Source organism: Flagellimonas amphidinii, from assembly GCF_013090115.1.
GTDB lineage: Bacteria > Bacteroidota > Bacteroidia > Flavobacteriales > Flavobacteriaceae > Flagellimonas > Flagellimonas amphidinii.
Genome location: NZ_JABFNN010000034.1, coordinates 1 through 57,671, shown reverse-complemented (window position 1 = coordinate 57,671; position 57,671 = coordinate 1). Strand labels below are relative to the sequence as shown.

General features: G+C 38.3%; 56 protein-coding genes and 1 tRNA gene. 19 read left to right on the top strand and 38 right to left on the bottom strand.

The annotated features are described in order from the left end of the window. The first annotated feature begins 67 nt into the window (after positions 1 to 67). The 7 genes from HJC33_RS10495 (at position 68) to HJC33_RS10465 (ending at position 7,468) form a co-directional block, all read left to right on the top strand. Complete coding sequence (locus HJC33_RS10495; protein WP_171658777.1) at positions 68 to 883, top strand: SDR family oxidoreductase; 816 nt, start codon at positions 68 to 70, stop codon at positions 881 to 883. A 78-nt stretch (positions 884 to 961) separates the two neighbouring features. Next, positions 962 to 3,331 carry a glycoside hydrolase family 31 protein gene (locus HJC33_RS10490; protein WP_171658776.1) on the top strand — a complete coding sequence of 790 codons (2,370 nt, stop codon included), beginning with the start codon at positions 962 to 964 and terminating at the stop codon, positions 3,329 to 3,331. Between the two features lie 216 nt (positions 3,332 to 3,547). Then, positions 3,548 to 3,631, top strand: a tRNA-Leu gene (locus HJC33_RS10485). A 170-nt stretch (positions 3,632 to 3,801) separates the two neighbouring features. Further along, positions 3,802 to 4,701, top strand: coding sequence for a MerR family transcriptional regulator (locus HJC33_RS10480; protein WP_171658775.1), 900 nt, complete (start codon positions 3,802 to 3,804; stop codon positions 4,699 to 4,701). Between the two features lie 18 nt (positions 4,702 to 4,719). After that, positions 4,720 to 6,174 carry a phytoene desaturase family protein gene (locus HJC33_RS10475; RefSeq protein ID WP_171658774.1) on the top strand — a complete coding sequence of 485 codons (1,455 nt, stop codon included), beginning with the start codon at positions 4,720 to 4,722 and terminating at the stop codon, positions 6,172 to 6,174. Between the two features lie 4 nt (positions 6,175 to 6,178). Continuing rightward, complete coding sequence (locus tag HJC33_RS10470) at positions 6,179 to 7,018, top strand: phytoene/squalene synthase family protein (RefSeq protein WP_171658773.1); 840 nt, start codon at positions 6,179 to 6,181, stop codon at positions 7,016 to 7,018. Further along, positions 7,019 to 7,468 (top strand): sterol desaturase family protein, encoded by a 450-nt coding sequence (locus tag HJC33_RS10465; RefSeq protein ID WP_171658772.1) that lies wholly within the window; start codon positions 7,019 to 7,021, stop codon positions 7,466 to 7,468. Position 7,469: 1 nt separating this feature from the next. Here the strand turns inward: HJC33_RS10465 and HJC33_RS10460 are convergent, their stop codons facing one another. The 7 genes from HJC33_RS10460 to HJC33_RS10430 form a co-directional block, all read right to left on the bottom strand. Beyond that, positions 7,470 to 8,036, bottom strand: coding sequence for a TlpA family protein disulfide reductase (locus HJC33_RS10460; protein ID WP_171658771.1), 567 nt, complete (start codon positions 8,034 to 8,036; stop codon positions 7,470 to 7,472). Beyond that, entirely contained in the window at positions 8,036 to 8,596 is a 561-nt protein-coding gene (locus HJC33_RS10455; RefSeq protein WP_171658770.1) for a TlpA family protein disulfide reductase, read from the bottom strand. Before HJC33_RS10455 ends, HJC33_RS10460 begins: the two co-directional genes overlap by 1 nt. Before the next feature lie 74 nt (positions 8,597 to 8,670). After that, positions 8,671 to 10,941 (bottom strand): aconitate hydratase, encoded by a 2,271-nt coding sequence (locus HJC33_RS10450; RefSeq protein ID WP_171658769.1) that lies wholly within the window; start codon positions 10,939 to 10,941, stop codon positions 8,671 to 8,673. Between the two features lie 208 nt (positions 10,942 to 11,149). Next, positions 11,150 to 13,927: a bifunctional aconitate hydratase 2/2-methylisocitrate dehydratase gene (locus HJC33_RS10445; RefSeq protein ID WP_171658768.1), complete on the bottom strand. Its 2,778-nt coding sequence runs from the start codon at positions 13,925 to 13,927 to the stop codon at positions 11,150 to 11,152. Positions 13,928 to 14,160: 233 nt separating this feature from the next. Continuing rightward, complete coding sequence (locus HJC33_RS10440) at positions 14,161 to 15,114, bottom strand: AAA family ATPase (protein ID WP_171658767.1); 954 nt, start codon at positions 15,112 to 15,114, stop codon at positions 14,161 to 14,163. A gap of 4 nt (positions 15,115 to 15,118) precedes the next feature. Next, positions 15,119 to 16,513 carry a peptidylprolyl isomerase gene (locus HJC33_RS10435; protein WP_171658766.1) on the bottom strand — a complete coding sequence of 465 codons (1,395 nt, stop codon included), beginning with the start codon at positions 16,511 to 16,513 and terminating at the stop codon, positions 15,119 to 15,121. Beyond that, the gene (locus tag HJC33_RS10430; protein WP_246245526.1) at positions 16,506 to 17,360 is read right to left on the bottom strand and encodes a peptidyl-prolyl cis-trans isomerase; all 855 of its coding nucleotides are present in this window, start codon (positions 17,358 to 17,360) and stop codon (positions 16,506 to 16,508) included. The genes HJC33_RS10435 and HJC33_RS10430 overlap by 8 nt, the downstream gene beginning before the upstream one ends. Positions 17,361 to 17,500: 140 nt before the next feature. On the opposite strand from HJC33_RS10430, the gene HJC33_RS10425 reads away from it, so the two are divergent. The 3 genes from HJC33_RS10425 (at position 17,501) to HJC33_RS10415 (ending at position 19,367) form a co-directional block, all read left to right on the top strand. Beyond that, on the top strand, positions 17,501 to 17,953 hold the full coding sequence (locus HJC33_RS10425; RefSeq protein ID WP_171658764.1) for an SRPBCC family protein: 453 nt from the start codon (positions 17,501 to 17,503) through the stop codon (positions 17,951 to 17,953). 5 nt (positions 17,954 to 17,958) lie between these two features. Continuing rightward, positions 17,959 to 18,216, top strand: a complete 258-nt coding sequence (locus HJC33_RS10420; RefSeq protein ID WP_171658763.1) for a hypothetical protein — start codon at positions 17,959 to 17,961, stop codon at positions 18,214 to 18,216. Positions 18,217 to 18,314: 98 nt separating this feature from the next. Continuing rightward, a complete protein-coding gene (locus HJC33_RS10415) occupies positions 18,315 to 19,367 on the top strand; it encodes a serine hydrolase (RefSeq protein WP_246245525.1) in 1,053 nt (350 codons plus the stop codon). 32 nt (positions 19,368 to 19,399) lie between these two features. On the opposite strand, the gene HJC33_RS10410 is transcribed toward HJC33_RS10415, so the two are convergent. The 16 genes from HJC33_RS10410 to recR form a co-directional block, all read right to left on the bottom strand. Then, entirely contained in the window at positions 19,400 to 21,022 is a 1,623-nt protein-coding gene (locus HJC33_RS10410; RefSeq protein WP_171658762.1) for a Gfo/Idh/MocA family protein, read from the bottom strand. After that, a complete protein-coding gene (locus HJC33_RS10405; RefSeq protein WP_171658761.1) occupies positions 21,019 to 21,507 on the bottom strand; it encodes a DoxX family protein in 489 nt (162 codons plus the stop codon). Before HJC33_RS10405 ends, HJC33_RS10410 begins: the two co-directional genes overlap by 4 nt. A 101-nt stretch (positions 21,508 to 21,608) precedes the next feature. Next, positions 21,609 to 22,916 carry a 30S ribosomal protein S12 methylthiotransferase RimO gene (gene rimO, locus HJC33_RS10400; protein ID WP_171658760.1) on the bottom strand — a complete coding sequence of 436 codons (1,308 nt, stop codon included), beginning with the start codon at positions 22,914 to 22,916 and terminating at the stop codon, positions 21,609 to 21,611. 76 nt (positions 22,917 to 22,992) lie between these two features. Further along, a complete protein-coding gene (locus HJC33_RS10395; RefSeq protein ID WP_171658759.1) occupies positions 22,993 to 23,853 on the bottom strand; it encodes a DUF2911 domain-containing protein in 861 nt (286 codons plus the stop codon). A 4-nt stretch (positions 23,854 to 23,857) separates the two neighbouring features. Continuing rightward, positions 23,858 to 24,628 (bottom strand): hypothetical protein, encoded by a 771-nt coding sequence (locus HJC33_RS10390; RefSeq protein WP_171658758.1) that lies wholly within the window; start codon positions 24,626 to 24,628, stop codon positions 23,858 to 23,860. Between the two features lie 11 nt (positions 24,629 to 24,639). Then, positions 24,640 to 25,596, bottom strand: a complete 957-nt coding sequence (gene ftsY / locus HJC33_RS10385; RefSeq protein WP_171658757.1) for a signal recognition particle-docking protein FtsY — start codon at positions 25,594 to 25,596, stop codon at positions 24,640 to 24,642. A gap of 179 nt (positions 25,597 to 25,775) precedes the next feature. After that, a complete protein-coding gene (locus HJC33_RS10380) occupies positions 25,776 to 25,928 on the bottom strand; it encodes a DUF4295 domain-containing protein (protein WP_106148004.1) in 153 nt (50 codons plus the stop codon). A 43-nt stretch (positions 25,929 to 25,971) separates the two neighbouring features. Beyond that, complete coding sequence (gene rpmG, locus HJC33_RS10375) at positions 25,972 to 26,154, bottom strand: 50S ribosomal protein L33 (protein ID WP_073181589.1); 183 nt, start codon at positions 26,152 to 26,154, stop codon at positions 25,972 to 25,974. 18 nt (positions 26,155 to 26,172) lie between these two features. Next, the gene (gene rpmB, locus HJC33_RS10370) at positions 26,173 to 26,400 is read right to left on the bottom strand and encodes a 50S ribosomal protein L28 (RefSeq protein ID WP_116185924.1); all 228 of its coding nucleotides are present in this window, start codon (positions 26,398 to 26,400) and stop codon (positions 26,173 to 26,175) included. 73 nt (positions 26,401 to 26,473) lie between these two features. After that, a complete protein-coding gene (locus HJC33_RS10365; protein WP_171658756.1) occupies positions 26,474 to 27,721 on the bottom strand; it encodes a competence/damage-inducible protein A in 1,248 nt (415 codons plus the stop codon). Next, a complete protein-coding gene (locus tag HJC33_RS10360; protein ID WP_171658755.1) occupies positions 27,722 to 28,060 on the bottom strand; it encodes an Hpt domain-containing protein in 339 nt (112 codons plus the stop codon). After that, entirely contained in the window at positions 28,060 to 28,671 is a 612-nt protein-coding gene (locus HJC33_RS10355) for a fumarylacetoacetate hydrolase family protein (protein ID WP_171658754.1), read from the bottom strand. Before HJC33_RS10355 ends, HJC33_RS10360 begins: the two co-directional genes overlap by 1 nt. A 23-nt stretch (positions 28,672 to 28,694) precedes the next feature. Next, complete coding sequence (locus HJC33_RS10350; RefSeq protein WP_171658753.1) at positions 28,695 to 29,471, bottom strand: 3'-5' exonuclease; 777 nt, start codon at positions 29,469 to 29,471, stop codon at positions 28,695 to 28,697. An 8-nt stretch (positions 29,472 to 29,479) separates the two neighbouring features. After that, the gene (locus HJC33_RS10345) at positions 29,480 to 30,262 is read right to left on the bottom strand and encodes a carboxylesterase family protein (protein WP_171658752.1); all 783 of its coding nucleotides are present in this window, start codon (positions 30,260 to 30,262) and stop codon (positions 29,480 to 29,482) included. Positions 30,263 to 30,328: 66 nt separating this feature from the next. Further along, entirely contained in the window at positions 30,329 to 31,678 is a 1,350-nt protein-coding gene (locus HJC33_RS10340; protein ID WP_171658751.1) for a dihydrolipoamide acetyltransferase family protein, read from the bottom strand. A gap of 94 nt (positions 31,679 to 31,772) precedes the next feature. Continuing rightward, complete coding sequence (gene recR / locus HJC33_RS10335) at positions 31,773 to 32,393, bottom strand: recombination mediator RecR (protein ID WP_171658750.1); 621 nt, start codon at positions 32,391 to 32,393, stop codon at positions 31,773 to 31,775. Positions 32,394 to 32,470: 77 nt separating this feature from the next. On the opposite strand from recR, the gene HJC33_RS10330 reads away from it, so the two are divergent. Further along, positions 32,471 to 33,943, top strand: a complete 1,473-nt coding sequence (locus HJC33_RS10330) for a sodium:solute symporter (RefSeq protein ID WP_171658749.1) — start codon at positions 32,471 to 32,473, stop codon at positions 33,941 to 33,943. Here the strand turns inward: HJC33_RS10330 and HJC33_RS10325 are convergent. Then, the gene (locus HJC33_RS10325) at positions 33,940 to 34,299 is read right to left on the bottom strand and encodes a CoA-binding protein (protein ID WP_171658748.1); all 360 of its coding nucleotides are present in this window, start codon (positions 34,297 to 34,299) and stop codon (positions 33,940 to 33,942) included. The two genes, HJC33_RS10330 and HJC33_RS10325, sit on opposite strands and share 4 nt — an antisense overlap. Before the next feature lie 335 nt (positions 34,300 to 34,634). On the opposite strand from HJC33_RS10325, the gene HJC33_RS10320 reads away from it, so the two are divergent. Further along, positions 34,635 to 37,085, top strand: coding sequence for a TonB-dependent receptor (locus tag HJC33_RS10320; protein WP_171658747.1), 2,451 nt, complete (start codon positions 34,635 to 34,637; stop codon positions 37,083 to 37,085). A 99-nt stretch (positions 37,086 to 37,184) separates the two neighbouring features. Here the strand turns inward: HJC33_RS10320 and HJC33_RS10315 are convergent, their stop codons facing one another. The 4 genes from HJC33_RS10315 to HJC33_RS10300 form a co-directional block, all read right to left on the bottom strand. Beyond that, positions 37,185 to 37,724, bottom strand: a complete 540-nt coding sequence (locus HJC33_RS10315; protein ID WP_171658746.1) for a pyridoxamine 5'-phosphate oxidase family protein — start codon at positions 37,722 to 37,724, stop codon at positions 37,185 to 37,187. A gap of 1 nt (position 37,725) precedes the next feature. Beyond that, positions 37,726 to 38,733: a 3-oxoacyl-ACP synthase III family protein gene (locus HJC33_RS10310; RefSeq protein ID WP_171658745.1), complete on the bottom strand. Its 1,008-nt coding sequence runs from the start codon at positions 38,731 to 38,733 to the stop codon at positions 37,726 to 37,728. A 97-nt stretch (positions 38,734 to 38,830) separates the two neighbouring features. Beyond that, entirely contained in the window at positions 38,831 to 40,141 is a 1,311-nt protein-coding gene (locus HJC33_RS10305) for an ABC1 kinase family protein (protein WP_171658744.1), read from the bottom strand. A 6-nt stretch (positions 40,142 to 40,147) separates the two neighbouring features. Next, positions 40,148 to 40,804: a TetR family transcriptional regulator C-terminal domain-containing protein gene (locus HJC33_RS10300; protein ID WP_171658743.1), complete on the bottom strand. Its 657-nt coding sequence runs from the start codon at positions 40,802 to 40,804 to the stop codon at positions 40,148 to 40,150. 334 nt (positions 40,805 to 41,138) lie between these two features. Between HJC33_RS10300 and htpG the strand changes: the two genes are divergently transcribed. Together htpG and HJC33_RS10290 are read left to right on the top strand one after the other, a co-directional pair. Beyond that, a complete protein-coding gene (gene htpG, locus HJC33_RS10295) occupies positions 41,139 to 43,025 on the top strand; it encodes a molecular chaperone HtpG (RefSeq protein WP_171658742.1) in 1,887 nt (628 codons plus the stop codon). 150 nt (positions 43,026 to 43,175) lie between these two features. Further along, positions 43,176 to 43,808 carry an MOSC domain-containing protein gene (locus tag HJC33_RS10290; protein WP_171658741.1) on the top strand — a complete coding sequence of 211 codons (633 nt, stop codon included), beginning with the start codon at positions 43,176 to 43,178 and terminating at the stop codon, positions 43,806 to 43,808. Between the two features lie 55 nt (positions 43,809 to 43,863). On the opposite strand, the gene HJC33_RS10285 is transcribed toward HJC33_RS10290, so the two are convergent. Continuing rightward, the gene (locus tag HJC33_RS10285) at positions 43,864 to 44,217 is read right to left on the bottom strand and encodes a hypothetical protein (protein WP_171658740.1); all 354 of its coding nucleotides are present in this window, start codon (positions 44,215 to 44,217) and stop codon (positions 43,864 to 43,866) included. 210 nt (positions 44,218 to 44,427) lie between these two features. Here HJC33_RS10285 and HJC33_RS10280 point away from each other — a divergent pair, with 210 nt between their 5' ends. Further along, positions 44,428 to 45,297, top strand: a complete 870-nt coding sequence (locus tag HJC33_RS10280; RefSeq protein ID WP_171658739.1) for an AraC family transcriptional regulator — start codon at positions 44,428 to 44,430, stop codon at positions 45,295 to 45,297. Then, positions 45,298 to 45,894, top strand: coding sequence for an alpha-ketoglutarate-dependent dioxygenase AlkB family protein (locus HJC33_RS10275; protein WP_171658738.1), 597 nt, complete (start codon positions 45,298 to 45,300; stop codon positions 45,892 to 45,894). 3 nt (positions 45,895 to 45,897) lie between these two features. Here the strand turns inward: HJC33_RS10275 and HJC33_RS10270 are convergent, their stop codons facing one another. Then, a complete protein-coding gene (locus HJC33_RS10270; RefSeq protein WP_171658737.1) occupies positions 45,898 to 46,665 on the bottom strand; it encodes a S1/P1 nuclease in 768 nt (255 codons plus the stop codon). Positions 46,666 to 46,832: 167 nt separating this feature from the next. Between HJC33_RS10270 and HJC33_RS10265 the strand changes: the two genes are divergently transcribed. From HJC33_RS10265 to HJC33_RS10255, 3 genes are all read left to right on the top strand, one after another. Continuing rightward, positions 46,833 to 49,025, top strand: coding sequence for a DUF5916 domain-containing protein (locus HJC33_RS10265; RefSeq protein ID WP_171658736.1), 2,193 nt, complete (start codon positions 46,833 to 46,835; stop codon positions 49,023 to 49,025). Between the two features lie 61 nt (positions 49,026 to 49,086). Then, positions 49,087 to 50,349 (top strand): DUF819 family protein, encoded by a 1,263-nt coding sequence (locus HJC33_RS10260; protein ID WP_171658735.1) that lies wholly within the window; start codon positions 49,087 to 49,089, stop codon positions 50,347 to 50,349. 44 nt (positions 50,350 to 50,393) lie between these two features. After that, positions 50,394 to 51,086 carry a DUF4369 domain-containing protein gene (locus tag HJC33_RS10255; RefSeq protein ID WP_171658734.1) on the top strand — a complete coding sequence of 231 codons (693 nt, stop codon included), beginning with the start codon at positions 50,394 to 50,396 and terminating at the stop codon, positions 51,084 to 51,086. A gap of 3 nt (positions 51,087 to 51,089) precedes the next feature. On the opposite strand, the gene HJC33_RS10250 is transcribed toward HJC33_RS10255, so the two are convergent. The 8 genes from HJC33_RS10250 to HJC33_RS10215 form a co-directional block, all read right to left on the bottom strand. Beyond that, positions 51,090 to 51,362 carry a hypothetical protein gene (locus HJC33_RS10250; protein WP_171658733.1) on the bottom strand — a complete coding sequence of 91 codons (273 nt, stop codon included), beginning with the start codon at positions 51,360 to 51,362 and terminating at the stop codon, positions 51,090 to 51,092. 24 nt (positions 51,363 to 51,386) lie between these two features. Beyond that, the gene (locus HJC33_RS10245) at positions 51,387 to 52,349 is read right to left on the bottom strand and encodes a type I phosphomannose isomerase catalytic subunit (protein WP_171658787.1); all 963 of its coding nucleotides are present in this window, start codon (positions 52,347 to 52,349) and stop codon (positions 51,387 to 51,389) included. A gap of 12 nt (positions 52,350 to 52,361) precedes the next feature. Next, a complete protein-coding gene (locus tag HJC33_RS10240; RefSeq protein WP_171658732.1) occupies positions 52,362 to 52,769 on the bottom strand; it encodes a 6-pyruvoyl trahydropterin synthase family protein in 408 nt (135 codons plus the stop codon). Next, positions 52,750 to 53,298: an isopentenyl-diphosphate Delta-isomerase gene (idi, locus tag HJC33_RS10235; protein ID WP_171658731.1), complete on the bottom strand. Its 549-nt coding sequence runs from the start codon at positions 53,296 to 53,298 to the stop codon at positions 52,750 to 52,752. The genes HJC33_RS10240 and idi overlap by 20 nt, the downstream gene beginning before the upstream one ends. A 57-nt stretch (positions 53,299 to 53,355) precedes the next feature. After that, positions 53,356 to 54,288 carry a PorP/SprF family type IX secretion system membrane protein gene (locus HJC33_RS10230; RefSeq protein ID WP_171658786.1) on the bottom strand — a complete coding sequence of 311 codons (933 nt, stop codon included), beginning with the start codon at positions 54,286 to 54,288 and terminating at the stop codon, positions 53,356 to 53,358. A gap of 28 nt (positions 54,289 to 54,316) precedes the next feature. Further along, positions 54,317 to 56,359, bottom strand: coding sequence for a T9SS type B sorting domain-containing protein (locus HJC33_RS10225; RefSeq protein ID WP_171658730.1), 2,043 nt, complete (start codon positions 56,357 to 56,359; stop codon positions 54,317 to 54,319). A 1-nt stretch (position 56,360) separates the two neighbouring features. Further along, positions 56,361 to 56,984: a hypothetical protein gene (locus HJC33_RS10220; protein ID WP_246245524.1), complete on the bottom strand. Its 624-nt coding sequence runs from the start codon at positions 56,982 to 56,984 to the stop codon at positions 56,361 to 56,363. A gap of 30 nt (positions 56,985 to 57,014) precedes the next feature. Next, on the bottom strand, positions 57,015 to 57,671 hold a 657-nt coding region (locus HJC33_RS10215), incomplete at its 5' end, for a hypothetical protein (protein ID WP_171658729.1).

The following is a 57,671-nucleotide window of genomic DNA, read 5'->3' as shown; positions in this document are numbered from 1 at the left end:
AATATGATATTATTAACCTCTTTACATGAAAAAACGTTATCCTTGGGCAGTCTAAAAATTGAACAGAATGTCAGATTTATTTAATATTTCAAAAAAAGTCATTGTTGTAAGCGGAGCAACAGGTGTTTTAGGAAGTGCCGTGTGTGAGTATTTAGCTGAACAGGGGGCCAAATTGGTGATTTTGGGCAGGAATGAAGAAAAAGTATCCTCACTCGTCCAAAAAATTAAAAATAATAATGGTGAAGCTTTTGCAGCAATTGCAGATGTTACAAAAATTGAAACCTTGGAAAAGGTTAATAAACAGTTGAAACAGCAATTTCAAAAAATTGATGTACTTATTAATGCTGCAGGAGGAAATATGCCCAATGCTGTTATCCTTCCAGAACAAGATTTTGCAAATAGTGATGTAGAAGCCATACAAAAGGTTATGGAACTGAACTATTTGGGAACTTACCTTCCCACCAAAGTATTTACTCCTCTTTTGATGGAGGGAGAAAAAGGTAGCATCGTTAATTTTTCTTCGGTTGCTGCCTCCAAACCTTTGACCAGGGTAGTAGGGTATTCATCAGCAAAAGCTGCGATTGACAATTTTACGAAGTGGCTTGCTGTGGAGTTTGCCCAAAAATACGGAGATGGAATGCGTGTGAATGCTGTAGTTCCCGGTTTTTTTCTAACAGAACAGAATAGAACACTATTGACAGATTCGAGTGGAAATTTAACTGAGCGGGGGAACAAAATAATCAACAATACACCTATGGGACGTTTTGGAAAACCCGATGAACTTTTTGGGGCCATTCATTGGCTTTGTTCCGATGCCTCAAAATTTGTCACAGGAACATTGGTAGAAGTTGATGGTGGTTTTAATGCCTATGCAGGCGTATGATACAACAAATGTCCCAAACAGAGAAAACGAATAGTGAAATAGATAAAAATTTGAACACAAACCTATAAAAACCTAAGAATGAAAAAAAACTTCAATCTATTCTACGTAATACTGCTTTTGGTAATGGTATCTGCGGAAGCACAACTGCAAAATCATAACATATTAAATGAGCCACCAGATGTTAGTAAAGATTTTCAGGATTACAAGAACACCTATTATCTAGCTGATGAATTGATTGATTTTAATCCAAAAACCGGACAAGGAACTATAAAATACCTTCGCCACAGATTTGTTGGGGCACAAGCCTTTGATAATATGTTGGGAAGATTACAGGCGGTTGAAGCCAACGAATTTCCTGCTACAGAATATGAAGCCTCACCAGAAATGCCTTTCACACTTCAATTTGTATCCGACAGAACCATTCGCATTAAAACAAGTTCGGGTCCGCAATATGCACAAAAAGAGGCCTCTTTGATGCTTATTAACGGAACTGCACCCAATGCAATGAATAGTTGGGAATACACAAAAGTTGAAAATGGTCACCAATATAGCAGCAAAGCCGGCAAAGTTATTTTGAGCGAAAAACCATGGAAAATCGCTATCTACGATGCAAAAGGTAAACTCCTCACTAGTACATTGCACATGAATGATGTGAAGAATACCTATACCCCCGTAACCCCTTTTGGTTATGTGCGTAAGGCCAGTGACTATTCCAGAAGCATGAATGCTGTATTCTCGCTATCTCCAAACGAAAAAATATACGGTTGCGGAGAATCTTTCACAGAATTCAACAAACGTGGCCAAAAAGTGGTTTTGTATATCGATGATGCCAATGGAGTGCAAAATGAGACTATGTACAAACCCATTCCTTTTTATATGAGCAGTAGGGGCTATGGAGTTTTCATGCACCATTCCACTCCAATAAGTGTTGATTTTGGCAAATATTTTAGTGGGGCCAATAGCATGATGATTGGTGATGACGAAGCAGACCTGTTCGTGTTTCTTGGAGAGCCCAAGGATATTTTGGATGAGTATACCGATTTGACGGGAAAACCAGAAATGCCTCCTCTATGGTCCTTTGGTTTTTGGATGAGTCGCATCACCTATTTTTCTGAAGAAGAAGGTCGTGCAATAGCCCAAAATCTTAGAAAGCATAAAATCCCAAGTGATGTCATCCATTTTGATACAGGATGGTTTGATGTGGATTGGCGCAACGATTATCAATTTTCTGCCTCACGTTTCAACAATCCAGAAGGCATGATCAAAGATTTAAAAGCAGATGGTTTTAATGTTTGCTTATGGCAACTACCTTACTTTACACCCAAGAACACCCTTTTTAATGAAATTGTAGGAAACCAATTGGCCGTAAAAGATGCTAAAGGAAATCTACCTTATGAAGATGCTGTATTGGATTTTACCAATCCTGCAACCATCTCATGGTATCAGAATAAAATTGAAAGTTTGTTAAAAATGGGAGTTGGTGTCATAAAGGTGGATTTTGGAGAGGCTGCCCCTCTCAATGGCATTTACCATAATGGACGGACTGGTTTTTATGAACACAATATGTTCCCCCTACGCTACAACAAAGCGGTATATGACATCACCAAAAAAACAAATGGAGAAGGCATTATCTGGGCGCGTAGTACTTGGGCCGGCAGTCAACGCTACCCGCTGCATTGGGGTGGTGATGCCGCTACCAGTAACACAGCAATGGCTGCAACCCTTAGAGGGGGACTATCCCTAGGATTGAGTGGCTTCACTTTCTGGAGCCATGATATTGGGGGTTTTGTTACCAAATCACCTGAAGATCTGTATAGAAGATGGACACCGTTTGGAATGCTGACCTCACATGTAAGAAGCCATGGTGAGCCGCCTACAGAACCTTGGGAATATAGTAAGGAATTTCTAGAGGGATTCAGAAAAGCCGATAATATGCGTTACCAATTGCTACCTTATATATATGCTGAAGCCAAACACGCTTCCCAAAATGGTCTGCCCATGGTACGCGCATTGTTTGTAGAATATCCTAACGACCCGGGCAGTTGGTTGGTAGATGACCAATATTTATTCGGTTCCAGTGTTTTGGTGGCACCACTTTTTGAAGAAACAGAAGAAAGACCTGTTTATCTACCTCCTGGAGAATGGGTGGATTATCAAACAGGAAAAAGTTATGCTTCCGGATGGCATACCATCAAAGCTGGTGAGATTCCCGTAGTCATGTTGGTCAAAAGCGGCACAGCTTTACCACATATCAAACTAGCTCAATCCACCAAAGACTTGGATTGGAACAATATCACCCTAAAACTTTATGGTACCTGCGACATTATGACTGGAAAGTTATTTGTACCTGGCGGTTCTGAAATTAAAAATCTTGAACTCAATAAAGACGCAGGTAAATATGTGCTAAAAAATATTCCTGAAGGTATTCGTATTAAGATTCAACCATAAACAATATAGCCCTGGGTTTTCCTAGGGCTTTTTTATAAAATGTAAGTGATGAAATCTCAACTGATACTGATTTTGGCATTGACCACTTTATTGACATCTTTTCAAAAGGAAAATAAAGGGTATAAATCAATAGCTCAAAAAACTTTCTAAAACACAAATATTATAGCGATATTTGCCCTCCCAAAAGTCAAAATCCAATTTTTTGACTTAAAAACAGCCCACGTGGTGGAATTGGTAGACACGCTACCTTGAGGGGGTAGTGTTCGAAAGGACGTGCTGGTTCGACTCCAGTCGTGGGCACAAAAACCGCAATACTGCGGTTTTTTTCTTTATTACCCCTATTTTCTTCAATAATTCTTATAGATTTTCTTAAAAGTGCTAATTTTTCACAAAGCCGCGTCAATTTATAGACCATAATCTAGGTTATCTTCATTAAAAGTGTAAATTTGTTTAACGTTTATGTATAAAAGATGAACAATGTAAAGAAATCCTTCAGTATCCGTGACATGGAAAATTTGTCCGGTATCAAGGCCCACACGATACGAATTTGGGAAAAACGTTATAATCTATTCGCTCCTGAGAGGACAACGACTAACATAAGAACATACAATTTGGCAAGCTTACAAAAGCTGTTAAATATTACACTGCTTTACAACAATGGATACAAGATTTCCAAAATAGCCAAACTTGGTGATGCCCAAATTCCAGTTTTGGTAAGGGAAATAGTGTCCAATAATAGTGAAAAGAGCCACGCCATCAATGCCTTTAAACTGGCCATGGTCAATTTTGACCAAAACCTGTTTTTAAACACCTACAACAGTCTTTTGTCAGAAAGATCTTTTAGGGTAATCTTCAATGAGGTCTTTATTCCTCTTTTGAATGAGTTGGGACTACTTTGGCAAACAGATACCATAAGTCCATCGCACGAACATTTCATAACCAATCTCATTAAACAAAAAATATATATCAACACGGAAAAGCTGCAAGTTCTGGAGCCTACCAAAAAAGATAAGGTCTTTGCGCTTTTTCTTCCAGAAAATGAAATCCACGAGATTGGTTTGCTATATGTCAATTATGAAATTATGCTCAGGGGTTATAAATCAATCTATTTGGGCCAAACCATGCCCATTGAAAATCTTGTTGATTTGTTGAAGTATTATGATAATGTTCATTTTGTGTCCTACTTCACTGTTGCACCTACAAAAGATGACTTAGATAGTTATTTCGATGAATTTTCAAAGACTTTGAATCCTCATGGAAATTCCAAATTATATGTTTTGGGCCACCAAGTTCAATATATTGAAAATGGAGAGCTTCCCAAAAGTGTGGAAACATTTAGCTCTATTGAAGGATTGTTGGCCACTCTATAATTCCCTGCTTTGTCCCAAATGAAAAAAGTAATTGTTATTGGTTCTGGTTTTTCTTCACTTTCAGCTTCATGTTATTTGGCAAAAGCTGGTTATGAAGTAGAGATTTTTGAGAAAAATAATACCGTGGGAGGCCGTGCAAGACAATTGACCAGAGAGGGATTTATTTTTGACATAGGCCCCAGCTGGTACTGGATGCCAGACATCTTTGAAAAGTTTTTCGCTGATTTTGGCAAGAAACCTTCCAATTACTACCAATTGGACAAATTGGATCCTGCCTATAAGGTTTTCTTTCAGGACGACACCATCACCATAGGTGATTGTATGGAAAAAATATGTGAGGAGTTTGAAAGAATTGAAACTGGTAGTGGTGCTCATTTAAAGAGTTTTATCGGAAAGGCACAGGAGAACTATGACATTGCCATCAATAAAGTGGTACTGCGGCCCGGCCTATCGCCTTTAGAGCTTGTGACCAAAGATACCATCCTACGAGTAGACCAATTTTTTAAGAGCATCAGTCAGGAAGTAAGAAAGCGGTTCAAAAATCCAAAACTGATATCCACCTTAGAGTTCCCAGTTCTATTTCTGGGTGCAAAGCCCAATAAAACACCATCTTTCTATAGCTTCATGAATTTTGCTGATTTCGGTCTAGGTACTTGGCATCCCAAAGGTGGGATGTATGAAATCATCAAAGCCATGAAAAGTGTGGCCGAAGAACTTGGGGTCAAAATACGTACAGAAAGTCCTGTGAGTAGAATTTTGGTCTCAGACCGTACAGTTCTTGGAGTTCGAAGCGACAGTGAAAACTATTTAGCCGATTATGTGGTCAGTGGTGCAGATTATCACCATTCTGAAACTTTATTGGACAAAAAATTTCGACAATACTCTGAAAACTATTGGGAAAAGAAAACCTATGCTCCTTCTTGTTTGTTATTTTATGTCGGATTCAACCAAAAATTGAATAATGTAGAACACCATAACCTCTTTTTTGATACGGATTTTGAAAAACACACCCAAGAAATATACGACCATCCGCAGTGGCCAAGCGAACCATTGTTCTATGCCAATTTCCCTTCTATAACAGACAATTCTATGGCTCCCAAGGGTTGTGAAACAGGTTTTTTCCTAATTCCAATTGCTCCGGGACTTGAAGATACTCCAAAAATCAGAGAACAATATTTTGATATTGTCATGAATAGATTTGACCAACGCACCGGACAAACAGTCAAAAATTCCATTATCTTTAAAGAGAGCTTTTGTGTAAACGATTTCATTGAACAATACAATTCATATAAAGGCAATGCCTATGGCATGGCCAATACATTGAGCCAAACAGCTTTTTTACGACCCAACCTGAAAAGTGATAAAGTAAAAAACCTGTTTTTTACAGGGCAATTGACAGTTCCTGGACCCGGGGTACCGCCTTCCTTAATTTCTGGAAAATTGGTATCCGAACTGATAATTAAAAAAGATTAAGTCCATGAAAAGCATTTTTGACCAAGTATCTTATGATTGCAGTAAAATTGTAACAAAATCCTACAGTACATCATTTGCTCTTGCCACTAAAATGTTGGCTCCGTCCATACGTTCCCACATTTATAACATTTATGGCTTTGTGCGTTTTGCAGATGAAATTGTGGATACCTTCCATGATTACAACAAAGAAGAACTGTTCAAAAATTTTGAAACGGCCATGGAAGAGGCCATAGCCAATAAAATAAGTTTAAATCCTATTCTAAATTCTTTCCAGCACACCTATCACAAGTACGATATTCCACATCATTTGGTAGAAGCTTTTATGAAGAGCATGCGTATGGACCTTACCAAAAAAGACTACCATACTTTTGAGGAATATAAAGAGTACATCTATGGTTCAGCTGATGTTGTTGGATTGATGTGTTTGTGTGTTTTTGTGAATGGAGATGAGGAAAAATACGAAGAACTGAAAGAATCTGCCATGGCATTGGGTTCTGCTTTTCAAAAAGTGAACTTCTTACGCGACCTTAAAGCCGATTTTGAAGATTTGAATCGTACGTACTTTCCCAATACCAATTTGATGGAACTGGACGAAGCTTCAAAAAGAAGAATTGTAAACGAAATAAAAGCGGATTTTGCGGTAGGTTATTCTGGAATCATAAAGTTGCCCGAACAAGCAAAATTTGGTGTTTACACTGCCTATAGGTATTACAAAAAACTGTTGCAAAAACTACAGAGCACTCCGCCAATGGAGATAAAAAATACCCGAATCCGAGTTCCTGATTACCAGAAATTTGGACTTTTGGCACATTCCTATCTTAACTACAAACTTCAATTGGTTTAAATGAAAATAACATTCTGGATTTTTATTTTCTTGGGCACATTCTGTTTTATGGAGTTCATGGCTTGGTTCACCCATAAATATGTGATGCATGGTTTTTTATGGAGTTTGCATAAGGATCATCATAGAAAAGACCATGACTCTTGGTTTGAACGCAACGACGCGTTCTTTATCTTTTATGCCGTGGTCAGCATGACGTTATTTTATCTGGGAGCAGAAACCGATTTTTGGTACGGTTGGCCCTTGGGTTTTGGTATTTTGGCTTACGGAATTGCCTATTTTTTTGTTCATGACATTTTTATTCACCAACGCTTCAAGTTATTTCGAAATGCAAACAACTGGTATGCAAAAGGAGTAAGAAGAGCTCACAAAATTCACCATAAACACTTGGGCAAAGAGGATGGAGAGTGTTTTGGAATGTTATTGGTTCCTTTTAAATATTTTAAAAAATAAGCTATTCCAGTAGCAAACCATCCAATAGTTTCCTTGTCGTTTTTGAATTCCAATTTACAGCTCCTTTTTCATGGACAACAATTTTACCGGATTTACTCAATATATAGGTAACTGGAATACTATTATATTGAAACTTTCTGGGTATCTGAGTGGTTTCAAAATAAACGGGTAGCTCATATCCCTTCTTTTCAAGATAACTTAAAACCTTGTCCTTCTCATCATTTGCTACGAAGATGAAAACTATTTTATCCTTATAATCAGTATATAATGCTACCATACTTGGCATTTCTGCTATGCAGGGCGGACACCAAGTGGCCCAAAAGTTAAGTAATACAACCTGCTCTTTATTCTGACTAAAATTGAATCTATTCCCTTCTAAATCAACCAAATTCCAATCATAGTTTTCTAGCGTCATCTGGTTTTCTTCTTTTACAACATCCACAGAAGTTGCAATAAGCTTATTCAGCACAACTTTCAAATGAAAACCAATTGGCGTAAAAACAATCAACACAATGGCCAAAATCCAAAGTACATTGCTCCACTGCTCTTTGGACAGTTTAAAAGGCATTATTCGGCAATTAATTCATCCAACAGATTGTAAACCTTTCTGGTGCTCCAATCCGCTATTCCTTTTTTATAAATGACAATATCTCCTGATTTATCTACCAAATATGAGGATGGTACCTCTTCAGGATTAATGGGCATTTTTTCACCTATGATCAAGTAGGTTACTGGGAACGTAAATTCATGCTTGGTCATAAATTCTTCCACAGGTGGTCTATTCTCATTGGTTATGATATAAAAGTCAACTTTACCCTGGTATTTGTCATACAATTCTTGAATGCTGCTAAGTTCTGCTTCACAAGGCAATCGCCATGAAGCCCATAAATTGATAAAAACGACATTTCCTTTGGATTGTTCAAAGTTGAAGAAGTTCCATTCAGAATCTTTCAATTTCCAATTGTAATCCACAATTTGTTCTCTTTGGGTCTCTTCAATTATGGGTGGGGAAAAGGAAAACACTCGGTTTAAGAGAATTTTGCCATAATAACCCAACGGGGTTACAAAAAATGACAGGATAAAAAGAATGAGCAGAATGTTTAAAATGGTCTTTCTGTTCAGTTGCATAAATTGATGTGTTTAAACTAAAAAACTCCTGAAAATTCAGGAGTTTTTAAATTTATGGTTTTTTAAGCAGATTTTCAGGCATTCTCTTTCTTAATCACATTTAACGCTGAACCTTCCCTGAACCAACCTATCTGAGCCTCATTATAACTATGGTTAGCCTTAATAGTATCTGAAGTGCCATCTGCATGAACAACTTCAATTGTCAATGGTTTTCCGGGTGTAAAGTCATCAATATCCAAAAAATTGAAGGTATCATCTTCTTGAATCAAGTCATAATCTGATTCATTGGCAAAAGTAAGGCCAAGCATACCCTGTTTTTTCAGATTGGTCTCATGAATTCTTGCAAAAGATTTGACCAACACAGCCGCAACTCCCAAATGTCTGGGCTGCATTGCTGCATGTTCCCTAGATGAACCCTCACCATAATTATGATCGCCCACAACAATGGTTTTTATGCCTTCGGCTTTATATGCTCTTTGAGTATCCGGTACTGCACCGTATTCCCCGGTCAATTGATTTTTCACAAAATTTGTCTTCATGTTGAATGCATTGACCGCGCCAATCAAAGTATTATTTGCGATGTTATCCAAGTGCCCTCGATATCTTAGCCAAGGTCCAGCCATGGATATATGGTCTGTAGTACATTTTCCAAAGGCTTTGATCAGCAACTTCATCCCTTTAAGACTTTCTGGTGATATTGGCACAAAGGGTTCCAGTAACTGCAATCGCTGTGAATCTGGAGAAACAACTACCTGAACGTGACTACCATCTTCCTCTGGCGCCATATACCCGGCATCTTCTACGGCAAAACCCTCAGGTGGAAGTTCATAACCTCTTGGCTCATCCAACATTACCTCTTCTCCATCTTCGTTGATGAGTTTATCTGTCATTGGATTAAAATCCAACCGGCCAGAGATGGCTATTGCAGTAACCAATTCTGGAGAACCTACGAATGCCAATGTGTTCGGATTTCCATCGGCACGTTTGGCAAAGTTTCTATTGAAGGAATGTACTATGGTATTTCTTGGTCCGTTTGCTGCCTTGTCACCATATCTGTCCCACATACCAATACAAGGTCCACACGCATTGGCAAACACCGTTGCCCCAATATTATTGAATGTTTTAATAAATCCATCACGCTCAATAGTAAAGCGTACTTGTTCTGAACCTGGAGTAATGGTAAACTTGGATTTTGTCTTTAAATTTTTATCAGCAACCTGTTTGGCCAGCGAAGCTGCTCTTGAAATATCTTCATACGAAGAGTTGGTGCAAGACCCTATCAATCCAACCTCAACATTTAATGGCCAATCATTTTCTTTGGCTGCTTCACTCATCTTGGAAATCGGCGTAGCCAAATCTGGAGTAAAAGGTCCATTTAAATGCGGTTCCAAAGTATCCAAATTAATTTCTATGACTTGATCAAAGTATTTTTCTGGATTGGCGTAAACTTCTGAATCAGCTGTTAGATGTTCTTTCACCTCCAAAGCTGCATCAGCCACATCTGCACGATCTGTAGCTCTTAGATATCTGTCCATGGACTCATCATAACCAAAAGTTGAAGTAGTCGCCCCTACTTCAGCCCCCATGTTACAAATGGTACCTTTTCCGGTACAGGACATAGCTATAGCTCCTTCTCCAAAATACTCGATAATGGCACCTGTTCCTCCTTTTACGGTAAGAATGTCCGCAACTTTTAGTATTACATCTTTGGGCGCAGTCCATCCAGATAACTTTCCAGTAAGTTTTACTCCTATCAATTTTGGGAATTTCAGCTCCCAAGCCATTCCTGCCATAACATCAACAGCATCTGCGCCTCCAACTCCAATGGCCACCATACCCAATCCACCTGCATTTACAGTATGAGAATCGGTGCCAATCATCATCCCCCCTGGAAACGCATAATTTTCCAAAACCACTTGATGGATAATTCCAGCACCTGGCTTCCAAAATCCTATACCGTATTTATTGGATACTGACTCCAAAAAGTCAAACACCTCATTACTAGTTTCGTTTGCTCTTTTCAAATCAGCTTCAGCACCAACTTTAGCTTGAATAAGGTGATCACAGTGAACAGTGGTCGGTACAGCTACCTTTGGTTTTCCTGCATGCATAAATTGTAATAGGGCCATTTGCGCAGTAGCATCTTGACAGGCAACTCTATCTGGATCAAAATCTACATAATCCTTTCCTCGTTGGTAAACAGTGCCAGGATTACCATCCCATAAATGGGAGTATAATATTTTTTCGGCCAAGGTCATGGGTTTGCCCAAAAGTTCTCGAGCTTTATCAACCCTTTCACCCATGCGGGAGTAAACTCCCTTTATCATATCAATATCGAATGCCATATGTTGTTGTTTTTCTTGTGCTATACAATTTACGAACAATTCAAAAAAACAACTTCATGGTTTTGCTAAATATCTCTTATAAGTTCATTTAAAATTCTTATTGAAAAACATTAACGCGCTATTTCAAATTTGAAAGTATAATCATAAAAAAAGCCCGAGTTGAAATCAACTTGGGCCTTTATATATCTTGAAAAATAATAAACCGATATTAGCTCACCAATTTTCGTGATGATGGCTTAAACTTTGTCAGTTCAATACCTTTTACTGCTGCTTGGTATTCTTCAATGGTAGGTGTTCTTCCCAAAATGGTAGACAATACCACCACTGGAGTAGATGATAACAATGACTCACCTTTCTTCTCATCCGAATCTCTTACAACACGACCTTGAAATAAACGTGTTGATGTTGCCATTACGGTATCCCCAGGTTCTGCCTTTTCTTGGTTCCCCATGCATAGGTTACATCCAGGGCGCTCTAAATACAACACATTGTCATATTTTTTGCGAGCTGCCGCTTTGGGTGCGCTATCATCAAATACAAATCCTGAATATTTTTGCAATACTTCCCAATCGCCTTCTTCTTTTAGCTCATCCACTATATTATACGTCGGAGGAGCAACTACCAATGGGGCTTTAAACTCGACTGTTCCTTGTTGTGCTTCTATGTTTTTCAACATGTGCGCCAAGATTTTCATATCCCCTTTGTGAATCATACAAGAACCTACGAAACCTAAATCCACTTTTTTAGTTCCTCCATAAGCAGATAATGGTTGAATATTATCATGCGTATAACGTTTAGAAACATCTTCGTTATTTACATCTGGATCGGCAATCATTGGCTCAACAATTTTATCCAAATCAATTACAACCTCTGCGTAATATTTTGCGTCTGCATCTGGCTTAAGTGCAGGTCTAGAACCTGACTTTAACTCCTCAATACGCTTGTTTGCTTTATCGACCAAACCTTGCAACACTTGTTTTTCATTATCCATGCCCTTATCAATCATGATTTGGATACGATCTCTAGAAATTTCCAAGGATTCAATCAAGGTTTCATCTTCGGAAATACAGATAGATGCTTTGGCTTTCATTTCTGCGGTCCAATCTGTAAACGTAAACGCTTGGTCCGATGTTAATGTTCCGATATGAACCTCGATGATTTTCCCTTGGAATACATTCTCACCCTCAAACTGCTCCAACATTTGTTGTTGCGTAGCATGTACCACATCACGGAAATCCATATAAGGAACCATTTCACCTTTAAAGGTTACTTTTACTGATTCTGGGATTGGCATAGTAGCCTCCCCTGTTGCTAAAGCCAATGCAACTGTACCTGAATCCGCACCGAAGGCAACTCCTTTTGCCATACGTGTATGCGAGTCTCCACCAATAATCACATCCCAATCATCAACAGCAATATCATTTAACACTTTATGGATTACATCCGTCATTGGATGATAAACGCCTTTGGGGTCACGACCTGTGATTAACCCAAAGTCGTTCATAAACTTCATTAATCGTGGAATATTCGCTTTTGATCTATCATCCCAAACCGAAGCTGTGTGGCATCCTGATTGGTAACCTGCATCTACGATTGGCGAGATTACCGTTGCTGCCATCATTTCCAACTCTTGAGAAGTCATTAAGCCTGTAGTGTCTTGAGAACCAACAATGTTTACTTCTACACGAACATTAGAACCTGTATGCAATGTTTTTCCTGGTGTTGTGCCTACGGCATTTTTATTGAAGATTTTTTCAACCGCAGTTAATCCTTGCCCTTCAATCGAAATTTCTTTAGAAGGTGCATAAACCTGTGGTGCTTCAATTCCCAATGCTTTTGCTGCAAAAGTTTGTAATTTCTTACCGAAAACCACCGCATAAGAACCTCCTGCTTTGATAAACTCCATTTTTTGCGGCGTTAAAGCAGTAGAAATATCTTTCAATTCTTGATCTCCGTTGTATAATTTTTTCTCTTTGGTATTAATAGTAAGAACCGTTCCTGTTTTCACAGAATATACTTCTTCCAATATTGGTTCTCCATCTGCATCAACCACTGTGTTTCCATCAGCATCTTTTTTCTTCACCCAGTTTTTCAAGTCGATACCTATACCACCTGTTACACCGACCGTGGTTAAGAAAATAGGTGCAATCCCATTTGTTCCTGCAATTACAGGTGCAATATTTATAAAAGGAACATAAGGACTTGAAGGAATTCCTGTCCATAAGGCTACATTGTTCACACCCGACATACGAGACGAACCAACACCCATGGTTCCTTTTTCGGCGATTAACATAATGCGTTTATCTGGGTGCTGCTCTTTCAATGCCAACACCTCTTGTTGCATCTCTTTGTTGTGCTCAAAGATAGATTGTCCGTGCAATTCTCTATCTGAACGAGAATGCGCATCGGCACCTGGCGATAATAAATCTGTTGAAATATCACCAACTCCAGCAATATAGGTAACTACTTCAATCTCTTCTTCAACTTCAGGCAGCTTTGTAAAAAACTCAGCCTGAGCATAGCTCTCTATAATTTCTTTAGCAATGGCACTACCCGCTTTCATTGCCGCTTCTAATCTTTCAGTATCTGCTTCGTATAGGAATACTTGCGTTTTTAAAACTTTCGCTGCTTCTGCTGCTATGGCTGCATCTTCACCTAAAGCTAAATCCAACAATACTTTTATAGACGGGCCACCTTTCATATGGGACAATTGCTCAAAAGCAAAAGTGGGAGTAATCTCTTCCACAACAGATTCTCCAAGAATAATCTCCTTTAAAAATGAAGCCTTTACTCCGGCTGCACTGGTGGTTCCAGGTAACGTATTGTATATAAAAAAATTGAGAGAATCCTTTCTGTGCTCATTATTCAAATCTTTGATTTGAGCAATAATTTCACTCAATAATTCAGCACCATCAATAGGTTTGGGATGAAGCCCTTGTTCTTTACGTTCTTCAATCTCCTTGATGTAATCTTTATAAATGCTCATAAGAAAGTATTAAATGTTACATTCAATTAAATCAAGCATCAGTGGATATAGTAACTGTAAGGTTACCAATATTGATAGGTCTCACTTTTGGTGAGCAAAAACCTCCATGATTCTATCATTATAGAATGCCATTTTGAAATATTTTTAACGATTTACGAATTCTAGCAAAATTAAGAAAACCAATAAGTCTTTTTTAGTCAATATTGTTACAAACTGAATTTGCAATGATTTTATTATAAAAGCTCGGTGATTAAGTCATCTTCAGATATGCCCTCTGCTTCTGCTTTATAATTTTTTAGAATTCTATGTCGAAGAATTCCCAGTGAAACTGATTTTACATCTTCAATATCTGGGGAAAACTTTCCGTGTATAGCAGCGTGTGCCTTAGCTCCCAAGACCAAGTTTTGCGAAGCTCTTGGACCAGCTCCCCAATCTACATACGTATTTACAAAATCAGAAGAGCCCTCCATTCCTGGGCGCGTGCTATTGACCAATCTTACTGCATAGTCAATAACATTATCTGGAACTGGTATTCTCCGAATCAAGTGTTGTACGTCTATAATTTCTTTGGCACTAAAGAGCGTTTGTAATTCCACTTCTTCATCCGATGTTGTGGACTTAACCACCTGAATCTCTTCAGCAATAGACGGATATTTCAACTCTATGGCAAACATAAAGCGATCCAACTGAGCTTCCGGCAATGGATAGGTTCCTTCTTGCTCTATAGGGTTTTGGGTTGCCAAGACAAAGTATGGTTTGTCCAGTTTGTACTGCTGTCCTGCAACAGTGACCGCCCTTTCTTGCATAGCTTCTAAAAGTGCAGCTTGGGTTTTTGGTGGGGTCCGGTTGATTTCATCCGCCAGAATAATATTGGCAAAAATAGGTCCCATGATGAACTTGAAATTTCGGTTTTGGTCCAAAACTTCACTTCCCAATATGTCACTGGGCATCAAATCCGGTGTGAACTGTATTCTTTTAAAATCCAATCCCAAAGTTTGGGCGATTGTGTTCACCATTAAGGTTTTTGCCAATCCGGGGACACCAATCAATAAAGAATGCCCCCCTGTATATATTGAGAGCAATATTTGTTCAATCACCTCTTCTTGGCCTACAATGACCTTGGCTATCTCCTTTTTTAAAGCTTGATGTTTTTGTACTAGATTTTCTACTGCTGTAACATCTGACATGTACCTATTCCTTTACCCAATTGTTTGCAAAATCGCAATCCCTATTATCGGTATTAACGTGAATATAGGTATCTTCAATATGTTCGTCCATCCAATCTTTAATAGCTTTGAACTGTTTTTCTCTCAGTGCCAGCTCTTGAATCTTAAGGTAGTCCTTGGCAAAATCAGCTTTGTGCTCATCATAACGATTGGAAATTCTCATGATTTTGAACTTAGGAGGCCCTCCACGAGGGTCGTCTTCACGTATAGGTCTGGAAATTTCTTCGTCCTTTAAGTCCCGTACCTGATTGTAAAGCGTAGGATCCATTTTGGTCAGTTCAAACCTAGAGCCATAATCGATGGGGTTCCTCATAAGACCTCCATCGTATTTGGTTTCTTTTTCATCAGAGAAATTCTGTGCTGCATCTGCAAATGTGTATTTCCCATCCAATACTTGTTGACGGATAGTATCCAACTCTTGCACAGCCTTATCTATGGCGCTCTGGGGTATTTCCGGAATCAACAAAATGTGTCGCAAGTCCAATTCCTGTCCTCTTATTTTTTCAATATAGATGATATGATATCCAAAAGTAGTTTCAAAAGGTTCTGAAATCTCCCCTTCTTGCAAACTGAATGCAACATCCTTAAATTCTTTTACGAATGGAGTTTCACGGGTCATGCTATAAAACCCACCTTTGGATTTGGAGCCCGGGTCTTGAGAATATAAAATAGCCTTAACGTTGAAGCTCGCATCATTTTCTTCTACATCTTGTTTGATTTGCTTCAAACGATCTATAGTCTTTTGTTTTTCTTCATCTGGCGCTACAGGTTGTTTTACAATTTGTGCTATTTCCAGCTCAGCTCCAAAAACTGGTCTTTCATCCTCAGGGATTTTACTGAAAAACTGACGTACTTCTTCTGGAGTCACCTCAATTTCCTCAACAATTTTACTTTGCATTTTTTCGGAAAGCATTCTAAGTTTATTGATTTCAAAAAGTTCGGTACGAAAGCTTTCTACATCTGGCTTTTTGTAGAACTTCAACACTTTTTCCATAGATCCTACTTGAGAAACCAATTGCTGAATTTGACGGTCGCTTTGAGCGTTCACTTGATCATCAGAAACCAACAGACTATCCTGTACGGCTTGGTGGGCATACAAGCGATCTTCCATTAATTTGCCCAACAAACTGCATCGGGTGATATCTTGTGTAGATGCTCCTTGACTCTTTAAGTCAATCAGCGTTTTTTCTATATCAGATTCCAAAATAACGTAATCTCCAATTACAGCGGCAATGCCATCCAATTTTATTCTTTTAGATGCACTGGTTGTGTCATTGGATACCATGACTTGGTCGGTATCTTGAGCATGTATTGCTCCCAAAATACCAAAAAGGGCTATTGTAAATAATTTTCTACTCATCTTTTCCATAAACCTCAAATTCGTTCTTCTTTATTGCTTCGTCAATAATTTCCCGTTCTAATCTTTTAACGTAATCCAATCTTCTTCTATTCAAGATCAATTGTCTTATATCTGGGGCTATATATTCAAAGGGTGCTGTGTCATTGATTTCAAGCACATCTGTCACCTGTCCCAAATATACCTCTAAGGAATCCTGTAATTCAAAAAATTGTGATTTTTTTAAGTACTGGTCTTCATTCGTCGGGTTCAAGGGAGGTATCTCCTCCATAACCCTGGAAGTACTCACCCAAATGGAATCATTAAAATGAATCTTTTTGAATTGTACTGCAATGGAATCCAAATATCTTTTATCAGAATCTTCCCAATTTTTCATTTTAGAGACCACTTCGTCCTTATCCAAAAACTGCAATGGAATTCCAACAAACCTCAATTGTACCAGTTTTTCATTTAACTTGAAATTTTCCTTTTGCTTTTCATAATAGTCCCTCAACTGATTGTTGGAAATTGCAGTGTCCTGGGCTTGTAACACCAATGCTTCAACATAGGCACGTGTATACAAATCCGACTTATAATCCGAAACCAATCGGTCAAATTCATGTAATTTTTCTTCAGGCAAGTTAATTTTGGACTTGGACAACAGTAATTGTTTACTGGCCCAATTGTTTACAAAATTGGTCACAAACAAAGTACTGTCTTCAGGAGACATATCATCTCTAATAAGGGACACAATATCTTCTTTATACAAAAATTCGTCACCTACCCTTGCCAATGGTTCTTTTTCAACTGTCCTCTTAAAAAGGGAGTCGCAAGATGTAAAAAAGGAAAGTGCAATGACGCACAGGAGCAAAAAACTGTTCTTTTGGAGCAAACACATTCCGCAAAAATAACAATTACTTAAAGCAGCGCAAGCAGGTTTTTGTTCTCATTAACAGATTTTTAATCATTGACTGAGAAGATTAATTCTTACATTAGTAAAAACCCAACTAAATGAAGTATACCACGCAAATAACCATTGACATTCCCCGCAATGAGTTTCTAAAAAAACTGGAAGACCCCGAAAACATGAAACATTGGCAACGAGGTCTTGTTAAATATGAGCAAATCTCAGGTGAGCCCGGCAAAGAAGGAGCTCAAATGAGTTTAAGTTATAAAATGGGAAAACGGGAGATGGATTTAGTGGAAACCATTATTAAAAACAACTTTCCTGAAGAGTTTCACGCCACGTATGATACCAAAGGTGTACACAATATCCAAAAAAACTATTTTAAAGAAGTGGATGGTAAGACCGTATGGACTTCAGAAAGTGAATTCCAGTTTTCCGGTTTCGGGATGAAACTTATGGCTTTTTTAATGCCCGGTGCCTTTAAAAAACAGTCCAAAAAATACGCTGAAGATTTTAAAGCATTTGCAGAAAAAGGAATATCTGTCCTCGACATTTGAAAGCCATGAGAAAGATTTTAGACCGGAAAATAAAATTGATTTGGGACTTTCGGGGCCCAACCGCAGCCCATATTGCCCAGCACTATAAAAAGCATTTGGAAGAATTTGTGGTCATCGAAGAGCTAAAATTTGACATATGCGGCGTTGAGCATTTTACCAACACCCATAGCATTGCTTATATAGTTGTTGCTGAATTTGAAATGAAGGAAGTCAAAGAAATCCTTAATCCTCATCGAGGAGAATATTATCAAGACGAACACTAAAACAGCCTTTCCTTACTTTGGGTCGATTTATCCTTTTTGTCATTATTTCATTGTGGATGGGCTCCTGTTCACAAAAGAATCTTGATAACCCTTTAGAAATGGTTCTGCAATCTGATCGCCCAAACATTAAAAAGGTGGTGGACAGTATCGGTCAGCACGAAATACAAATACGATACACACAAATAGATAGGAAAAATGACAGTGTATTTTTTAAGGATTTTGATTTTCAGGTTGATGAGCAGAAGTATTTCTATCCGGCCAGTACGGTAAAATTTCCTGCAGCAGTGGCCGCTCTTGAAAAACTGAATGGTATAGATTCCCTTTCCCTCCATTCTAGATTCTATATTGAAGGAGATTCTATTGAAACTACTTTTGCCCAGTGTATCTCAGAAATATTTGCAGTTTCAGATAATGCGGCAAATAACAGATTGATTGAATTTTTAGGGCAGGACAACCTCAACCAAAGAATGCAGAACAGAGGAGTAAATCCTATTAGAATAGCACATCGATTGTCAACGGCAGATGCAGATAATGTAACCACTACACCTCTAATTTTTTATCTCAATGATTCTACCACTGCACCTAGCGCCATTATAGTTAACTCCCCACCAAAACCATTAAAAATTAGTGGCGTGAATAAAGGCATAGGTTTTATTGCTGAAGATTCGCTGTTTTTGGAACCATTCGATTTTTCCTTAAAAAATCACTTTCCCATTCAAGCTCAGGATGCGCTGCTGAAACGTATTATTTTTCCTGAAGCGTTTCCGAAAGAACTTCAATTTGAGCTTAGCAAGGAACAACGTGATTTTCTATTGGAAACCATGAGTACCCTTCCCGGTAAACTTGGTTACGACCCTGAAGAATATTATGACAGTTATGTAAAGTTCTTCATGTATGGAGATAGCAAAGCCCCAATTCCCGACTACATCAAAATTTATAATAAAGTGGGGTACGCATACGGCACCCTAACGGATTGCGCCTATATCAAGGATACCAAAAATAATATTGATTTTATGGTCACTGCCACCATTTTGGTAAATAGTAATGGTATTTTCAATGACAATACCTATGATTACGATGAAGTAGGCATTCCCTTTCTTGCACAATTGGGTAAAGAATTATATCAATATGAGCTAAATCGAAAAAGATAAGTCAGCTCACTATTGATTATTCATCACAATCTTCAACCTATAAAACTTTCCTCCTTTTGTACACCCCAATTTTCATTGGCCAATAGAACTTGGTCAAAATCTACTCCTTCAATAGGTTTTAACAGCTCTTTTTCCAAGTCCCATTCAATTTTCCTGCCCAACTTCCAAGAAAGTCCAGCCATGTGGGCTGCAATTGCTTCTTCAAATCCTTCTTTGATACCACAGCTTACTTTGCCTCCGTTTTTAATAACACTCAACCATTCCCGCATATGTAAAAATGTAGAATCAACCCGTACACCATCAATATAGGTCCACATGAGCCCTTTGTCCGCAAAATACTGGGAAGTTGCCGAAGATATGGCATCTGGCACATTGGCAGCAGGATTGTATTGATAAATGGGAATATTGGGCCTCATTTTTTCAGCTTCCAACAAATCAGCATATTTGGTGGATGCACCATCAGGCCATACGGTTAATTTATTGCCCAATTCCATAGTAGCATCGTGCCCCATTAAAATTGTTGGTCTACCGAAGGCATTACCAAGATTGGCACTGTAACAAAATGTCATACCCTTTTCCTTGCCTTTAACCTGACTGCTTCCCGTACTGAAATTGGGAAACTCCATATTTACTTGAAGTACATCTGGTACATTTCTTCCGTCATTGTGTGTGTAAATACCACCTGAAGAACTAACAGACTCTGGTATCCCCATATTAAGAACGCAGTTTAAACGATCGTAATCATGGCTTAACAGATCCCCGGATAAACCAGAACCATAGGACCACCATTTACGCCATCTAAAAAAATGGTTCTTATTGAAAGAAACTTTGGGCGCAGAGCCTAAAAACTGTTCCCAATCTATGGTCTGAGGATTGGCCTTTTCATGAATATCATAATTCCATGCACCATTATCATCATTTCTGTTGGTATTGGTTTGAATTAGCGAAACATGGCCCAATGTGCCTTTTTCAACAATATCCTTTGCCGTACTGAAGCTAAGTGTTTGTCTGTGTTGGTGTCCAACAGCAAAAATCGCCTTGGATTTTTCCGCAGCTTCACGCAATCTATAGGTTTCTTCTACCGTGTGGGTCATAGGTTTTTCAACATACACATGAACATTGTTGTTCAAAGCTTCAATGGCCATGGGTGCATGCCAATGGTCTGGGGTAGCAATTACAACAGCTTCAACATCACCACTTTCAATCATTTCTGTGTAGGTAGTGTATCTTTTTAATTGGTTTTCAGGAGTTGAAAAAGATGCAATCGCCTTTTCGGCCCTAACATCAAACACATCGCATACGCCAACAAGCTTTACATTGAGTTTATCTTGCTTTAAAAAATCTTCCAAAGCCCTGTTATTAGGATCTTCTTCCGCTTCCAACCGCATTTCTTCTTTCCATTCTTCTGTTGCAAAACCCAAAGATCTGCAAAGCTGCTCGCCTCTAATACCAAAACCAATGATTCCTACCTTTACTGGTTCACCAGTGATTTCTGGAACTGTAGGTGGCAACGAAGGCCTAATGTTCAACTGCTCCAAAATTTCCAATCGTTCTTTTTTACTACTTGCGGCACTTGCTCCTCCAGCCCACCAAACGGCTCCAAGAATTGGGAGTCCTCCCAGACCTTTCAATAAATCTCTTCTAGTCCATTTCATGATTTTTCAATTTTGAGCGATTGTTGTTTTTTTAAATATCCAAGCCCGAAGAAGTGACCGGTTGGGTAGTTGTAAATCAAAACACAAGCTACCAATTCAATAAGGTTCTTGTTCACAAACCAATAATTCCCTTCTACATTGAGTTGCGCCAACCATGGAAATGATGGATGCGCAAAATAATATAGTGCCAAAAGTCCAATTCCAACTAATGCACCAATGCGTTCAAAAACACCCAAAATAAGAGTGATGCCTACCACTAAAAGGGCTACAATATTCAAAATATCAATCCATCCTATAATGGAGGGGTTTGTGAGTACCGAAAAAAAAGGTTTTAAGGGGCCTTGGGCCGAAGCCAAATAGCCAAAGGAAGTCCATTCTGGATTGTACATTTTGATTACACCTTCGTATAAGAAATGCCAACCGATAAAAATCCGCAACAAGGTAATGCTGATTTTCACCTTCCTGTCATCTGTTTTGTTGACCATGATAGAGAAGATTTTGATTTAAATTTAGCGAAATCAAAACTAAACTCTACTAGCAAAAGGAACTATGATATATATCAGAATAAAACTTAACCCTTTGTTTTCTAGATAGAAACAGGAACTCCGTACAAATCAAAATCTGTAGCTTCGGTGATTTTTAAATTTACGAAATCACCAACCTTCACATAATGTTTTGTGGCATCAATCAACACTTCATTGTCCACATCTGGGGAGTCATACTCTGTTCTTCCCACAAAGTGGTTGCCCTCTTTGCGATCTATAAGGCAACGGAAAGCCTTTCCTATTTTCTCTTGGTTGAGTTCCCAAGATATCTGGGACTGTATTTCCATAATCTCATTCGCCCGCTCTTGTTTTACTTCTTCGGGCACATCATCTTCAAGAGAATAGGCATGGGTGTTTTCCTCGTGACTGTATGTGAAACAACCCAAACGTTCAAATCGCATTGCTTTGACCCAATTTTTAAGCGTTTCAAAATCCTCCTCTGTCTCCCCTGGGTATCCTACAATTAAGGTAGTACGAATGGTCATATTAGGAACCATTTCCCTAAAATCCTGTAACAATCGAGTGGTTTTTGCTTGAGTAGTACCCCTTCTCATACTTTTTAGAATAGGGTCAGCAATATGCTGCAGAGGTATATCTATATAATTACAGATTTTTGACTCGTTACGCATTACTTCCAAAACATCCATGGGGAAGCCCGTTGGAAAAGCATAATGTAATCTTATCCATTCAATTCCTTCAACCTGAACAAGAGCTTTTAAGAGTTCTGCCAGGTTTCTTCTTTTATAGAGATCTAATCCATAATAGGTTAAATCTTGAGCAATCAAAATGAGTTCTTTTACGCCTTTTGCGGCCAACTTTTCTGATTCTAGAACCAATTCCTCTATAGGCTTACTTTTATGTTTACCACGCATCAACGGAATGGCACAAAAAGAACAGGGACGGTCGCACCCCTCAGCAATCTTGAGATAAGCATAGTTTTTTGGAGTGGTCGTTAAGCGTTCCCCCAATAATTCATGTTTGTAATCAGCCCCTAAAGCTTTTAACAAGTTGGGAAGGTCACTTGTCCCAAAATATTCATCCACATTTGGAATTTCTTTCTGCAAATCTGGTTTATATCGTTCACTGAGACATCCCGAAACAAAAACCTTATCTACTTCACCTGCCTCCTTTTTTTGAACATATTCCAAAATGGTGTTTACACTCTCCTCTTTGGCATTGGCTATAAATCCACAGGTATTGATGACCACAATATTGCCCTCTTCCTCATGAACCACCTCTTTTCCACTGGCTTTGAGTTGTCCCATCAACACTTCTGAGTCATACACATTTTTACTACAACCGAGTGTGACTACGTTGATTTTATTCTTTTTAATCGATTTTGTCCGCATAGTTTTGATAAATGGTCTGCAAAAGTACAAAAGTTAGTTCCACCTCAAATCTTTGGACTATTTTCTAAGGAAAATGCTAATTTCTGAGCAAAAAAGCTTTCCATTTTTCAATGTTTTTTTGGTTCATCCGAACAAACTCATCCTTTTCCAAATCTAAAGCTATTTGCAAGGATTTTTCAGCCGAAACTATAGCAGATTCATAATCGCCCAAAGCAGCCTCTACCAATGATTTCACCCTATGAAAATAATACGTGTCACCACCCAGTTTTAATGCAGTATTGAGGTAAGCCAAGGCCTTTTCATAATTTTCACCTTGTTCTTGTAGATAGCGAGCTGCTTCATAATAGGTTTGTGCAGTAGGGTTTTCAGTTAGTTGTTTTGCTATCTCAGTTTCCATTTGGGCATGGGTATCTACAACAAAAGGGATATTTACAAGAGTATTGGCCCATATCAATTGCATGTTGGTAGAATTATGGGTGATGGAATCAAAAGCAATTAGAAAATTCTCCTGATGATATGATATTTGTTGGGGAATGACTTTTATTCTAAATAAATCTTCTTTCGGGTTATACTTTTTTCGCCCATCTCCCCAATGTTTAGTATTGGTATGAAATGCCACTTGCCAATTTGAAGCCTCAGGAAATGCATATAACGCATAAGTTCCCTTGGGCAAAGTGTTTCCCATAACCTTCATGTCTGAACTAACTGTAATTTTGGTTGATTCATTGGCACCAACGCGCCAAATGCGACCATAAGGCACTAAATTCCCGAAAATTTCTCGCCCCCGTGCTGCTGGTCGGGAATATTCCACCGTCATTTTAGATAACCCAACCTCCTGTTCTACTTTTGAAAAAGGACTTGCTTTGGGATGGGCTATCTGAGCTTGAATTTGGGATGAAATCAAAAGCAGCACTACAAAAAATAAACGAAAAGACATTTTACTATTTTTTGGTCCCCAAAAGATACAAAACTACTCCGGGACCGGACTTTTCCCTCCCAATTTCCCAGTTGTAGGAATCGGAATTCTCCAGATTTTCCACTAAAGCTTCCATTTCTTTTACGGAATATGTTCTTAGTGAGGACACCACCCCGTCCCACAACACAAATAAGGGAACAATGGGAATGAGATAGGTAAAAATCAATCTTCCCCATTTAAAAGGCCTAATAAAAGGGGTAGTCAGCAATACACTGATAGGAGAAAATAACATGGCCACTATACTGGGAAGGCTTCGCTCCTGGGCTTCAAAAATCCCTATACCACAACCAGTATCTACTGCATTTTGCAAGATTTTTTGGGCATCCTGTGGTCTAAAATGATGTAGAGATAAAAACTGTGTCCTAAATCCTTTTAAATGGGTAGGAACTTGTCTGGCATCAACAGGGGATTCCTCAAATTCAAAGTTGTCTGCTTGCTGTTTGCTGAATTTAAAAGCCTCTAGATTAGGATAGTAATCCGTGAGAGTGATTTTTAGTTCTGGAATGGTCTTTCTCAATTCTGAATTCAACCACAACAATCCACCTCCCCCACCTGAAGCTAAATCCACAATATGGTTGGTTGCACTGGCTTGAAGTCCACTTTCAAGGATAGGCAATGCAGGTTTGTATAATTCGGTTTTATTAGAAAGAAACTGCAAGAAATCCGTACCATAGTCCCGAAGAAATTTTGGGAACCATTTTTGGTCTTCAAATTCGAACAGATGAATTCTACCCATTTTAATGAGAATCAAACTTTAAAAAAAGAATCCACAAACTCATATTTGTTAAACACCTGAAGGTCTTCAATACCTTCTCCTACTCCAATGTACTTCACTGGAATTTGAAATTGGTCAGAAATACCGATTACCACTCCTCCTTTTGCGGTACCATCCAACTTGGTCACGGCCAAACTGGTAACCTCGGTTGCTTTTGTAAATTGTTTGGCCTGTTCAAATGCATTTTGACCCGTAGAACCATCCAATACCAATAGCACATCATGTGGTGCATCAGGCACTACTTTTTGCATGACCCGTTTCACCTTGGAAAGTTCATTCATCAAATTGACTTTGTTATGCAGTCGCCCAGCAGTATCCACTAAAACAACATCGGCATTTTCTGCTACTGCAGAGTTCAACGTATCAAAAGCCACTGAAGCTGGGTCACTGCCCATTTTTTGTTTGATGATGGGAATGCCCACACGATCCGCCCAGACCTGTAATTGATCAATGGCAGCCGCTCTAAACGTATCAGCAGCACCTAAAACCACTTTTAGGCCTTGATTTTTAAATTGATATGCCAGTTTACCAATAGTTGTGGTCTTGCCTACTCCATTGACCCCAACCACCATGATAACATAAGGTTTTTTATCTGTAGGAATCACAAACTCCGTTTCTTCACCCACGTGGGTTTCAGAAAGAAGACCAGCAATTTCTTCACGCAGAATGGTATTGAGCTCTTCGGTGCCCATGTATTTGTCCCGGGAAACCCGCTCTTCAATTCTATCGATAATCTTTAGGGTAGTATCCACACCAACATCTGAAGAAACCAGCACTTCCTCCAAATTGTCCAAAACGTCGTCATCTACCTTGGACTTTCCGGCAACTGCCTTGCTTAACTTGCCCAAAAAACTGGATTTGGACTTTTCCAGCCCCTTGTCCAAGGTCTCTTTTTTGTCTTTTGAAAATATATTTTTGAATAAACTCATTGGATGTGCATCAATCGAAATTCAAAGATAGGAAAGTAAGGGGAGTTTTGTTAAACCAAATGTAGAGCTAAATTACACCTATAGAGTGAATAACCCATAAAATGTTGATGGGTTCGGTGAAAATAAACCAACAAAAAAGCCGCTCTAGAGCGGCTTGATATATTATTTCGTTAAAGTGCTTACTTCTTGTTCAACCACTCGTTGACCAATTCTGGAGCCATAACAGACTCTACAAAAGTATAAGCTCCAGTTTTAGGAGACTTTACCATTTTTATGGCCTTGGTCAATCTTTTGGATGATGATTGAAGTGTTGCTACTGTTTTCTTTGCCATGGCTAAATTATTATTACCTGAATCTTACTTTGTAAAATCCTAATTATTTAATTTCCTTGTGAATGGTCATACGCTTTAGAATAGGATTGAATTTTTTAATCTCCATTCTATCTGGCGTGTTCTTTTTGTTCTTTGTAGTAATGTACCTAGATGTACCTGGCATGCCAGAGTCTTTGTGCTCTGTGCACTCCAAAATTACTTGTATTCTATTTCCTTTCTTTGCCATTGTACCGTTCTTAACCTACTATTTTTTGGAATTGATTTCCTTTAAAACAGCTGAGATTCCTTTTTTATTGATGATTTTCAATCCTCTGGATGAAACGTTTAAGGTCACCCAACGATCCTCTTCAGGGATGTAGAACCTTTTCTTGGAAATGTTTACATCAAACCTTCTCTTGGTCTTATTGATGGAGAAGGAAACATTGTTCCCGAACATCACCTTTTTTCCTGTAACTTCACAAACTTTAGACATTTCCCTAACTTTTGAGTGATTTTATTGAGGCTGCAAATTTATAGCATTTTGACGGGACGGACAAAATTCTTTTTCAGAAATTTAAAATTTCTTTCAAGAGCAGTTCAAATGCTTTGTGTACGGACTTCTGAACAACACGTTCTCTATGCCTTCCCATACTAAATTCTTGGGCAAATGTATGTTGGGGAGTGCTAATTGCAATAAAAACTGTTCCAACATCTACATCAGAATCTCCTTTTGTTGGGCCAGCATTACCGGTAGTTGCAATAGCAAAATCTGTATCCAAGATGTTCTTGGCATTACGGGCCATGGCAACTGCCACTTCTTCACTTACTACTGAATATTTTTCAATTATATCCTCGGAAACACCCAAAAGCTTAATTTTTGTTTCCGTAGCATAACTTACCACACTACCCTTAAAATAATTGGAAGCTCCCGGAATAGCTGTCAATTGTTCTGCTATCCTACCTCCCGTAAAACTCTCTGCAGTAGCCAAGGTCATTTGTTTACGGGTAAGCAACTTCGCTATTTGGTTTTCTATGGACTCATCTTCCTCTTCCCCATAAATGATATCTCCAATTAAGGGATAGAGCTTTTTTGTCTGGGTTTCAATACCTGCAGTCAATGTTGTTTTATCATTGCCTTTGGCCGTAAGTCTTAATCTTACCTTTCCCAAGTTAGGCAGGTAGGCCAATTTTATGAAATGCGGTAAATTATCCTCCCAATCCTCAATTTTTTCAGCAATCGCACTCTCTCCCAGACCATAGGTCATAATTGTCTTATGCACAATATGCGGGCGGTCATATTCCTTAATTATTTGAGGTAAAACCGATGTGGTAATCAGGTTTTTCATTTCAAAAGGTACACCCGGCAGAGAAACAAAAGCAGTATTTCCCTTTTTCATCCATAATCCAGGCGCGGTACCAAAAGCATTAGGAAGTACCATTGCCTTGGAAGGAACCAATGCTTGCTGCCGATTCATGTCTGATATAGGTGTGGATATGTATTTCTTAAAAAGTTCCTCAATATGTTTTAAGACCGTATCATCTTGAACCAATTGGTCATTCATAAACTCACACAGGGTATGCTTGGTAATATCGTCTTTTGTAGGACCCAATCCCCCGGTAATAATTACCACTGATGAACGCTTACCTGCAGTTTCCAAGGCATCCAAAATATGGTCATGGTCATCTTGCACCGAGGTGATTTGATAGACCGAAACTCCAATTTTGTTCAATTCCTTGGCAATAAATGCTGAATTGGAATCTACAATCTGACCTATGAGAATCTCATCCCCAATGGTGATGATTTCTGCTTGCATTTATAAGTCGAAGTCTTTTTTGAGTTCTCCTATTACTTGGAGTACATCCTTTTTAAGTAGGGGGAATTTTTCCTCTATATCAGCAATGCTAGCATCATTCTTTCCCATAGTTTCAATCTCCAAGGCTATTGCCCTTGTCTGTTCCATTCCCAACAAATCTACATTGGGCTTGATCTTGTGCGCCAACTTGTACACATTTTCATAATCCCTATCATTGATGGCTTTTTCCAAACCTTCCAAATCTTCAGGGACTTCATCTAAAAAAACAGAAATAACAGAAAGCACAAAATCTTGATCTCCTTCCGCCATTTCGTTAATCTTGTCGAGGCTGTAAATCATTATTTCACATTAATTTCAAAAAGCTGCTCACCTTCGAGCATACCAGAAAGGTAATCATTTGGACTTACTTTACCAACACCTGAAGGGGTGCCAGTATAAAGAATATCTCCCTTTTTGAGCATAAAATAGGTAGAAACATGAGCAATTAACTGATCTATCTTCCACAACATCAAGGAGGTATTTCCCTCTTGTACTATTTCTCCATTTTTCACCAAAGAAAAGTTGATATTGTCAACACTTTCGTACAGGTGTTTTGGCATCCACTTACCTACCACTGCGGCACCATCAAAACCTTTGGCTTTTTCCCAAGGCAATCCTTTCTCTTTTAATTGGGATTGTAGGTCACGAGCGGTAAAATCTATCCCCAAGCCTATCTCATCATAATATTTATGGGCAAATTCCTTGGCAATGTGTTTCCCCACCTTTTTTATTTTGACCAGAACCTCCACTTCATAATGGACATTGTTCGAAAACTCTGGAATGTAGAAATCCTGCTCCTTAGGAAGCACAGCGGAATCTGGTTTAATAAAAACTACTGGTTCTTTTGGTCGTTCATTATCTAGTTCATCGATATGGGCAGCATAGTTCCTGCCAATGCAAATCAACTTCATCGTTCACACTCTTAATTAATGTATTATTTCATTTTTGTATTGAGCTTGCTCAGTTTTATCTGGGTAAGAACCTTTTTGGTGTACAACGGAAAATCTGCATTCAAAATCCAGCCAAAGTAACCTGGTTCGTTCTCCAAAACCTCATCCACAGTTTTCCCTTTGTGTTTTCCAAAAGCAAAAATGGGCTGGTCATTTTCATCGACCCCGATAAACCCTGCAAAGTCCAAAGATTGCTTTCTTGTGGTAAATTCTGATAATTTCTTCACATTGTTCTCCAATTCCGGATACCTATCCAATTGCGACAAAAGCACTTCATATGTTGCAATAGTATCTGCCTCTGCACTATGTGCATCTTCCAATTTTTTATCACAATAGAATTTGTAAGCGGCTTCCAAGGTTCTTTTTTCCATTTTATGGAAAATCGTCTGAACATCCACGGATAACATTTTTTTCATATCGAAATCCACTTCGGCCCTCAACATTTCCTCTGCCAACAATGGAATGTCAAACCTATCAGAATTATATCCGGCCAAATCGCTATCCTTTATCATTTTATAGATTTCTTTGGATAGTTGTTTGAATGTTGGTTCGTTGGCTACCTTTTCATTGGAAATACCATGTACGGCAATAACTTCTGGCGGGATGGTCATTTCTGGGTTTACCAACCAAGTTTTGCTTTCCTTGTTTCCATTGGGATGGATTTTAAGAATGGAAATTTCGACAATTCTGTCTTTGGCCACATTGGTGCCAGTGGTTTCCAAATCAAAAAAGCATAGGGGCTTTGTAAGTTGTAACTGCATTTAAATTATTATTTGGATTTAGAAAATAGCCAAGGAATCAATTCTGGTTCTGCAAAAGCATTGTCCCAGCTATTGTGCCCCACTCCCTGGTATACTGAATATTTTACATTGATGTTTTCATTTTTCATGGCCTTTACCATTTGCGCCGAATACTTTTCTGGCACCACCTGATCTGCATCTCCGTGAAAAACCCACCAATCCAACTTTTTGAGTCTCTTACTTATTTTTGGATTGGCTCCTCCACATATTGGAAACGCCGCGGCAAACAGTTTGGGATTTCTTCTTACAATTTCGAATGTTCCCATCCCACCCATGGAGAGACCCCCCACATAGATTTTCTTCTTATTTAGCTTATACGTTTTTTTCAAATGTTTCAAAAGTCCCTCCACCAATACCAAATCTTCGGTTGGTTCTGCATCTTCATAATAAATGAACTTGCGGTTTGGAATTTCTCCTTCCACTTTAATTTTTGCCCAATAACTATTCTTAGCACACTGAGGAAAAACCACAATTGCAGGATATTTACTCCTTATCTCTTCCTTTAGGAACAAACTGGAACCATGCACCAATTGAGATTCATTATCATTACCTCTTTCCCCCGCTCCGTGCAAAACAAGAATTAAAGGATATTTTACAGATGGATCGTAGTCTTTGGGCAATAACATTCGATACGGCAGAGTGCCCCCATCCATTTCAAAAGTTAATTTTTGATACTGGGAAGAGTCTTGTGACCTACCGTACATAAAGCAAAAAAGTAATATAAATAGGTTGAATGAGGTAAAAAACTTCATGAATTGATGAATTGGTTTCAACCTCTAAATTAACAATAGTAAAAAGAATATAGGGGCTTTTTGGGGTTAGATTTCCCTATTTATGTCCCAAGCTTCAAGATAATCAGCCACTGCTTTCACAAACATGCCACCCAAGGCACCATTTACCACTCTATGATCATAGCTGTGGGAGAGAAACATTTTACTACGAATACCTATATATTCCCCTTGATCAGTTTCAATAACTGCAGGTATCTTTCTTATGGCACCCAAGGCCAAAATACCTACCTGAGGCTGATTGATGATAGGAGTTCCAAACACACTTCCAAAACTACCCACATTGGTCACTGTGTAGGTACCATCTTTTACCTCATCTGGTTTTAAAGCATTGTTTCGCGCCCTATTGGCCAAATCATTTACCGTCTTGGCCATACCCACCAAATTCAGCTGATCGGCATTTTTGATCACTGGAACTATTAAGTTACCATCTGGTAAAGCAGCTGCCATACCCAGATTAATACTTTTCTTTTTAATGACCTTGTCCCCGTCCAAAGAAATATTCATCATAGGGTATTTTTTAAGGGCCATCGCTATGGCTTCCATAAAGATTGGAGTGAAGGTAAATTTTTCACTTTCTCTTTCCTCAAAAGCTTTTTTAACCTTATTTCTCCAGTTTACCACATTGGTTACATCTACCTCAACAAAACTCTGTACATGTGCGGAAGTAGCAATACTGTCTGTCATATGCTGGGCAATAAGTTTACCCATACGCGTCAACGGGATTATTTCGTCGCCATCTACAACTGGAATTGGAGATGGAGTTGCCTTTGGTTTTTCCGTCACAGGTTGAGGGATATCCACTGCTGCGACTTGTTTTACTTCAGTTGAAGGTACAGGGCCATTACCATTGGTGCTCCGATTTTCTATAAATGCCTTGATATCGTTTTTGGTAACTCTACCTTCCTTTCCCGTACCTATAATGGCTTCCAATTCTTCCATGGAAACCCCTTCTTCTTTGGCAATATTCTTCACCAAGGGCGAATAAAATCGTTCTGAGCTTGAAAAGTTAGCTGCCGGAGATGCAACAGTTTCTTTAACAGCTGCCATTTGGGTCACCAATTCCTTTACCGGTTCTTCAACAATATCCTCTAGGATTTCAACAGTATCTGAACCATTAGCTGTAACCCCAGCACTACCCTCTGTTTGAATAACGGCAACCACTTCACCCACTTTTATCACATCATCAACATCAAATCTTTTTTCCAACAACACTCCTTCTACCTCACTGGGAACTTCTGAATCCACCTTATCCGTGGCAATCTCAAAAACTGCCTCATCCAACTCAATAGCATCCCCTACTTCCTTGAGCCAAGTAGTCAATGTTGCTTCTGCAACACTCTCTCCCATCTGCGGTAACTTCAATTCAAATTTTGACATATTCTTATCTAACGATGTAATATTGACTTATGTTTTGCAAAAATAATAAAGAAATAGACTGATTTTTAATTTTAATTCACAAATTAGTAATTTCTCAACTTGCTTTGATAGAGCTCTCAAAAGGTACCCGGTTCAAAATACTTCTTCCTAATGTTACCTCATCCGCATATTCCAATTCATCACCAACTGAAATACCCCTGGCAATGGTAGAAGTGGTAACTTCCAAATTTTCCAACTGTCGATAGATATAAAAATTGGTCGTATCTCCTTCCATAGTGGAACTGAGTGCAAATATCAATTCTTTTATCGAACCATCTTTCACCCGCTGTATTAAAGATGGGATGTTCAAATCTTGTGGCCCCACTCCCTCCATAGGAGAAATTTTTCCGCCCAACACATGATATAACCCATTGTACTGCGATGTGTTTTCAATGGCCATTACATCCCTTATATCTTCAACAACACAAACTAGGGATTCGTTACGTTTGGGATTTACACAAATTTCGCATAGCTCCGTATCAGAAATATTGTGGCACTTTTTACAGAAATTCACCTCTCCTTTTAACTTTACCAATGCATCAGTCAACAAATTGGTCCGCTCTTCTGGTTGTTTCAATAAATGAAGAACAAGACGCAAAGCTGTTCGCTTACCGATACCCGGTAGTTGCGACATTTCATTGACCGCATTTTCCAAAAGCTTTGATGAAAACTCCATAGTACAAAAGTATGTGGTAAAATTACGATTTTACAGTTACCTATTTACTTTTGTACATTGCAAATCAAATTCAACGTATGTCCTCCGCACAAATCCTTTTGTTAATAGGTGCCTATTTTGTGGTACTTATGATTATCTCCTATTTCACCGGAAAAAACGACTCCAACTCCGACTTTTTTAAGGCCAGTAAACAATCGCCTTGGTATTTGGTTGCCTTTGGCATGGTTGGAGCATCTCTTTCTGGAGTCACCTTCATATCTGTACCTGGCTGGGTCAACGATTCCCAATTCAGTTATATGCAGGTGGTTTTGGGGTATCTTTTTGGTTATTTTGTGGTGGCCTATGTGCTGTTGCCCTTGTACTATAAATACAATCTCACCTCAATTTATGAATATTTACTAGACCGTTTTGGCACCGTAAGTCATAAAACTGGAGCTTTTTTCTTCTTTATTTCTAGAGTTTTGGGCGCTGCATTTAGATTGTATCTTGTTGCCATTGTTTTGCAACAATTTGTCTTTGATGATTTGGGCGTTCGGTTTGAACTTACCGTTGTGATATCTATTCTGTTGATTTGGATCTATACCAATAAAGGTGGCATTAAAACTATTGTTTGGACTGATACTCTACAAACGCTTTTTATGATTTTAGCGGTTGTACTTTCCATCATTTTGATAAATAAGGAACTTGGATGGAGCTTTGGAGAGTTTCTGGCCTCTGAGGAGTTAAAAGCCTATGATAAATTTTTGTTTACGGATAGCCTGATGGATAGAAACCATTTCCTTAAATCTTTTATAGGAGGAATGTTCGTTACCATTTGTATGACAGGATTGGATCAAGATATGATGCAAAAGAACCTCACCTGTAAGTCATTGAAAGATGCACAAAAAAACATGGTTTCTTTTAGCGTTGTACTGGTCGGCGTCACCTTTTTGTTCATGTTGTTGGGCGCATTGCTTTATATTTTTGCAAGCAAAAATGGTATTACTGTCCCTTTGATGGACGGTAAACCCAAAACCGATCTTCTATTTCCTGAAATAGCTTTGAATAGTGGATTGGGCCTCACCTTGGCCATTACATTTATGTTGGGGTTAATTGCCGCGGCCTACAGTAGCGCAGATAGTGCATTGACATCATTGACCACTTCTTTCTGTGTGGACTTTTTAAGCATCGACAAAAAAAGTGATACTGAACAAAAAAAGGTAAGGAAACGTACCCATATTGTCATGAGTTTGGTATTGATCGTTGTCATCATTGCCTTCAAATATATCTTGAGCAGTAATGTAATTGACAGTCTTTTAACTGTTGCTGGTTACACCTACGGACCACTTTTAGGGCTTTTTGCTTTTGGCATTTTCACAAAGCATGAAATAAAAGATGCTTATGTGTGGGTTATCGCCTCAATTTCAGTCGTTATCATAGCAACCATAGCCAACATTCCATCTTCTTACCTAGGTGGGTATGTTATGGGATATGAACTACTACCTTTAAATGGTCTATTGACTTTTATTGGCTTATGGCTCATCAGAAAAAATGGTGAAGAAAAAGCTTAGTATTGACCCGTAGCCAATAAAACTAAAGTGCACGCTTCCTCTGCTTGAATACCATTATTTTTAAGTATGCTGTAAAACTCTGGGTTTTCAGTACCGGGGTTAAAAATGACCCTTCGTGGTTTCAGCTCTATTATTGTTTGATAGTATTCCTGTTGTATTTTTGGATTGAGATATAGCGTTATGGTATCAATATCTTTAAAACCATTCAAATCGTTTTGTATTTCAACCCCATCAACAACTCCTTCTTTATGACCAAAAGCTACGGTATCAATCTTATTTTCAACTAAGCGACGGACCGCCAAATTGCTATATTTGTAAGGTTTTACGGATACTCCGAAAACAAGTGTCTTAATCATATGTTAATTTAACTGTTAAATCGATTCAAAGATTGTAACTAATCCGAAAAAAACTCGTCTATTGTCCTATAGTTTTAATCATTGGTAAGACTGTATTTTTTTATAGTTAATGGTTAGTGTTTAGTATAGCTTATCAATGTAATAGCCCTAGCGGAAACGCTGGGGCTTCTTCTTTTTATTTTTCCCACTTTTTTGTCCATTTGTATACCGCTGCCTTACAAATACTTACCAATCATTTTGCTGTTAAAAAATGTTAAACTCATTTTTAGTTGTAACATTTCTGTAACTGAACAGTCTAGTAGACATCATCAATCAAATCAAAAAACGAACAAATCATGAAAAAGGTATTCTTACTTTTCACACTGCTTTTATGCAGTATTTTTTCCATTAATTTATCAGCCAACAATACAGATATCGTTTACGGATCTGTTTCTGGTAAAGTTGTGGACAACACCTTAAACCAGCCAGTGGCCTATGCCGCTATTGTTGTTAAATCCTCAGATGGTACCGAAACTGTTACAGGAAGTATCACTACTGATGATGGAAATTTTGAAATCAAAAAATTGGCAGAAGGGTCTTATATTCTCGAAGTTCAATTTATTGGATATAAAACCCATTCCCAAAAACTGGAAATCACTAAAAACAACAGAAATGTTAAAGTGGGCACCATTACATTGATGGAAGAAGCTGAAAATCTTGAGGAAGTTGAGCTGGTGGCGGAACGTACTACCATAGAACAGCGCGTTGACCGTAAAGTCATTAATGTAGGAAAGGATTTGACCACTGCAGGAGCCACAGCATCAGATATTATGAACAATATACCTTCTGTAAATGTTGATGCCCAGACTGGAGATATCAGTTTACGCGGTAACTCCAATGTAAGGGTCATGGTAGATGGAAAACTTTCAAATGTTCCAGTAGCACAATTGCTAAGACAGATTCCATCAACCTCAATCAAGTCCATTGAATTGATCACCAACCCTTCTGCCAAATATAATCCAGAGGGAATGAGCGGTATAATTAATATAGTGTTGCATAAAAATGCCAATATTGGGTTCAACGGTAACATCAACTTAGGACTTACCCAAGCAATTGAGGCCAAATTCAACAGCTCTATTGATCTGAACTATAGAAATGGCAAGTTCAACTTTTACGGAAACTATGGAAACAACATAGGTAAATATGTAAATGATGGAACCATATTCAGATTAGACGAAAATTCACTACAAGATTTTGACTTCTTCAACAATCATAAATCACATTTGTACAAGCTTGGGGTTGACTTCTACTTGAACGATAAAAACACCATTTCTTTCTTTACCAATCAAAATATTTTTGATGGAAAAGGTGAAGGTATTACAGAGGTAACCTATAATGAGGATTTGGCAAGAAACGTGACCCAATTTTTTAACGATGAGAGTGAAAACACCAGCGAACAATACAACTTTGATTATAAGTTAGATTTTGGTAAAGAAGGGCACAATATTGAATTAGAGGTAGATCATAACATCTTTGATAGTGGGCAAGATGCCAACTTTAGGTCTATTGGAACTACTTTGTTCCCAGATTATATGGATTTTGTAGATACAGAACGTACCCAGACCATCGCCAATCTGGATTATGTGAATCCTCTGGACAGCATTTCCAAATTGGAGCTTGGCTTGGAATCCAGAAACTTTGAGACCAATGTGGATTATTCGTCCACGGGACTTTCGTTCAATTCAAATGGAGATTTGATACCTACACCCAGTACTGATTTTGATTATAACATGGATATCTACTCAGCCTATGCTACTTTTAGTCAAAACCGGGGCAAATGGTCCTATCAAGTAGGGGCAAGAATTGAAAACGTAGAAGTTAAAGCGGATACCAACAGAATACGTTCTTTTACCGATAAGTACACAGAGATTTACCCATCCGCCTTTGTAACCTTCAGCCCAAATGAAAAAGACAAGATTCAGGTAAGTTATAGTAGAAGAGTAGATCGTCCCGGGTTGGATCAGGTGAATCCTATCAGGGAGTTTGCCACACCTTTGATTTCTTCTTTTGGAAACCCAAGTTTGGTGCCACAGTTCACCAATTCTTATGAAGCCAACTATACCAAACGCATTAAAAATGGAAGCATTACAGCTGGAGTTTTTTACCGTTCTATTTCAGATGAAATCAACAGGGCGGTTTATGTAGATCGATTGGATTTCAACAAACTGATCTTGACCTTTGACAATTTCGATGACACATCAGCCTATGGTTTTGAGGTTTCGACCAACTACAGACCTGCAAAATGGTGGAGCATTAATGGTAGTTTTGATTTGTTCTCGCAAACCCAAAGAGGTATTACGGAAAGCTTAAGTGGTGATAGCCCCAATCCTACTGAAAATGACATCATAATAGAAAATGTTGAAGTGGACAACACTGCTTGGAACCTACGCGTCAATAATAGTTTTACCGTGAACAAAAAATTGACATTACAAGCTTTCGGTTTCTACCGCGGTCAAAATAAAACAATACAGTTTACCGCCAAACCCATGTATTTTGTAAATCTTGGTGCCCGATACAACTTTGCACAAGGCAAAGGAACCGTTAGCTTCAATTACAATGATATTTTCAACACTATGCGTTTTGCCTTTGATGGAGAACGTCCTTATGCTCAAGAAGGCGGGTTCAATTGGGAAAGCAATAATGTTTATATAGGGATGTCCTATCGTTTTGGAAGTGGTAAAAATAGAGCCAAGCAACGAAAAAGAAGAGATAGCAACACCAAACAATCCGGTGGCGGTATCCTATAATAAAAAATTGGTATTCCTTGATTGAGTGTTGGTTGGTAAGTCTTTCAAGGTCTATCAATAAAAAGAACCCCGATTTCAAATGAAATCGGGGTTTTGTTTTTATTCCATATCAATTGGGTGACCATCCAGACTTACACGGTTCTTTTTGTCCCAATATTTCCTCAATCCGGTTTCACCTTGTTTTTCTGCCCAATTCACCAGTTCATTCCTGTGGTTCTTAAAATCCATAAGCGGCACTCCCATTCCGCATGAAATTTGTACCATTTCTACCTCAACATCCACCAATTGACGGCTACCAGCTATTTCAGGAAACAAATCAATATATTTTTTCCATAATTCACTTTTGTAGGGATACACTTTAGCTGTACCGTAAAGTCTTAAAATAATAGGGTCGCCTTCAAAAGCACAGAACATTATGGTTATTCGGTTTTTATGGGCCAAATGCACCGCTGTTTCGTTTCCACTTCCTGTAAGATTGAGCCAGATTACACGATTTTCATCTAACACCCTAAGCGAATCCAATCCTTTGGGAGAAAGATTTACAGAACCTTCTTCCATAGCAGTGGCTACAAAAAAGACCTGTTGCTTTTTGATAAAATTGATTAATGAAGGATTTAATCCTTTTAATTTACTGCCCATGCTACCATTTAATTATGGCACTACCCCAAGTAAATCCACTACCAAAGGCCGCAAGTACCACTAAATCTCCCTCTTTGATTTTTCCTGCTTGCCATGCTTCGGTCAAAGCAATGGGTATGGAAGCTGCTGTCGTATTTCCATAACTCATGATGTTATTAAATACCTGGTCATCGGAAAGACCAAATTTTTTCTGTATAAACTGCGAAATGCGAAGGTTGGCTTGATGCGGAATCAACATATCAATATCTTGAGGTCCCAAACCGTTGGTTTGAAGCCCTTCCATAATAACCTCGCTAAAGCGAACAACTGCATTTTTGAAGACAAATTGACCATTCATATAAGGAAAATAAGAGGTGTCCTCTGGGTCATTATCTTTAATGATATCATTGACCCATCTTTTCCCCATTCCTGGAGCAATCAAAGAAAGTTCTTCTGCATGTTGCCCTTCTGAATGCAAGTGGGTAGATAAAATTCCTTTTTCATTATTTTCTTCTCGGGAAAGCACTGCAGCACCAGCCCCATCTCCAAAAATTACCGAAACAGCCCTACCACGGGTAGTCATATCCAAGCCATGCGAATGCAGTTCTGACCCTATGACCAAAACATTTTTGTACATGCCACTTTTTACATACTGATCAGCAACAGAAACTCCATAAACAAAACCGGAACATTGATTTCTTATATCCAAAGCTCCAATAGTATCCAAGCCTAAATCTCGCTGTACCAAAACTCCAGGACCAGGAAAATAGTAATCGGGACTCAGCGTTGCGAAGATGATAAAATCGATATCATTTTTAGCAATACCGGCCGCTGCTATAGCTTTTTCGGCAGCTTTTACTCCCATGGAGGTAGTGGTATCGGTTCCTTTAATTACATGCCTTCTTTCTTTGATACCTGTTCGTTCCTGAATCCATTCATCATTGGTATCCATTATTTTTGACAAATCGTCGTTCGTTACCACATTTTCAGGTACATAATACCCTAATCCCGATATTCTTGAATTGTACATTATACTATGCTTAGATAAAAAATTATATAAAAAACTAGCCGTTAATTAACGGAAAAGTAAAAAATATATTCAAAGAAGTAGGAATATACCAAGAAAATTAACCCAAGTACTTTTCAAACTCATTCACCTTAACCTTAGCTTTTAAGTCGTGAAGCAAGTTGAAAAGTCCAAAAAAAGTACGGTTCATGTATAAAAAGTGTTTAGAACCACGGTTTCCATTCATTTTTCTAATCTGTGGATCTTTGGAATATCGCTCGCTTAAATCAGCAATTTTGTTCCAGAATACATCATCACCAAAATCAAACTCTTCTTTATGGAATGGTGAAGTGAACAAAGTTAGCATTTCTTTAAAAAGGGCTTTAAAGAATTTAAGCTCCAATTCAGAATCGGTTGGAGTCAAAATTTCAAGCTCATACATTTTTTGCTCGAATACCTCTTCATTATTGATACTTTCCTCTTTGGCCAACTCAAAATAGGGTTTATAGAATTCTTCTGGGATTTCCTTGATACAACCAAAGTCAATTGCAATCAAAGTTTCATTATCACTCACTAAAAAATTCCCAGGGTGCGGGTCAGCATGCACTTTTCTGAGGTGATGTATCTGAAACATATAGAAATTCCAAAGGGCTTGCCCCAACTTATTCCCCAATTCTGGTGAGAAATCTATTTTTGCAAACTCACTCAAGTGCATTCCCCTCATCCAATCCATGGTTAAAATCCGCTCACTGGAAAGATTTTTATAATAGTTGGGAAATTCAATATTTGGAATAATGGCACATGCTTTTGTGATTTCTTCACTTCTCTGAAGCTCTAAAACATAATTAGTTTCCTCTACCAACTTATTTTCAACCTCTTTAAAATATTTTTCTGAATCCTTACCCTTTAGGTTGAACATTTTAATGGCGATTGGTTTAACTATGGCCAAATCACTACTGATACTTTCGGCAACACCTGGATATTGAATTTTAACTGCCAGTTCATTGCCATCTTTCTTTGCCCGATGTACCTGACCGATACTGGCCGCATTAACAGAGTCCTTTTCAAATGCATCAAAAATATCCTCAGGATATTTGCCCAAATACTTTTTGAAAGTTTTTCTAACCAAAGGAGCAGAAAGCGGAGGAACAGAAAACTGCGAAAGTGAAAATTTTTCAACGTAAGCCTGTGGTAACAGATTCTTTTCCATGCTCAGCATCTGGGCAACCTTGAGCGCACTCCCTTTCAGGCTTTTTAACCCATCGTAAATATCCTCAGCATTATCTTGATCCAACTCATCTTTAGAAGTCCCTGGGTTGACCAATTTCTTACCATAATATTTCACATAGTTCCCTCCAATCTTAACCCCTGTCTTGACCAATTTCCCGGCTCTTTCAATTTTTCCTGTGGGAATACTATCCAATGTCTTCATAGGCTGTTATGCAAAACTTTCTTTATATAGAAATTTCCCAAAGTCTATGATTTTTTCCAAAGGTGTATTTTCAAAGACCTGAAAAATAGTAGTCACAGATTTTTCAATGGCAATGTCCGTTTTTTCAAAACCGGGAGAACTATCCCCCATCCAAAACTTTAAGAGAAATAAAAATTGAAACCATGCACCCTCAGAAAATATTTGCGGACTCTGTTTCAAAATTTTAAGGTTTTTGTCACTATTGCGTTCTTCAATAAGTTCTGAGGCAAACTTTTTAATGCTTTTCCTTAAATCTTTAAGTTGAGAATGTCTCTCCATAGCATTATGATGTTCCTTCAATGCAAACAATACATAACTTCTATTGAGTGTCAACGCCTCAAAAAATGTAAAAAAGAAGGTCAGCATCTTATCCTCATTGCTCATACTGTCATAATCAGGATTTTTCTGCATAACCGACAAAGTATTCGCAAAAAATTGGTTCCAAATAGATTTCTGAAGACCTTCAAGAGAACCAAAGAAGGCATAAAACTCCTCTTCACCTACTGAGTTTTCTTTACAAAATTTAAAAACAGATTTGGGAACAGTTTCATTCTCCAAAACATAGTTCATGTATAATTCGATAATTTTCTCTTGGGTGACCTTTGAAGTAGCTGACTTTGCCATAATGTTTACTGTTTCATCAAATTTACGGTACAAAAAACAATAAAAAGGTTAAGATTTCTTAAGATTTAAAAAGACAATGCACTTTCGGGCGAAAGTGCATTGTCAACAACCTAACCAATAAATAACAAAATTGATACTGAACTAAACTTGTTCATAGCAATTTTTCCTTTACACTACAAATATACAAATTTGTTTAATAAAAAATGTTATTGTTTAAACAAAAAGTGTTAAAATACATCCAAATCAACAAAAATTGTCTTCTGTGTCAGTTTGTCATACTTATAATGTCTGGTATTTTTTTTGTCATGTTCCAACAAAAGAAAACTAGAATAAAATGGCTACAGGTAAAATCAATGTTTCAGTAGAGAACATTTTTCCTCTAATTAAAAAATTCCTTTACAGCGACCATGAAATTTTCTTGAGAGAGCTAATTTCAAATGCTACGGACGCTACTTTAAAACTAAAGCATCTTACTTCCATAGGTGAAGCGAAAGTGGAATATGGAAATCCCATTATTGAGGTTAGAGTGGACAAGGACAATAAACGTATCCACATTATTGACCAAGGGATTGGGATGACAGAAGAAGAAGTTAAAAAATATATTAATGAAGTTGCCTTTTCTGGGGCCGAGGAATTCCTGGATAAATATAAAGATGCAGAAAAAGACTCAGGAATTATTGGCCATTTTGGGCTTGGATTCTATTCTGCATTCATGGTAGCAGAAAAGGTTGAGATCATTACCAAAAGTTTTAAGGAAGAGCCAGCTGTCCATTGGACTTGTGATGGCTCTCCAGAATTTACTTTGGAAGCTGCTACCAAAGAAGATAGGGGAACTGAGATCATCCTTCATGTTGCCGAAGATTCCACAGAGTTCTTGGAAGATGCCAAAATCAGGGAATTGCTTCAGAAGTATAATAAGTTTATGCCCATTCCCATTAAGTTTGGCACCAAAACGGAGACACTTCCAAAACCTGAAGGCGCAAAAGAAGAGGACCCCGCTCCTACCCAAGAGGTGGATGACATCATCAATAATCCAACTCCAGCTTGGACAAAACAACCAGCAGACCTAAAAGAAGAAGACTATAAAAACTTCTACAGGGAATTGTATCCCATGCAGTTTGAAGAGCCTTTGTTCAACATACATTTAAATGTAGATTATCCATTCAACTTGACCGGAATTCTTTATTTCCCCAAGCTGACCAACGACCTTAACATTCAAAAGGATAAAATCCAATTGTACCAAAATCAGGTATTTGTCACCGATAATGTTGAAGGGATTGTTCCTGAATTTTTGACCATGTTAAGAGGGGTCATTGATTCTCCAGACATTCCATTGAATGTATCCAGATCATATTTGCAAGCGGATGGTGCCGTAAAGAAAATTTCATCCTACATTACCAGAAAGGTTGCGGACAAACTGAATTCTCTTTTCAAAAACAATCGGGAGGATTTTGAACAAAAGTGGAACGACATTAAAGTAGTTATTGAATACGGTATGCTTTCCGAAGATAAATTCTTTGAAAAAGCAGAGAAATTTGCACTTTACCCCACTGTAGATGGTGAATTCTTCACTTTTGAAGAATTGGAAGCCAAGATTAAAGATACCCAAACCGATAAGGATGAAAAATTGGTGGTGTTGTATACTTCGGACAAAGAAGCACAACACAGTTATATTGAAGCGGCAAAAACCAAAGGTTATGAAGTATTGCTGATGGATTCCCCCATTATATCGCATTTGATGCAAAAATTGGAGACTTCCAAAGAGAAAATTTCTTTTGCCCGTGTGGATGCGGATCATTTGGACAATCTTATCAAAAAAGAAGACACCACAATTTCCAAACTATCCGATGAAGAAAAGGAAAAGTTAAAAGAAGAAATTGAAGGAGTCATCAGCGAAAAAGGGTACACCGTTCAAGTTGAAGCAATGGATAGCCAGACTTCTCCATTCATTATCACAGAACCTGAGTTTATGCGTCGTATGAAGGAAATGCAGCAGACCGGAGGTGGCGGTATGTTCGGTATGGGAAATATGCCAGAGATGTACAACCTCGTAGTGAACACCAACCACGAGTTGGTCAGTGAAATATTAAATACCAAAACTGCTAAAAAACGTGAACGCTTGATCAATCAATCCTTGGATTTGGCACGATTGTCCAAAGGACTATTGAAAGGTGAGGAACTCACTAAGTTCATAGCCAGAAGCTATGATATGATTAAATAAGTAAAATACTTTCTTTGAATTAAAAGACAGACCATTTGGGTCTGTCTTTTTGTTTCAGCCAAAAATCTATCCAAGCACATCAATTGAAAAAAGAACCAAAAAATAGCATTTAAAAGTGTTATATCTAGCTATGGTTTTTTAATTTGTGGCATGGAAGTTATCTCTACCAATATTGCCATCCCCAAAAATGTACAGTGGAATGGCAAAAACATAATTACCGGAATTTTTAAATATCCAGTTCCCGAACCTATTGTTTTGGAATCAGAGAGCGTGGCTAAAGACACCATAGCTGACCGAAAGGTACATGGGGGAATTTATAAAGCATGCTATTTGTTTTCCTCAAATTATTATCCGTATTGGAAAGAAAAATATCCTGACCTGGATTGGAATTGGGGTATGTTTGGTGAAAATCTGACTATAAAAAACCTTGATGAGTCCAAATTAAGGATTGGCAATATCTACAGACTGGGCACTTCCCTAGTACAAATTAGTCAGCCAAGAGAACCCTGTTTTAAACTGGGAATAAGATTTGGAACCCAAGACATCCTAAAGGAATTCATAGACCATGGCTACCCAGGAACTTATGTTAAGGTACTGGAAATTGGAGAAGTGAAAACTGGTGATAGAATGGTTTTGGTTGAAGAATCTGAAAATTCACTGACCACTAGACAGTTTTATCAATTACTCTATACAAAGACCAAAGATATTTCTGTAATTCAACTGGCCATTGAGAATGAAGCCTTACCAGAGTACAAAAGGGAAAGACTCAAAAAGTATTTATAAAAGAAAAGGCCCATCCTAAGATGAGCCCCTTGCACTGAAAAATTAACTAAACAAACTATTGTACTGATACAGTCTCCTTGTAAGTGCCAGAATTGTCAATTACAACTACTGTATACTGATCTTCGTAAGCTTTTTCAAAATTGAATGCCTTCTCCACAACAACCTTTCCATCAACTGCTTCTTTGTAAACCAATCTTCCCTCGCTATCATATACTTTAAGGGTAACGGTTTCTTGAGTAAGGTTCAATAGATTCAAGAAAAGTTTATCTCCTTTCTTTACAAATACTGGATCTAGTTCAACCTTGATCAATTTCTTTTCTACCTCGCTTTTTGCAGGTCCATTTGCAACACCTACTGAAACTGACAATAGTAACGCTGCTACTGTAACATAATTCAAAACTGTTTTCATAACTACCGTTTTTTTAAGATTACAGGACAAAAGTATGGTGGAATAACACACAGAAACACCACCATTTTTTCCAGTTTCTATGCAATTTTAACCAAACAGGTATGTTAAGAGTATATTAAGGTTAAAATAGAATATATTTTGGTTAATTTTGCATATATGGAGGGGTTAAACCCTTGATAACTTTGTACCACCAAATTAAAATTGAATCTTATGACCCTAAAACCTGCTTTTGAGGCGATAGCGCCCAGTTTTGGTCACTCATTTACTTATCAGAAGTTTAGTGAAAGTAATGAGAACAAGAACAATGGCTGGCATTACCACCCAGAATTGGAGTTGGTATATGTTAATGGAGGTTCTGGAAAAAGACAGATAGGCAGTCATGTATCTTATTATAGGAATGGGGACCTTATGCTTATAGGTTCTAATTTACCACATTGTGGTTTTACGGATAAGCTTACAGGAAACAAGAGTGAGACACTTATTCAGATGAAGGCTGATTTTTTGGGAAGTGACTTTTTCAGCATTCCTGAAATGAAAAATATTCAAAAACTCTTTGAAGTGGCCAAAGGGGGAATTGCCTTTTCTGGAAAGACCAAAATGAAAGTAGGCGAGAAAATGGAAATTCTTGAATATCAAACCGATTTTCAACGTTTACTCTCCATCCTTAATATATTGAACCTGCTTGCAACTTCTGATGAGCTAAAAGTTTTAAATGGAGAAGGCTTTTCCATTGAAACGGAAGTAAAAGATAACGACCGTATCAATATTGTATTCAACCATGTCAAGGCCAACTTTAAAGAAGACATTAGTTTAGACCAAATTGCAGATATGGTAAGTATGACCGTTCCGTCTTTCTGTAGGTATTTCAAAAAAATTACCAATAAGACCTTTACTCAGTTTGTAAATGAGTACCGCCTTGTGCATGCTTCCAAACTTTTGGCAGAACAGCCAATTAGTATTACACAGGTATGCTATGACAGTGGTTTCAATAACTTTTCGCATTTTAATAAATCATTTAAAGCTTTTACAGGTCAAAATCCATCAGAATATAGGAATCAGCTAAAGACCGTTTTGAAATAAATGGGGCTGTTTTCTGAAAAACTAGTCCTAGATTTTCCTGACAGCAACATTATATATTACCCAAACTTTTTTTCCACGGAAAAAGCTGGTGTTCTTTTTGATATATTGAAACGCACCATTCCTTGGCAACAAGACTCCATAACCTTATTTGGAAAAACCCACTTGCAACCTAGGTTGACCGCGCTATATGGAAACAATGAAAAAAGCTATTCCTATTCCAACATTACCATGCATCCCAAAGAATTTACGGTAGAGTTGCTTCAAATAAAGGCTGCCATTGAAAAACAAGCCAATGTAGCTTTTACCACTTGTCTCCTAAACTACTATAGATCAGGGAAAGATAGTAATGGATGGCATTCAGATGATGAAAAGGAACTGGGTAAGAATCCTGTCATTGCTTCGGTCAGTTTTGGTGCAGAACGTTTTTTTCATTTGCGGCACAAAAACGACAAGACACAAAAACACAAACTTCTATTGGAACATGGCAGTCTTTTGATCATGCAAGGGCCAACCCAGCATTTTTGGCAGCATCAGATAGCAAAAACGGCCAAACCCATTGGTGAGCGCATTAACCTCACTTTTCGAGTTATCAAGTAAACCCTAGGCAAAAAGGTCGTTCAACACCTTTGCAAGTCGTAATCCACCCTTTTGCAATTGGGAAAACAGCACATTATTATATTTATAGGCATATTGATAGCCCAATTTCTCACCTACTTTTACCGAGTCATAAAGCTCTCCACATATTACATGTGATTCATCAACCCAATCATAAATGGTTCCTTGTTGGATTTCCTTTCGTTCTTTTCTTGAAATTTGGTCAAGTTCAGTGCCCAATTCAGTATAGGTCATCCCATAAGATTCAATAAGGTTTTTATCCCAGACCCTATGCAAATTGCTTCCTTCACCAAACCACTGTACCTGAATATCATTACCTCCTTTGTCCTCTGCCCTACTGGCATGCATGGGCTGATGCAGATCTCCAATCAAATGAACAAGCATTTTTAAATAAAAAACTCGGTCTTGTCTGCTATTGTTCTTGTTTTTGACTTTGTCAATGCAGGTTTCTATGGCTACAATAATATCTCCGTATTTACTTTTTTCGGAATCCGCGTAGTTCATCCCCAAAGGGTAGTTTACATAATGCCATGCCGAAAATTTAGAAAAGGAACGGTCAGCTTTGATTTCATCAGCGTATGTTGAAACAAATGCCAAACTATGGCCATCCAATAAATCATTTAATGCCCTCTTAGCTTTTCCCGTCAAATGCTGTTGTGCTATATGTCCGGTAACACGATGTCCCGTTTGCCCCCAATAATTTCCGTAAGTCAAAAGCGGTAACAGTAACAGTAGAGTAACTATTTTCTTCATGATTGATGATTTTTCCAAAAGTAGAAAACTGGAAACAAACTCAATAAAAAATATGTGCTGAATATGATTTATAAGATATTTTATTTGAACAAACTAACCCCTGCAAAGTTTTGGGATTTTTTTAACGAAGCTTCGTCTTAAATTTGAGCGACTAATTCAAATAACCAATGCTCAAACTCCGTATTGTACTTGCTACAACGCTATTCCCTATTTTATTTTTTGCCCAGACTAAGTCATTTACTGTAAAATATATAGATCAGCCCATTCAGATAGATGGTGTTTTGGATGAATCTGTTTGGGAAATTGCCGAAAGTGCACATGACTTCCAACAATATTTCCCTTCCGATTCCACATTGGCGATTCAACAGACAGACATTAAAATGTTGTATGATGCCAACACACTATATATTGGGATAAAATTGAACACGGAAGGCACAGATTACGTAATACCCTCTCTTCAAAGAGATTATAGAGCCGGTGGTAACGATAACATTAGTTTGTTGTTTGACACTTTTAATGATGGAACCAATGCATTCCTCTTCGGAATGAACCCATATGGTGTCCGTAGAGAAGCACTAATTTCCAACGGGGGAATTGATTTGAGAGGTTTTACGACTTCTTGGGATGTAAAATGGCGCGGAGAATCCAAAATACACGAAGACCATTACATCTGTGAAATGGCCATTCCATTAACTTCCTTCAAATTTAAACAAGGAACCACCAAATGGCGCTTCAATAGCTATCGATTTGATATGCAAACCAATGAAACCAGCACTTGGATGGAAATCCCGCAAAACCAGTTCATTTTTGGTTTGGCCTTTATGGGCGATATGGTTTTTGAAAAACCTCTTGGAAAATCTAGAACTCCAATGGCAATTATCCCATATGTAAATGGTATAGTGGGAAAGGATTTTGAGAACAATGAAAACTTAAATGATTTCAGTTTTGGAGGAGATGCCAAGTTTTCCATTGGAAATGGCATGAATTTGGACGTTACCATAAACCCTGATTTCTCCAACGTGGAAGTAGATAATTTCGTTACCAATCTCACTCGTTTTGAAGTTTCCCTTCCAGAAAGACGCCAATTTTTTATTGACAATAGCGATCTCTTTGGCTCTTTCGGAAATGAAAGGGATTCCAATCCATTTTTTTCAAGAAGAATCGGCATAGCTGAAGATTTGGATGGTGAAACCATTGAAAACGGTATTATTGGCGGGGTTCGACTAAGTGGCAAACTAAATGAAAATTGGAGACTGGGGTTACTCAACATTCAAACTGAGGAAGATGAGGAAAATGAAATTCCGAGTAATAACAATACCGTTTTCGCCCTTCAAAAAAAGATGTTTTCGCGTTCCAATCTCAGTTTCATTTTCGTGAACAGGCAAACCTTTGGGGATTATGATTTTTTAGAGGATATGGACCGTTATAATCGTGTTCTGGGTCTAGATTATAATTTAGCCTCCTCAGATAATACTTGGACGGGCAAATTTTTCTATCACAAGTCCTTTGCGCATGAAATTGGAGACCGCAATGATGCCGGTGGTATTGACCTTAGATACAACTCGCGCTTTTTAAATCTAGGCCTTAGAAGCAATTTTGTAGGGAATGATTTTCGTTCTGATCTTGGTTTTGTAAGAAGGGAAGATATTGTAGCCGCCAGACCTTTTGTGGAACTCAACTTTTGGCCAAAAAAAGGTAACCTAAACTTTCATGGGTTTCGTTTTGGGCCAAATGCCATTTGGAGACCTACGCTAGATTATAAAAATACCGACTACGCCATTTTTACGAGCTGGAGCGCTCAATTTAAAACCCAAGAAGAATTCTCAGCCCGTATGTTCAACAGATTCACATACCTAACTGATTCGTTTGACCCAACTGATACGGATGGAGGCACGGAACTTCCTGCAAACCAAGGCTACTATTATACCGGTTTTGAGGTTGAATTTCAGAGTGACCGTCGCAAAACATTTTCATATACCCTTGAACCCGGGTATGGAGATTTTTATAATGGTACCCGATTTTCTTTTGAAGGTGATATGAGTCTACGTCTACAACCCAAAGTCTTTCTTTCACTTGGGTTGAACTATGATAGCATTAAACTTCCAGAACCTTATGAAAGTGCGGATATTTGGTTGGTCAGTCCAAGAATCAATTTAACTTTTAGCAAATCCATATTTTGGTCCACTTTGATTCAATATAGCAACCAAAGAGATAATTTGGGCTTTAATTCACGGTTACAATGGCGATTTGCGCCACTTTCAGACTTATTCTTGGTATATAATGACAACTACTTTGTCAACAGTTTTATGCCAAGAAACCGCTCTATCAACTTAAAGCTAACCTATTGGTTGAACATCTAATTTCATAAGGCAAGCCCATTTTTGATTTTGCTATATTTGGAACTTTAGCCATATAAATCTTATGAACCAACTACCCTTTACAGAGGATACCGTTATTTTTGGTCTTCTTTGTCTTTGCCTAGGCTTTGTATTTTATACCTCCGCGCTTCAATCAACATTTTGGAAAAAATTCTACACCATTGTGCCTACTGTGCTCATGTGTTATCTCCTGCCTGCTTTATTGGCAAGTTTTGGAGTAGTTGACGAATCTTCTTCTCAAACCTATTATGTTGCCAGCAGGTATCTTTTGCCAGCAGCACTTATTTTAATGACTTTGAGCATAGACCTTAAGGCAATCATAAATTTAGGGTCCAAAGCCTTGATCATGTTCTTGACCGGCACCGTAGGGATAATCATTGGCGGGCCTATTGCCATTTTGATTGTTTCCATCTTCTCACCTGAAACAGTGGGAGGAGCAGGTGTAGATGCAGTTTGGAGAGGTTTGGCCACCATAGCCGGAAGTTGGATTGGCGGAGGGGCCAACCAGGCCGCCATGCTGGAAGTTTTCCAATTCAATCAAGAAAAATATGGTGGAATGGTGTTAATCGATATCGTCGTGGCCAATATTTGGATGGCCATACTTTTATTGGGCATTGGCAAAACCAAAAAAATTGATGCATGGCTCCAAGCTGACACCTCATCTATTGAAGAGTTAAAGGAAAAAGTATCTACCCATACCAAAAAAATAGCTCGGGTAACCACACTTCCTGATTTTATCATGATGCTGTTCTTTGCTTTTGCCGGAGTTGGGATTGCCCATTTTTTAGGAAGCCACTTTGCAGAATTTTTAGAAAGTAATTTTGAAGCTATCCGCAACAAGGAAAAAATCCTTTCTTCTTTGGGTTCCAAATTCTTATGGATGGTAGTTTTTGCCACAGCCATTGGCATAGGTCTTTCTTTTACTAAAGCCAAAAACTACGAAGGGGCGGGCGCCAGTAAAATTGGGGGCATGTTCATTTATATTTTAGTAGCCACAATTGGTATGAAAATGGATTTGGGAAGGGTTATGGAAAATCCAGGGTTGATAGCCATAGGTCTTATTTGGATAACCATTCATGCTGGTTTGCTAATATTAGTGGCCAAACTCATTAAAGCCCCTTACTTCTTTCTTGCCGTGGGCAGTCAAGCCAATGTTGGGGGTGCTGCATCTGCACCTGTGGTAGCAGCAGAGTTTCATCCTTCATTGACTTCTGTCGGAATCCTTTTAGCTGTTTTTGGGTACGTAGTGGGAACTGCAGGTGCTTATATTTGTGCTCTTTTGATGGAAGTCGCTTCCAAAGTTTAACTATTCAGAAAGTTTACAGATATTTGTCTCGCAAATTTTTAACAATGAAGAGGATTTTATTTGTATTGTCAGTTGGATTGATGGTTTTCTCCTGCGAAAAGAATACCGAGAACACCATGACCGTATCTGGAAACATCAAAGGTTTAAAAAAAGGCACTTTGTTCTTGCAACAGTTCAAGGATTCTTCGTTGGTTTCCTTGGATTCACTTGAAATTAAAGGTGATGGTGCGTTCAGCTTTTCCAAAGAAGTATCAGAACCAGATGTTTTCTATCTCTATCTGGACAAAAAGGACAATAACGATATTAATGACAGAATTATTTTCTTTGGTGAACCTGGAGAAATAAACATCAATACTTACTGGAACACTTTTGATATGGATCCCAAAATCTCAGGATCGGTTTCTCATGAAAAGCTTGTGGAATTCAATAAAATGGTGTCCCAGTTCAATATCAAAGATCTACAATTGTCCCAAGAAGCTTTGCTTCCGAAATATCAAGAGGATTCCTTGGCGATGGATTCCATTCAAAAGAAAATGGATCAAAACATTTTAAACCGCTATCGTTATGCCATTAATTTTGGTTTGAACAACGGCGATTCTTACACAACACCATACCTTATGCTCAATGCTGCCAAAGAAGCCAATCCTAAATATTTGGATTCAGTCTACAAGGCATTGACCCCAGAAGTGGCGGCTTCAAAATACGGTGTGGCTCTAAAAGAACTCTTGGAAAAATAAGATTTATACAGACAACTTATTGAATTCTTCAACAAGTTCGGTCGCCTTTTCTTCCAATTGGTTTCTGATATCCTTGAAGTGAGTTTTGGGATTCTCCACTTCTTTTTGGTGTATTTTGTCCATGAGTTCATCAAAAACGGCAATGGCCTTATCTATGATAACGGTGCCTTCCTCTGATTCTTTTTTACCGGAACCGGCTTCCCAGATGTACACTGCTTCAATAATGTCTCCCAAAACAAAATTGACGTCCTTTTTTAAATCGCGAATACTTGGCATGCTAGTGTTTTTTCAAATTTACTATTAAATGGTCACTTCCAAAAGTTTAGCTCCCGCTGTATCTATTTTTATAATATTGCTGGAAGCTGGAATCAAAATAGTTTCCCCTTTACCGATAGTGGCAGTTCCAAAATCATTGGATATCTCCGCTTTACCGCCAACACACATATAAATGGTGAAGGAATCACGTTCAGTTACATCTTGGTCCATTCCCTCCGTCAACTCCATAAAATTAGTGTTGAAATAAGGACATTCCACCATAGTGTTCACCGCATCTGTATCATGGGAATACGCCACCTTGAAATCATCCTTTTGGGTATAGTCTATCGCATCCAAAGCTAATTCTGTATGCAATTCCCTAAGATTTCCATTTTTATCCCTCCTATTGAAATCAAACACTCTATAGGTGATATCCGAAGTTTGCTGAATCTCTGCCAAAAGCACTCCTGCACCAATGGCATGTATTTTTCCTGTATTGATGAAAAACGTATCCCCTTCTGTAACTTCTTCGTAGTTCAATAAATCCAATAGGGTATCATCTTCCAAACTTTGGGCATATTCTTTCTTATCCACATCCTTGTTGAAGCCAACAATCAATTTGGCCCCTGGGTCTGCATCCATAATGTACCACATTTCTGTTTTTCCAAAGGAATTATGCCTTTCCTTGGCCAATTCATCATTGGGATGCAATTGAATGGAAAGGTCTTGCTTGGCATCAATAAATTTGATGAGAATAGGAAAATCTTTTCCAAATCTCTCCACCACACTCTTACCGAGCAAGGCTTCTCCATATTTAGCAATAAGCTCTTGCAACGAATTTCCTTGCAAAGACCCATTGGCAACCTCAGAGATATCTCCATCCACTCCAGAAAGTTCCCAACTTTCACCGGTGATATCACTTTCAATGGGTTTATGCAATACGTCTTTAAGTTTTATTCCTCCCCAAAGACGTTCTTTGAGGATAGGTTTAAATTTTAAGGGGTAAATGTCCATTATGTATTATCCTGAATAAGTCACAAAATTACGTGGAGTTTCATATAAGGTAACCTCCAATTCCTTTTCGTTGGCGATATGCGGTCTAAGTTTGTTCCAAATTACAATGGCAATGTTCTCTGCCGTTGGATTCAAATCCTTGAATTCTGGAACTTCAATATTTAGATTTTTATGGTCCAAAGCATCTTCAACCTGAGCTTTAATCAATTCCTTGAGTACTTTAAGGTCCATAACAAAACCTGTCTCTTGATCAATTTCCCCGGTTACGCTTACAATCAATTCATAATTATGTCCGTGAAAATTGGGGTTGTTGCACTTTCCAAAAACAGTTTGGTTTTGATCATCGTCCCAATCTGGTCGATACAGTCGATGCGCAGCATTGAAACTGGCCTTTCTACTTACCTTTACCTTCATTGTTCTGATATTTTATAGGTAGATGGTCGTAGAACCGTTCAAAAATTATCTTGAACCATGCTGTATAATGATCGGGGTTACTGGCAATATCATTTTTGATATCTTCTGGGAACATCCATTTCCAGTTCTCCACTTCATCAGTATTGATATTAGGTGATTCATTATAGGTGCCAATCATTACATGATCCAATTCATGCTCTGTCAACCCATTATCAAAAGGTGCTTTGTAAATGAATGAAAACAACTCCGTGAGTTCAGTGGTAAAACCCATTTCTTCCAAAAGTCTACGTTTACCAGCTTCTACATTGCGCTCTCCATCTCTTTGATGGCTGCAACAGGTATTGGTCCATAACAATGGGGAATGATATTTATCCCTGGCTCTTTGTTGGAGCATGGTTTCTCCTTTATCATTCATGATAAAAACCGAAAAAGCCCTGTGGAGAACAGCTTTCTCATGGGCTTCCATTTTTGGCATTAATCCAATGGGTTCATCAGCTTCATTGACCAATATCACATTTTCCTCTTTCATGAGGTAAAAATATGATGTTTATGGGGAATTCTATTAAAAGAGATTTCTAAATTGTTCCTAAAAGAAACGAGGAGATTTCAAATTACCAATGTTTCGGATGAAATCATACCTAAAAATCACCTCAAAAGAGCCATCATTGAAGGTAGCGGCCCCTAAATCTGTAGTTTCACGGTCATAGGCTAGACCGATAAACATTTCATCTGACAGTCTAAACCCAACAAGGCCACTAAAAGCGGCATCCCAACGGTAAGCCAAACCACCAACAAATTTTTCATTGAACATGAAATTGGCTGAAACATCAACTTGTAAAGGCGCTCCTTGAACACCTTTGGTCAATAATGTTGGCTTAAACTTGAGAAATGGATTGATATCCCAAACATATCCTGTAATCAAATATAAATTGATCTGTTCTTTTGCTGTAGATATGGAAGATTCATCAAAATGAGTGGTTTCCAAAATTCGAGGAGCGGAAAGTCCTGCATAAAAACGTTCTGTATGATAATATACCCCGGCACCGATATTTGGAGAGAATTTGTTCTGTATGTCTTGTTGAGATTGTAACTGTGGATCTACTTCAAACTCATCCAATTCTGAGTATCTAATATCCAACATATGGGCACTGGCCTTTAGGCCAAAACTTAATTTTCCTTCAAAAGAAGTTTGGATGGTATAGGAGAAATCAACATCGAAATAGGTTTCTGAGGTAGGTCCAATTTTATCATTAACCACAGAAAGTCCCAAACCTACCCCTCTATACCCCATTGGAGTATGAATATTCAAGGTTTGTGTTTCAGGAGCTCCATCTAATCCCAACCATTGGTTGCGATATAGGGCCGCGATACTCAAATGTCCCCTAGAACCTGCATAAGCAGGGTTAACACTTACAGTATTGTACATATACTGGGTATATTGCGCATCTTGCTGGGCATGTATACCAATACTCATCCCCAATGCCACAAGGAAACCTAACCTTTTAACTATTTTCTTCAATTTTTTACGCTCCACAGTAACACTTGGTTTATCTATTAATGTATAGGTAACCGGACAGTTGTTTCATATTTCCATTCAGGTCTTCGTAATCTATTATATAGAAATACGTACCTACAGGGAGTTTATTGTCCTTGTCCACAGTTACCCTTCCTTCGGATGTGCCATCAAAGACATTTCCGGCAGTGTTGTATGCTCTGGTCACGTATACCTGCACACCCCACCTATTGTAAATCTTTACTGTGTTGTTTGGATAATTTTCAAGATTATTGATAGTCAGCACATCGTGCACTCCATCACCATTGGGCGTTATAACATTTATGACGTCAATTGGATCCACTTGGGATTCTCCAAGGTCGGAATCTAGATAATTTGGCATGCCATCTTCGTCTGAGTCATCGTTGGCATAATTTCCATCTTCATTCAAGTCCTCATCTATAGTTTCAATACCATCATCATCATCATCAGAATCCCTGAAATCTGGAATTCCATCTGAATCTGTATCCATTAAATCTGTATCTGGATTATCAAATTCATCATTTACATCTATATCGATCACTGTACCTCCTTCAAAAGCATCATCCAAACCATCATTATCTTTATCCGAACCAACAAACACAACGTCAGCAATTCCGTCTTGGTCTTGGTCATGGCCTTCAATAGCATCTGGCACATTGTCATCATCACTATCATCATCCACATAATCTGGAATACCATCACCTTCTGAATCCATAGGAATCAAACCAACATTACCTCCATTTTCGTAAGCGTCATCTAAGCCATTATCATTGGCATCTGTGCCTGTAGGAGCAATATAGCCTAGTGCTGGCTGAGCTTCAACATTATCGGGAATTCCATCATTATCGCTATCTATATCCAAATAGTCAGGAATTCCATCTGCATCCGTATCTGTTGGATCAGTTGATGGATCATCATCCAGATCTATATTTAAATCTTCAAATGCATCTACGATACCGTCATTGTCAGCGTCAAGATTTGTACTTGGCTCATTGGTTAGAATTGTAATTGTTGCCGTATCACAGTTTCCATTGGAATCACAAACTGTATAGTCAAAAGAGTCGGTTCCTATAAATCCTGGATTTGGAACATAGGTAATATCATCATCGGATGGATTATTGGCAGTTCCACCATCATTTAAAATAACTGTACCGTTTACTGGATCGGTTGCTGTTATGGTACCCAGCGTGGGAATATCATTGTCGTTACTTGCCCATGCTATATCGATGGACACATTCTCCTCAGTAGTTGTTGAATCGTCAAACGTATCCACTATTGGAAGCACATCTACAGTAACGGTTGCTGTGCTACAGGCTCCAAAAGCATTACATACGGTGTAATCAAAAGTATCGGTTCCGTTGAAATCAGCATCAGGAGTATAGGTCACAATATCATCTGATGGGTCATTTGCTGTTCCATTATCATCAATCGAAACTGAACCATTGGATGGGTCTGTGGTGGTTAAGGTACCATCTGTCGGCAAATCAGAATCATTGTCAAAAATCGGTACAATAACAAAATCATCTTCATCCACAGCCACTACATCATCAACCAAGTTTCCAGCTTGACTCATACAAACTACCGTAAAACGTGGAAGATCACTGGCATTCCCAGCTTTTGTAATTGTTGCCGTATATCGAACAACCGTAGTGGAACTGGTAACTGTAGGTTGGGTTTGGTCTCCACTTACCGCTGGATTCCAACTTACCGTAGCCCCAGAGGGAATACTTGCTGAAATGTCCAAAGTGACCTCATTATCTGGTGCGGTACAGTCTGTTAAAATAAAATAACCTGTTGCATTTGACCCACAAAGCGTACCATCGTAAGTTGCAAAGTAAACCCCGGGTTGAGTCGCCTCATAGAAAGAATTAGTCCCTAAAACATTTCCTAAATCTGAAGCTTCAAACCACTGGTAGTTACTTTCATCTCCACTATTTGGAGCTTGTAGCAAAAACTGGGCAGTTGCAAGATTTGATGCCAATAATAATATCAGCAATCCAAAAAATAAAGACTTATATGGGGTTCTTGGTTTCAAATCTTTTTCAGTCTTTATCATTCTATTTTACTACAAAAACTACATTTATTAATGAATTGTAATCTGCAGGTTGACCAATGATATCATAACTCATCAATCCATTATCGTCTATACTTATATTGGCAAAAACTGCTGGGTCAAAAAATGTAACATAATAATCCAATTCATTTGCGTTATAAACCGGAATGGCAGAAGGTGCCGAAGGGTTCTTTACCATACTTGCAGATGCATATTGATTGGTATATTCCGTATAGAGGTTTATTGAAAAAGTACCATTTACTGATGCATCAATGGCAATTGATGGAGGATAGAAGACTCTTCCTGCTTTTGATGTGATTGGAGCCATAGCTTGAATCACATCTTCCACAGTTGCTTCCGTTGTAGAATCTCCATCAACATCTACTGGAGTATCCGTATTTACTTCAGATGAAGTTTGGTCATCCGTAGAAGCTACCCATCCTGAGCTCGTATACATGTACACTTGCTGGTCATCAGTATTGAAAATGGAGGAACCTATATTTGGTGAAATAACACCGGTCATTTCAGCAGTGGTCAACTGAGGTAAACTTGGTATGGAAGTCCCTTCAATTTGTGCTTTTGCCGAAAAGGATACAATCAGTCCTATTATTAGAAGATATCTTTTCATCACTTCGTCTTTGCTTTAGTTTGGTTGTTTTTAGTTAGGTAGAGTTATCACGGTAAACATGAATTCCAAATCAATATCATCTTTCTGCGTAGCGCCATTATCACTATCTCCGATATTTACCTTAAATCCAGATGTTTGTTGATCATAATAGCTGATACCTGGGTCATCATAATCCGCTCCTGTATTTCCAGGACAATCTCCTCCACAATCCAATGTCACCAGCTGTATGATATAATTTGCGTTTCCGAGTGCTGAGGTAAATGTAATTTGATAATCACCTTCATTTATTCTTGAAACTGTGGCTTGATAAATAGCAGCAGCCGTTCCATCTCCATTGATTTTTCCGCTGGAATAAATTATTGGCATATTCAAGAATGCACCTCCATCGCTTCCCACAGAAATTTGGTTATTGGCATCTGTACTTACCACATTTGCAGTCTCTGGAGTCCCTCCATCCTCATCGGTATAACTTATTACACCTGTAGAAGTATTTTGTGAAAGACTTGTTACGGTCTCATTAATGTCTACGGATGCAATACCTGCTTCCGAAATTGTCGCAATCCTATTTCCACTGACAGTATTGGTTACACTTACATCATCATCTGCTACAGCAGCGAGCTCCGCATCGGTGGCGAAGGTACCGTCCAAATCCTGGCTCAGCGTACCGCCGGCATCCGTCACCGTGAT

Excerpts from the sequence above, each read along its gene's own strand:
- HJC33_RS10495 (WP_171658777.1), top strand. The coding sequence starts at position 68 with ATGTCAGATTTATTTAATATTTCAAAAAAAGTCATTGTTGTAAGCGGA.
- HJC33_RS10490 (WP_171658776.1), top strand. The coding sequence starts at position 962 with ATGAAAAAAAACTTCAATCTATTCTACGTAATACTGCTTTTGGTAATG.
- HJC33_RS10480 (WP_171658775.1), top strand. The coding sequence starts at position 3,802 with ATGAACAATGTAAAGAAATCCTTCAGTATCCGTGACATGGAAAATTTG.
- HJC33_RS10475 (WP_171658774.1), top strand. The coding sequence starts at position 4,720 with ATGAAAAAAGTAATTGTTATTGGTTCTGGTTTTTCTTCACTTTCAGCT.
- HJC33_RS10470 (WP_171658773.1), top strand. The coding sequence starts at position 6,179 with ATGAAAAGCATTTTTGACCAAGTATCTTATGATTGCAGTAAAATTGTA.
- HJC33_RS10465 (WP_171658772.1), top strand. The coding sequence starts at position 7,019 with ATGAAAATAACATTCTGGATTTTTATTTTCTTGGGCACATTCTGTTTT.
- HJC33_RS10460 (WP_171658771.1), bottom strand. The coding sequence starts at position 8,036 with ATGCCTTTTAAACTGTCCAAAGAGCAGTGGAGCAATGTACTTTGGATT.
- HJC33_RS10455 (WP_171658770.1), bottom strand. The coding sequence starts at position 8,596 with ATGCAACTGAACAGAAAGACCATTTTAAACATTCTGCTCATTCTTTTT.
- HJC33_RS10450 (WP_171658769.1), bottom strand. The coding sequence starts at position 10,941 with ATGGCATTCGATATTGATATGATAAAGGGAGTTTACTCCCGCATGGGT.
- HJC33_RS10445 (WP_171658768.1), bottom strand. The coding sequence starts at position 13,927 with ATGAGCATTTATAAAGATTACATCAAGGAGATTGAAGAACGTAAAGAA.
- HJC33_RS10440 (WP_171658767.1), bottom strand. The coding sequence starts at position 15,114 with ATGTCAGATGTTACAGCAGTAGAAAATCTAGTACAAAAACATCAAGCT.
- HJC33_RS10435 (WP_171658766.1), bottom strand. The coding sequence starts at position 16,513 with ATGAGTAGAAAATTATTTACAATAGCCCTTTTTGGTATTTTGGGAGCA.
- HJC33_RS10425 (WP_171658764.1), top strand. The coding sequence starts at position 17,501 with ATGAAGTATACCACGCAAATAACCATTGACATTCCCCGCAATGAGTTT.
- HJC33_RS10420 (WP_171658763.1), top strand. The coding sequence starts at position 17,959 with ATGAGAAAGATTTTAGACCGGAAAATAAAATTGATTTGGGACTTTCGG.
- HJC33_RS10415 (WP_246245525.1), top strand. The coding sequence starts at position 18,315 with ATGGTTCTGCAATCTGATCGCCCAAACATTAAAAAGGTGGTGGACAGT.
- HJC33_RS10410 (WP_171658762.1), bottom strand. The coding sequence starts at position 21,022 with ATGAAATGGACTAGAAGAGATTTATTGAAAGGTCTGGGAGGACTCCCA.
- HJC33_RS10405 (WP_171658761.1), bottom strand. The coding sequence starts at position 21,507 with ATGGTCAACAAAACAGATGACAGGAAGGTGAAAATCAGCATTACCTTG.
- rimO (WP_171658760.1), bottom strand. The coding sequence starts at position 22,916 with ATGCGGACAAAATCGATTAAAAAGAATAAAATCAACGTAGTCACACTC.
- HJC33_RS10395 (WP_171658759.1), bottom strand. The coding sequence starts at position 23,853 with ATGTCTTTTCGTTTATTTTTTGTAGTGCTGCTTTTGATTTCATCCCAA.
- HJC33_RS10390 (WP_171658758.1), bottom strand. The coding sequence starts at position 24,628 with ATGGGTAGAATTCATCTGTTCGAATTTGAAGACCAAAAATGGTTCCCA.
- ftsY (WP_171658757.1), bottom strand. The coding sequence starts at position 25,596 with ATGAGTTTATTCAAAAATATATTTTCAAAAGACAAAAAAGAGACCTTG.
- HJC33_RS10380 (WP_106148004.1), bottom strand. The coding sequence starts at position 25,928 with ATGGCAAAGAAAACAGTAGCAACACTTCAATCATCATCCAAAAGATTG.
- rpmG (WP_073181589.1), bottom strand. The coding sequence starts at position 26,154 with ATGGCAAAGAAAGGAAATAGAATACAAGTAATTTTGGAGTGCACAGAG.
- rpmB (WP_116185924.1), bottom strand. The coding sequence starts at position 26,400 with ATGTCTAAAGTTTGTGAAGTTACAGGAAAAAAGGTGATGTTCGGGAAC.
- HJC33_RS10365 (WP_171658756.1), bottom strand. The coding sequence starts at position 27,721 with ATGCAAGCAGAAATCATCACCATTGGGGATGAGATTCTCATAGGTCAG.
- HJC33_RS10360 (WP_171658755.1), bottom strand. The coding sequence starts at position 28,060 with ATGATTTACAGCCTCGACAAGATTAACGAAATGGCGGAAGGAGATCAA.
- HJC33_RS10355 (WP_171658754.1), bottom strand. The coding sequence starts at position 28,671 with ATGAAGTTGATTTGCATTGGCAGGAACTATGCTGCCCATATCGATGAA.
- HJC33_RS10350 (WP_171658753.1), bottom strand. The coding sequence starts at position 29,471 with ATGCAGTTACAACTTACAAAGCCCCTATGCTTTTTTGATTTGGAAACC.
- HJC33_RS10345 (WP_171658752.1), bottom strand. The coding sequence starts at position 30,262 with ATGAAGTTTTTTACCTCATTCAACCTATTTATATTACTTTTTTGCTTT.
- HJC33_RS10340 (WP_171658751.1), bottom strand. The coding sequence starts at position 31,678 with ATGTCAAAATTTGAATTGAAGTTACCGCAGATGGGAGAGAGTGTTGCA.
- recR (WP_171658750.1), bottom strand. The coding sequence starts at position 32,393 with ATGGAGTTTTCATCAAAGCTTTTGGAAAATGCGGTCAATGAAATGTCG.
- HJC33_RS10330 (WP_171658749.1), top strand. The coding sequence starts at position 32,471 with ATGTCCTCCGCACAAATCCTTTTGTTAATAGGTGCCTATTTTGTGGTA.
- HJC33_RS10325 (WP_171658748.1), bottom strand. The coding sequence starts at position 34,299 with ATGATTAAGACACTTGTTTTCGGAGTATCCGTAAAACCTTACAAATAT.
- HJC33_RS10320 (WP_171658747.1), top strand. The coding sequence starts at position 34,635 with ATGAAAAAGGTATTCTTACTTTTCACACTGCTTTTATGCAGTATTTTT.
- HJC33_RS10315 (WP_171658746.1), bottom strand. The coding sequence starts at position 37,724 with ATGGGCAGTAAATTAAAAGGATTAAATCCTTCATTAATCAATTTTATC.
- HJC33_RS10310 (WP_171658745.1), bottom strand. The coding sequence starts at position 38,733 with ATGTACAATTCAAGAATATCGGGATTAGGGTATTATGTACCTGAAAAT.
- HJC33_RS10305 (WP_171658744.1), bottom strand. The coding sequence starts at position 40,141 with ATGAAGACATTGGATAGTATTCCCACAGGAAAAATTGAAAGAGCCGGG.
- HJC33_RS10300 (WP_171658743.1), bottom strand. The coding sequence starts at position 40,804 with ATGGCAAAGTCAGCTACTTCAAAGGTCACCCAAGAGAAAATTATCGAA.
- htpG (WP_171658742.1), top strand. The coding sequence starts at position 41,139 with ATGGCTACAGGTAAAATCAATGTTTCAGTAGAGAACATTTTTCCTCTA.
- HJC33_RS10290 (WP_171658741.1), top strand. The coding sequence starts at position 43,176 with ATGGAAGTTATCTCTACCAATATTGCCATCCCCAAAAATGTACAGTGG.
- HJC33_RS10285 (WP_171658740.1), bottom strand. The coding sequence starts at position 44,217 with ATGAAAACAGTTTTGAATTATGTTACAGTAGCAGCGTTACTATTGTCA.
- HJC33_RS10280 (WP_171658739.1), top strand. The coding sequence starts at position 44,428 with ATGACCCTAAAACCTGCTTTTGAGGCGATAGCGCCCAGTTTTGGTCAC.
- HJC33_RS10275 (WP_171658738.1), top strand. The coding sequence starts at position 45,298 with ATGGGGCTGTTTTCTGAAAAACTAGTCCTAGATTTTCCTGACAGCAAC.
- HJC33_RS10270 (WP_171658737.1), bottom strand. The coding sequence starts at position 46,665 with ATGAAGAAAATAGTTACTCTACTGTTACTGTTACCGCTTTTGACTTAC.
- HJC33_RS10265 (WP_171658736.1), top strand. The coding sequence starts at position 46,833 with ATGCTCAAACTCCGTATTGTACTTGCTACAACGCTATTCCCTATTTTA.
- HJC33_RS10260 (WP_171658735.1), top strand. The coding sequence starts at position 49,087 with ATGAACCAACTACCCTTTACAGAGGATACCGTTATTTTTGGTCTTCTT.
- HJC33_RS10255 (WP_171658734.1), top strand. The coding sequence starts at position 50,394 with ATGAAGAGGATTTTATTTGTATTGTCAGTTGGATTGATGGTTTTCTCC.
- HJC33_RS10250 (WP_171658733.1), bottom strand. The coding sequence starts at position 51,362 with ATGCCAAGTATTCGCGATTTAAAAAAGGACGTCAATTTTGTTTTGGGA.
- HJC33_RS10240 (WP_171658732.1), bottom strand. The coding sequence starts at position 52,769 with ATGAAGGTAAAGGTAAGTAGAAAGGCCAGTTTCAATGCTGCGCATCGA.
- idi (WP_171658731.1), bottom strand. The coding sequence starts at position 53,298 with ATGAAAGAGGAAAATGTGATATTGGTCAATGAAGCTGATGAACCCATT.
- HJC33_RS10225 (WP_171658730.1), bottom strand. The coding sequence starts at position 56,359 with ATGATAAAGACTGAAAAAGATTTGAAACCAAGAACCCCATATAAGTCT.
- HJC33_RS10220 (WP_246245524.1), bottom strand. The coding sequence starts at position 56,984 with ATGAAAAGATATCTTCTAATAATAGGACTGATTGTATCCTTTTCGGCA.